This window comes from Halorubrum sp. C191, from assembly GCF_002727095.1.
Lineage (GTDB): Archaea > Halobacteriota > Halobacteria > Halobacteriales > Haloferacaceae > Halorubrum > Halorubrum ezzemoulense.
Window position 1 is genome coordinate 1 of sequence record NZ_NHNZ01000055.1, and the last position, 55,735, is coordinate 55,735.

At 70.6% G+C, this 55,735-nt stretch carries 50 protein-coding genes, 1 tRNA gene and 2 pseudogenes (1 of these 53 cut by a window edge); 28 read left to right on the forward strand and 25 right to left on the reverse strand.

Translation table 11 applies throughout. From position 1 onward, the window contains the following. On the reverse strand, positions 1-990 hold the full coding sequence (locus tag Z052_RS04985; RefSeq protein WP_086215570.1) for a biotin--[acetyl-CoA-carboxylase] ligase: 990 nt from the start codon (positions 988-990) through the stop codon (positions 1-3). 77 nt (positions 991-1,067) lie between these two features. On the opposite strand from Z052_RS04985, the gene Z052_RS04990 reads away from it, so the two are divergent. Continuing rightward, on the forward strand, positions 1,068-1,451 hold the full coding sequence (locus tag Z052_RS04990) for a 2Fe-2S iron-sulfur cluster-binding protein (protein WP_094495295.1): 384 nt from the start codon (positions 1,068-1,070) through the stop codon (positions 1,449-1,451). A 138-nt stretch (positions 1,452-1,589) separates the two neighbouring features. Then, on the forward strand, positions 1,590-2,153 hold the full coding sequence (locus tag Z052_RS04995; RefSeq protein WP_086215568.1) for a hypothetical protein: 564 nt from the start codon (positions 1,590-1,592) through the stop codon (positions 2,151-2,153). 60 nt (positions 2,154-2,213) lie between these two features. On the opposite strand, the gene Z052_RS05000 is transcribed toward Z052_RS04995, so the two are convergent. Beyond that, complete coding sequence (locus Z052_RS05000; protein WP_049929356.1) at positions 2,214-3,149, reverse strand: DMT family transporter; 936 nt, start codon at positions 3,147-3,149, stop codon at positions 2,214-2,216. A gap of 183 nt (positions 3,150-3,332) precedes the next feature. Between Z052_RS05000 and Z052_RS05005 the strand changes: the two genes are divergently transcribed. Beyond that, entirely contained in the window at positions 3,333-3,815 is a 483-nt protein-coding gene (locus Z052_RS05005; protein WP_049929354.1) for an Lrp/AsnC family transcriptional regulator, read from the forward strand. A 7-nt stretch (positions 3,816-3,822) separates the two neighbouring features. Here Z052_RS05005 and Z052_RS05010 read toward each other — a convergent pair whose 3' ends face one another. The 3 genes from Z052_RS05010 to Z052_RS05020 all read right to left on the reverse strand — a co-directional run bounded on the left by Z052_RS05010 (position 3,823) and on the right by Z052_RS05020 (position 6,954). Continuing rightward, positions 3,823-4,347 carry a phosphate-starvation-inducible PsiE family protein gene (locus Z052_RS05010; protein WP_049929353.1) on the reverse strand — a complete coding sequence of 175 codons (525 nt, stop codon included), beginning with the start codon at positions 4,345-4,347 and terminating at the stop codon, positions 3,823-3,825. A 78-nt stretch (positions 4,348-4,425) separates the two neighbouring features. Continuing rightward, the gene (gene gatE, locus Z052_RS05015; protein WP_094521345.1) at positions 4,426-6,309 is read right to left on the reverse strand and encodes a Glu-tRNA(Gln) amidotransferase subunit GatE; all 1,884 of its coding nucleotides are present in this window, start codon (positions 6,307-6,309) and stop codon (positions 4,426-4,428) included. 560 nt (positions 6,310-6,869) lie between these two features. After that, a tRNA-Leu gene (locus Z052_RS05020) sits at positions 6,870-6,954 on the reverse strand. A 184-nt stretch (positions 6,955-7,138) separates the two neighbouring features. On the opposite strand from Z052_RS05020, the gene Z052_RS05025 reads away from it, so the two are divergent. Next, positions 7,139-7,699 carry a DUF420 domain-containing protein gene (locus tag Z052_RS05025; RefSeq protein WP_086215564.1) on the forward strand — a complete coding sequence of 187 codons (561 nt, stop codon included), beginning with the start codon at positions 7,139-7,141 and terminating at the stop codon, positions 7,697-7,699. A gap of 20 nt (positions 7,700-7,719) precedes the next feature. Here Z052_RS05025 and Z052_RS05030 read toward each other — a convergent pair whose 3' ends face one another. From Z052_RS05030 to Z052_RS05055, 6 genes and pseudogenes are all read right to left on the reverse strand, one after another. Beyond that, complete coding sequence (locus tag Z052_RS05030; protein WP_094521346.1) at positions 7,720-8,415, reverse strand: halocyanin domain-containing protein; 696 nt, start codon at positions 8,413-8,415, stop codon at positions 7,720-7,722. 99 nt (positions 8,416-8,514) lie between these two features. Further along, positions 8,515-10,014, reverse strand: coding sequence for an amidophosphoribosyltransferase (gene purF, locus Z052_RS05035; protein ID WP_049929348.1), 1,500 nt, complete (start codon positions 10,012-10,014; stop codon positions 8,515-8,517). Positions 10,015-10,129: 115 nt separating this feature from the next. Continuing rightward, positions 10,130-10,522 carry a DUF5820 family protein gene (locus Z052_RS05040; protein WP_086219139.1) on the reverse strand — a complete coding sequence of 131 codons (393 nt, stop codon included), beginning with the start codon at positions 10,520-10,522 and terminating at the stop codon, positions 10,130-10,132. Between the two features lie 75 nt (positions 10,523-10,597). Next, positions 10,598-12,784 carry a ribosome rescue protein RqcH gene (gene rqcH, locus Z052_RS05045; RefSeq protein WP_049929346.1) on the reverse strand — a complete coding sequence of 729 codons (2,187 nt, stop codon included), beginning with the start codon at positions 12,782-12,784 and terminating at the stop codon, positions 10,598-10,600. Positions 12,785-12,858: 74 nt separating this feature from the next. Continuing rightward, positions 12,859-13,050: pseudogene (locus Z052_RS05050) on the reverse strand (peptidase S8 and S53 subtilisin kexin sedolisin); the annotation flags it as partial. Positions 13,051-13,279: 229 nt separating this feature from the next. After that, positions 13,280-15,010, reverse strand: coding sequence for a tRNA uridine(34) 5-carboxymethylaminomethyl modification radical SAM/GNAT enzyme Elp3 (locus Z052_RS05055; RefSeq protein ID WP_089307548.1), 1,731 nt, complete (start codon positions 15,008-15,010; stop codon positions 13,280-13,282). Positions 15,011-15,136: 126 nt separating this feature from the next. Here Z052_RS05055 and thiC point away from each other — a divergent pair, with 126 nt between their 5' ends. From thiC to Z052_RS05075, 4 genes are all read left to right on the forward strand, one after another. Further along, entirely contained in the window at positions 15,137-16,573 is a 1,437-nt protein-coding gene (gene thiC, locus Z052_RS05060; RefSeq protein WP_094521348.1) for a phosphomethylpyrimidine synthase ThiC, read from the forward strand. Between the two features lie 105 nt (positions 16,574-16,678). Next, positions 16,679-18,193, forward strand: coding sequence for a DUF790 family protein (locus Z052_RS05065; RefSeq protein ID WP_094521349.1), 1,515 nt, complete (start codon positions 16,679-16,681; stop codon positions 18,191-18,193). Positions 18,194-18,277: 84 nt separating this feature from the next. After that, positions 18,278-18,811 carry a DoxX family protein gene (locus Z052_RS05070; protein WP_049929340.1) on the forward strand — a complete coding sequence of 178 codons (534 nt, stop codon included), beginning with the start codon at positions 18,278-18,280 and terminating at the stop codon, positions 18,809-18,811. A gap of 14 nt (positions 18,812-18,825) precedes the next feature. Then, entirely contained in the window at positions 18,826-19,083 is a 258-nt protein-coding gene (locus Z052_RS05075) for a hypothetical protein (protein ID WP_241897902.1), read from the forward strand. Positions 19,084-19,160: 77 nt separating this feature from the next. On the opposite strand, the gene Z052_RS05080 is transcribed toward Z052_RS05075, so the two are convergent. Together Z052_RS05080 and Z052_RS05085 are read right to left on the reverse strand one after the other, a co-directional pair. After that, positions 19,161-19,712 (reverse strand): hypothetical protein, encoded by a 552-nt coding sequence (locus Z052_RS05080; RefSeq protein ID WP_049929338.1) that lies wholly within the window; start codon positions 19,710-19,712, stop codon positions 19,161-19,163. Further along, a complete protein-coding gene (locus Z052_RS05085; protein ID WP_049929337.1) occupies positions 19,709-20,671 on the reverse strand; it encodes an RsmB/NOP family class I SAM-dependent RNA methyltransferase in 963 nt (320 codons plus the stop codon). The genes Z052_RS05080 and Z052_RS05085 overlap by 4 nt, the downstream gene beginning before the upstream one ends. Positions 20,672-20,768: 97 nt before the next feature. Between Z052_RS05085 and Z052_RS05090 the strand changes: the two genes are divergently transcribed. Next, positions 20,769-21,509: a proteasome assembly chaperone family protein gene (locus Z052_RS05090; RefSeq protein WP_094521350.1), complete on the forward strand. Its 741-nt coding sequence runs from the start codon at positions 20,769-20,771 to the stop codon at positions 21,507-21,509. Positions 21,510-21,515: 6 nt separating this feature from the next. Here Z052_RS05090 and Z052_RS05095 read toward each other — a convergent pair whose 3' ends face one another. Continuing rightward, positions 21,516-22,886 (reverse strand): isochorismate synthase MenF, encoded by a 1,371-nt coding sequence (locus Z052_RS05095; RefSeq protein ID WP_099288881.1) that lies wholly within the window; start codon positions 22,884-22,886, stop codon positions 21,516-21,518. 106 nt (positions 22,887-22,992) lie between these two features. Further along, a complete protein-coding gene (locus tag Z052_RS05100) occupies positions 22,993-23,607 on the reverse strand; it encodes a sulfite oxidase-like oxidoreductase (RefSeq protein WP_094521352.1) in 615 nt (204 codons plus the stop codon). Positions 23,608-23,861: 254 nt separating this feature from the next. Between Z052_RS05100 and Z052_RS05105 the strand changes: the two genes are divergently transcribed. The 3 genes from Z052_RS05105 (at position 23,862) to Z052_RS05115 (ending at position 26,474) form a co-directional block, all read left to right on the forward strand. Next, complete coding sequence (locus Z052_RS05105) at positions 23,862-24,077, forward strand: cell surface protein (RefSeq protein ID WP_049929331.1); 216 nt, start codon at positions 23,862-23,864, stop codon at positions 24,075-24,077. Positions 24,078-24,171: 94 nt separating this feature from the next. Then, complete coding sequence (locus Z052_RS05110) at positions 24,172-24,450, forward strand: UPF0058 family protein (protein WP_008442749.1); 279 nt, start codon at positions 24,172-24,174, stop codon at positions 24,448-24,450. Between the two features lie 104 nt (positions 24,451-24,554). Further along, entirely contained in the window at positions 24,555-26,474 is a 1,920-nt protein-coding gene (locus tag Z052_RS05115) for a rhomboid family intramembrane serine protease (protein WP_094521353.1), read from the forward strand. Between the two features lie 37 nt (positions 26,475-26,511). Here Z052_RS05115 and Z052_RS05120 read toward each other — a convergent pair whose 3' ends face one another. Together Z052_RS05120 and Z052_RS05125 are read right to left on the reverse strand one after the other, a co-directional pair. Beyond that, entirely contained in the window at positions 26,512-27,135 is a 624-nt protein-coding gene (locus tag Z052_RS05120; RefSeq protein WP_094521354.1) for an METTL5 family protein, read from the reverse strand. Between the two features lie 3 nt (positions 27,136-27,138). Continuing rightward, positions 27,139-27,537 (reverse strand): hypothetical protein, encoded by a 399-nt coding sequence (locus tag Z052_RS05125; protein WP_086219128.1) that lies wholly within the window; start codon positions 27,535-27,537, stop codon positions 27,139-27,141. A 335-nt stretch (positions 27,538-27,872) separates the two neighbouring features. Here Z052_RS05125 and Z052_RS05130 point away from each other — a divergent pair, with 335 nt between their 5' ends. From Z052_RS05130 to Z052_RS05145, 4 genes are all read left to right on the forward strand, one after another. Next, positions 27,873-28,826 (forward strand): transcription initiation factor IIB family protein, encoded by a 954-nt coding sequence (locus tag Z052_RS05130; RefSeq protein WP_006113981.1) that lies wholly within the window; start codon positions 27,873-27,875, stop codon positions 28,824-28,826. A 96-nt stretch (positions 28,827-28,922) separates the two neighbouring features. Continuing rightward, a complete protein-coding gene (locus Z052_RS05135) occupies positions 28,923-29,357 on the forward strand; it encodes a universal stress protein (RefSeq protein ID WP_049930070.1) in 435 nt (144 codons plus the stop codon). Between the two features lie 33 nt (positions 29,358-29,390). Beyond that, positions 29,391-31,541: an AMP-binding protein gene (locus tag Z052_RS05140; protein WP_094521361.1), complete on the forward strand. Its 2,151-nt coding sequence runs from the start codon at positions 29,391-29,393 to the stop codon at positions 31,539-31,541. A 61-nt stretch (positions 31,542-31,602) separates the two neighbouring features. Then, the gene (locus Z052_RS05145; protein WP_049929326.1) at positions 31,603-32,751 is read left to right on the forward strand and encodes an acyl-CoA dehydrogenase family protein; all 1,149 of its coding nucleotides are present in this window, start codon (positions 31,603-31,605) and stop codon (positions 32,749-32,751) included. A gap of 7 nt (positions 32,752-32,758) precedes the next feature. On the opposite strand, the pseudogene Z052_RS05150 reads toward Z052_RS05145, so the two are convergent. Further along, positions 32,759-33,432, reverse strand: a pseudogene (locus Z052_RS05150) (MBL fold metallo-hydrolase). Between the two features lie 147 nt (positions 33,433-33,579). On the opposite strand from Z052_RS05150, the gene Z052_RS05155 reads away from it, so the two are divergent. Together Z052_RS05155 and Z052_RS05160 are read left to right on the forward strand one after the other, a co-directional pair. After that, a complete protein-coding gene (locus Z052_RS05155) occupies positions 33,580-35,436 on the forward strand; it encodes a DNA mismatch repair protein (protein ID WP_094579547.1) in 1,857 nt (618 codons plus the stop codon). Continuing rightward, positions 35,429-35,884, forward strand: a complete 456-nt coding sequence (locus tag Z052_RS05160) for a hypothetical protein (protein WP_049929323.1) — start codon at positions 35,429-35,431, stop codon at positions 35,882-35,884. Before Z052_RS05155 ends, Z052_RS05160 begins: the two co-directional genes overlap by 8 nt. 28 nt (positions 35,885-35,912) lie before the next feature. Here Z052_RS05160 and Z052_RS05165 read toward each other — a convergent pair whose 3' ends face one another. After that, positions 35,913-40,625, reverse strand: coding sequence for a glycoside hydrolase family 15 protein (locus Z052_RS05165; protein WP_176450631.1), 4,713 nt, complete (start codon positions 40,623-40,625; stop codon positions 35,913-35,915). A gap of 127 nt (positions 40,626-40,752) precedes the next feature. On the opposite strand from Z052_RS05165, the gene malA reads away from it, so the two are divergent. From malA to Z052_RS05180, 3 genes are all read left to right on the forward strand, one after another. Further along, the gene (gene malA, locus Z052_RS05170; protein ID WP_099288882.1) at positions 40,753-42,882 is read left to right on the forward strand and encodes an alpha-amylase MalA; all 2,130 of its coding nucleotides are present in this window, start codon (positions 40,753-40,755) and stop codon (positions 42,880-42,882) included. A gap of 124 nt (positions 42,883-43,006) precedes the next feature. Continuing rightward, positions 43,007-44,497: a 4-alpha-glucanotransferase gene (gene malQ / locus Z052_RS05175; protein ID WP_094521356.1), complete on the forward strand. Its 1,491-nt coding sequence runs from the start codon at positions 43,007-43,009 to the stop codon at positions 44,495-44,497. 4 nt (positions 44,498-44,501) lie between these two features. Continuing rightward, positions 44,502-45,530, forward strand: coding sequence for a sodium:calcium antiporter (locus tag Z052_RS05180; protein ID WP_094521357.1), 1,029 nt, complete (start codon positions 44,502-44,504; stop codon positions 45,528-45,530). Positions 45,531-45,590: 60 nt separating this feature from the next. Here the strand turns inward: Z052_RS05180 and Z052_RS05185 are convergent, their stop codons facing one another. Then, on the reverse strand, positions 45,591-45,803 hold the full coding sequence (locus tag Z052_RS05185) for a PLDc N-terminal domain-containing protein (protein ID WP_049929318.1): 213 nt from the start codon (positions 45,801-45,803) through the stop codon (positions 45,591-45,593). A 95-nt stretch (positions 45,804-45,898) separates the two neighbouring features. Here Z052_RS05185 and Z052_RS05190 point away from each other — a divergent pair, with 95 nt between their 5' ends. From Z052_RS05190 to Z052_RS05210, 5 genes are all read left to right on the forward strand, one after another. Beyond that, positions 45,899-46,231 (forward strand): hypothetical protein, encoded by a 333-nt coding sequence (locus tag Z052_RS05190; protein WP_049929317.1) that lies wholly within the window; start codon positions 45,899-45,901, stop codon positions 46,229-46,231. 90 nt (positions 46,232-46,321) lie between these two features. Continuing rightward, complete coding sequence (locus Z052_RS05195) at positions 46,322-47,635, forward strand: Zn-dependent hydrolase (protein WP_086216560.1); 1,314 nt, start codon at positions 46,322-46,324, stop codon at positions 47,633-47,635. A gap of 357 nt (positions 47,636-47,992) precedes the next feature. Next, positions 47,993-49,039, forward strand: a complete 1,047-nt coding sequence (locus Z052_RS05200) for a transcription initiation factor IIB family protein (protein WP_094521358.1) — start codon at positions 47,993-47,995, stop codon at positions 49,037-49,039. Between the two features lie 101 nt (positions 49,040-49,140). Continuing rightward, entirely contained in the window at positions 49,141-49,320 is a 180-nt protein-coding gene (locus tag Z052_RS05205; RefSeq protein ID WP_049929314.1) for a hypothetical protein, read from the forward strand. A gap of 243 nt (positions 49,321-49,563) precedes the next feature. Further along, positions 49,564-49,797 (forward strand): UPF0058 family protein, encoded by a 234-nt coding sequence (locus Z052_RS05210; protein WP_004598519.1) that lies wholly within the window; start codon positions 49,564-49,566, stop codon positions 49,795-49,797. Between the two features lie 96 nt (positions 49,798-49,893). On the opposite strand, the gene Z052_RS05215 is transcribed toward Z052_RS05210, so the two are convergent. Further along, positions 49,894-50,352: a DUF555 domain-containing protein gene (locus Z052_RS05215; RefSeq protein WP_086216559.1), complete on the reverse strand. Its 459-nt coding sequence runs from the start codon at positions 50,350-50,352 to the stop codon at positions 49,894-49,896. A gap of 68 nt (positions 50,353-50,420) precedes the next feature. Further along, positions 50,421-51,347, reverse strand: coding sequence for a DNA-3-methyladenine glycosylase (locus Z052_RS05220; protein WP_049929312.1), 927 nt, complete (start codon positions 51,345-51,347; stop codon positions 50,421-50,423). A gap of 89 nt (positions 51,348-51,436) precedes the next feature. Between Z052_RS05220 and Z052_RS05225 the strand changes: the two genes are divergently transcribed. After that, positions 51,437-51,937, forward strand: a complete 501-nt coding sequence (locus Z052_RS05225; protein ID WP_049929311.1) for an SRPBCC family protein — start codon at positions 51,437-51,439, stop codon at positions 51,935-51,937. A gap of 38 nt (positions 51,938-51,975) precedes the next feature. Here Z052_RS05225 and Z052_RS05230 read toward each other — a convergent pair whose 3' ends face one another. Next, positions 51,976-53,553 carry a HAMP domain-containing sensor histidine kinase gene (locus tag Z052_RS05230; RefSeq protein ID WP_094521359.1) on the reverse strand — a complete coding sequence of 526 codons (1,578 nt, stop codon included), beginning with the start codon at positions 53,551-53,553 and terminating at the stop codon, positions 51,976-51,978. A gap of 63 nt (positions 53,554-53,616) precedes the next feature. Next, a complete protein-coding gene (locus tag Z052_RS05235; protein WP_086219116.1) occupies positions 53,617-54,501 on the reverse strand; it encodes a DMT family transporter in 885 nt (294 codons plus the stop codon). A 139-nt stretch (positions 54,502-54,640) separates the two neighbouring features. Here Z052_RS05235 and Z052_RS05240 point away from each other — a divergent pair, with 139 nt between their 5' ends. Further along, a complete protein-coding gene (locus tag Z052_RS05240; RefSeq protein ID WP_049929308.1) occupies positions 54,641-54,943 on the forward strand; it encodes a hypothetical protein in 303 nt (100 codons plus the stop codon). A 27-nt stretch (positions 54,944-54,970) separates the two neighbouring features. On the opposite strand, the gene Z052_RS05245 is transcribed toward Z052_RS05240, so the two are convergent. Further along, positions 54,971-55,735: the 3' portion of a hypothetical protein gene (locus tag Z052_RS05245; RefSeq protein WP_241897903.1), read on the reverse strand. 81 nt of this gene lie beyond the right edge of the window; only the last 765 of its 846 coding nucleotides appear in the window; its start codon lies beyond the right edge, outside the window; the stop codon is at positions 54,971-54,973.

Genomic DNA, 55,735 nt, shown 5'->3' on the forward strand with positions numbered 1-55,735 from the left:
TCAGGCCGCGTCGCGGAGGTGTTCACAGTCGCCCGCGTGGACGCGCCGCCGGCCCTCGTCGGTGTCGACCACGAGCGCACCCGGCTCCGTCACGTCGACCGCGGTGCCCTCCACGACCCCCTCGGCGGTGTCGACCCGGACGCGCCGCCCGAGCGTGCTCGCCCGCTCGCGCCACGCGGGGAGGACCTCGTCGAGCGCGCCGGGCGAGGCGGTCAGTTCCGCGTAACGTTCGAGCAACGTCGCGGCGAACCGCCGCCGGTCGATCGGGCCGCCGCGCTCCGCCGAAAGCGACGTCGCGCCCGCGGGCAGCGTCTCGGGGTCGAGGTTGGCGTTGACGCCGACGCCGACGACGAGCCAGCCGACCCGGTCGGCCTCCCCCTCCATCTCCGTCAAGATCCCCGCCAGCTTCGGGCCGCCGCGGCCGGGGGCGGCGGGATCTGGCACTTCGGAGCCGCTTCCGTCGCCCCCGACGAGCACGTCGTTCGGCCACTTGATCCGCGCGTCCACGCCGGCCTCGCGGGCGGCGTCGGTCGTCGCCACCGCGGCCGCGAGGGTGAAGAGCGGCGCCCGCGCGGTCGGCACGTCCGGCCGGGTGAGGACCGACAGCCAGACCCCGCCGCTCGGCGCGACCCACTCGCGGTCGAGTCGGCCGCGGCTCCCGGTCTGTTCGTCGGCGACTACGGCGACGTCGGTCTCCCCTTCCGCCGCGAGCTCCCGGGCCCGCTCGTTCGTCGACGCGATCCGGTCGTGATACTCCACGGAGTAGGGTGCGTCGAGGCCGAACGCGATCCCTGGTCCGGAGTACCCCGGCTCGTCGGGGGCGACGTACCCCGCCGCGGTCGACTTGACCGCGAACCCGTCCTCGCGGAGCCCCTCGACCGCCTTCCAGACGGCCGCCCGAGAGACGCCGAGCGACTCGGCGAGGGCGGGCCCGGAGACGGGGCCGTCGTCGGCAGCGAGGGCGTCGAGCAGCGCGCGCCGCGTGTCCATGTCGCCCGTTCCGACGCCCGGGCCGAAAGCCGTTCCGGGTCCGGGACGCTTTGTGTGCGGCGCGCGAAGGAACGCCGATGACCGAGGACGAACCCGACGAGGACGCCGGCGGACGGTCAGGGGGCGGGTCCGAGACGGTCCCGCTCGTCGTCGTCGACGGCGACGACCGCGTCGAACTCGCCGTGGAGCGCGGTCGCAACCTCCGGCGGGTCATGCTCGACGCCGGCCTGTCGCCGTACGCGTCCGCGATGCGCCGGCTCAACTGCGGGGGGCGGGGGATCTGCGCCACCTGCGGCGTCCGCGTCCGAGAGGGGCCGCCGGCCGACCAGTGGCACGACCGCCTCGCCGACCGGTTCGGCTACCCGCGGCTCTCCTGTCAGATCGCGGTCGACCGCCCGATGACGGTCGCGCTCGTCGACAAGCGCGTGTGGGGCGGGCGGCGGTCGAGCGGCGACGGGTAGCGGCCGCGACCGCGCCGGGCCACACCGCGTTTCCGGTGAAACGGCGAACGGTAGCGCGTGGCACGCGACCGCGCGGGGAAAGCGTGACGACACCGCTCGCGGCACAAAAGCCAAGTCCGCGGGCCCGAACGGTCCGGTATGCAACCCTCCAAGGAGCGCGAGTCGTCCGACGACCCGATGGACGACCTCGACGACCTCCTCGACGACGACCTCGCGGGCGGCGAGGGAGAGTCAGAGGCCGACGCCGGCGGGGCCGCGAGCGCCGAGCCGACGGCGGGGAGCGAGGCCGGCTCCGGGGACGCCGGCCGGGTCGGCGTCTCGGGGCGGTGGTTCTCGGCGAAGGCGTTCGGTCTCGCGCTCGTCGCGGTCGCGGTCGGCGTGTTCGTCGGCGGCCTGATCCCGCTCATCGGCGGGACGATCGGGACCGCGGGCGGCGTGTTCGTCGCCGCGTTCCTGCTCGGCCTTGTGCTGTCGGCGCGCCGCTACGTCGAGACCGGGACCGCCGGCGCCGCCGCGGGCGCGGCGAGCGCGGTGACGAGCGTCCTCGGCGTCGGCTTCCTCCCGATCGGGATCGACTACCTCTCGCAGTGGGGGCTCCCGCTCGTCGCGGTCGGCGGGGGCGTCGGGCTGGTGCTCGCGCTGCTCGGCCACTACTTCGGCCGCGACCTCCGCGCGGGACTGAGCCGAGACGTGGAGGGGTGAGCCGCCGAAATCCGCGAGGGGTGAACGACCGGAACCCGCGAGAGGCGTCTCCGTGAGCCGCTACTCTCGCAACCGGTCGACGCCGACGTAGTCGGCGATCTCGCGGCGCTCTAAGACGAGGAAGCCGGCGAGGATCGCGACGAACCCGATCAGCGCCTCGGCGTCGACGAGGTGACCGAGCAGGGCCCAGCTACCGACCGCGGCGACGACGGGCTCGGCGTAGCCGACGAGGTGGAGCTGCGACGGGCCGACCGCGTCGAGCAGCGCGAAGTACAGGAGGAACGCGACCACGCCGGAGAGCAGCGTCAGATACGCGAGCGAGGCGATCGCCGTCTGGTTCCAGGCGATCGCGGCGGGCGACTCGCCGATCGCGGCGGCCGCGACGAGCAGCTGCCCGGCTCCGATCACCATCGCCCAGCCCTGAAGCGCGGCGATCGGGAGGTCGGTGCGGAGCGGGCGCAGCAGGACGGCGCCCAGAGAGAAGGCGGCCGCGCCGGCGAACGCGAGCGCGACGCCGACGACCGCCGCGCTGCCCAGCCCGGCCGCGGCCGGGTCGGCGATCACGGCCACGCCGATGACGCCGAGCGCGAACCCGCCGATTTCGACGGGGCCGAGGCGTTCGTTCGGGAGGAGCGCGGCCGCGAAGACGGCAGTCAACACCGGCGAGAGGCTCACGACGACCGCGGCGACCGCGCCGGAGATCCGGATCTCGCCGAGGTAGAGGAACCCGTGATACGCCGCGATCACGAACGTGCCCGCGACGGCGACGCCGAGCCACTCGTCGCGGCCCCGCGGGATCCACCGGTCCGCGGCGACCGCGGCGTAGCCCAGCACGACCGCGCCGGCGACGACGTACCTGACGCCGGCGAACAACAGCGGCGGGAAGTAGTGGAGGCCGGCCTCGATCGCGACGAAGGACGTGCCCCAGAGCGTTGCGAGCAGCAGGAACGCGGCGACGACCGCTTCCGGAGTAGAGAGGAGGTTTCTGAGATTCACTGGTTATGAATTCGAAAGACGTAGACGTAGTTAAACTATTCTCTCGGATAGTGCGTTATTCGAAACGAAGAATCAGACATACGAATTAGATCCGATTCGAGCCCCGAACGGCGCCGACATCTTGGAGTATCCTCCAACCCTGTCGGTCGACATATACAACCGGTCGGGGGTCGATCCGGGGGTATGGACGAGCGCGACGTGCGGCTGTTGAAGGCGATATCCGATCTCGGTACCGGGAGCCCGGAGCGGCTCCACGAGGAGACCGGGATTCCGGTGTCGACGATCCACTACCGACTGAACAACCTCCGGGAGGACGGCGTCATCGAGAACGACCTGTACGACCTCGACCACGAGGCGCTCGGGCTCGGCGTCACCGTCATCGTCGAGGTGCTCGCGAGCTACGAGGGTCCGTACGAGGAGTTCGCGGACGAGCTGCTGGCGGTGGAGGGCGTCACGGAGGCGTTCTTCACGATGGGCGAGACGGACTTCGTCGTCCTCGCGCGACTCTCCTCGTCGGACACCGTCGAGCGGCTCATCAGCGACTTCGAGGCGATCCCCGAGGTCGAGCGCACGAACTCGACGTTCACCATCGCGGCGCTGCGCGACGAGCCGCGCGCGCCGGCGACGTACGACCTCGACACGTTGATCGAGGAGCTGACCGAGTGACGGCGGCTCACTCGGGCGTCAGCGAGGCGCCGACAGAGCGCTCGACGTACAACAGCAGCACGAGCCCGAGCATTACGGTCCCGTAGGAGACGGCGGCGAACAGCGCGTCCTGCGTCGAGGGGTACTCGGTGGTGCGGAAGATGATCACCTTCCGGACCATCGCGATGACGCCGGTGTAGATCACCAGCCTGACGATCCGCCTGGTGTCGCTCTGTTCGATGTACGCGACGACCGTCTGGTACACCTCGACGATGATGAGCAGCAGGAGGCCCGTCTCGATGAAGCCGATGACCACTTCCGGGTTCGTGATCTCTCCCGTCGGGACGGACTCAACGATCTGGATCGCGAGGTCGACGACGCCGATACCGAACAGGAGCGCGAACAGCGCCGCGGCGGCGAGTTCGACGGCGTGAACGAAGCGGTTCGTCACCTCCGAGACGCGGCCGCTGACCGTCTGCGTCTCGGCCGGGTCGGGCGCGCGGTCCGACGCGGACGAATCGTCCGACTGGTCGACCACAGGCGAGTCTGCCATCAGATGACCCTCAATTCCGATAACGGACTCGCGCCACGTAAAGAGGGGGCCTAACCGGTGTGGGACGCGCGGAACGCGTTACGAGCGCTTGCCGATCTCCTCGCGAAGCACGTCGGAGACGACCTCCCCGTCGGCCTTCCCGCGGAGCGCGCCCATCGCCTCGCCCATCAGCCCGGAGAACGCCCCCATCCCCTCGGCCTCGATCTGGTCCGTATTGCGCTCGACGACCTCGACGACCGCCTCGCGGACCTCCGCCTCGCTCACGCCCGAGAGGCCCGCCGCCTCGACGGCCTCGCTCGCCGTCAGATCGGGGTCCTCGGCGAGCGTCGTCAGCACCTCGGGGACGCCCTCCTTCGCGAGGTCGCCCGACTCGACGAGGTCGAACAGCGCGAGGAAGTGGTCGTCGGTGAGGTGCTCGACGGGCGCGCCGTCGCGCCGGATCTCCGTCGTCGTCGACTCCAGCGTCGTCGCAGCGAAGGTGGGGTCGACGCCGCGGTCGACCGCCGCCTCGAACAGCGGGAACCGCTGGCCGAACGCGACCTGCTCGGCGAGCCCGGCGTCGAGGCCGAACTCGTCGGCGTACCGTTCGGCCTTCTCGTCGAGGAGTTCCGGCGCCTCCACGTCCGAGGGGTCCGGTTCCACCGGCGGCACGTCCGTCTCGGGGTACATCCGCGCGGCGCCCGGGAGCGGGCGGAGGTAGCGGGTCGTGCCGTCGTCGTTCGCGCCGCGGGTCTCCTCGGGGACGCCCTCCATCGCGGCCTCGGCGCGCTCCGCGGCCGCCTCGATCGCGAGGTCGGCGGTCTCCGGGTCGGCCGCGACGATGGCGACCGCGTCCGCCTCGCCCGCGCCGACCGCATCGCGTAGCGCGTCGACCTCCGCCTCGGTGACGCCGTACGCCGGCAGTTCGTCGGTGTGGAAGATGCCGCCCGCGCCGTGGCGCTTCGCGTGGTCCGACAGCTCCGTGCCGAGCCGGCGGTCGGGCTGGAGTTCGCGGCCAACGAGGCCGTCGAACCCGAACAGCGGGACCGCGGTGACCTTCCCGCCAGAGTCGAGCGCGCCGCGGATGACGCCCGACTCGGTGTCGGCGAAGACATCGGTCGCGTCCGTCACGTCGCCGACGCTCGCGTCGCGTTCGCGGAGTTCGTCGCGGATTTCGAGCAGCTCCGCCTGTCGGCTCACCTCGCCGCGGACGATGTCCTCGATCCCTTGGAGGTCCTGAACGCCCTTCACCTCGACGCGCGCGCCGTCGGCGATGGAGACGTTCACGTCCTGCCGGATGGTGCCGAGCCCGCGCTTGACCGCACCCGTCGAGCGAAGCAGCATCCCGATGCGCTCGGCGGCCTGCCGCGCGCCCTCCGGGCTGCGGATGTCCGGGCCCGTCCCGATCTCGACGAGGGGGACGCCGAGCCGGTCGAGCGAGTAGACGACGCCGTCGTCCGTCTCTTCGACGCGCTTCGCGGACTCCTCTTCGAGCATGAGGTCGACGACCGACACCGACCCGGACTCCGTCTCGATCTCGCCGTCCTGCCCGAGGAGGATCGAGCGCTGGAAGCCGGAGGTGTTCGAGCCGTCGATGACGAGCTTCCGCATGACGTGCGCCTGGTCGACGACCGAGAGGTCGAGTAGGTCGGCGATCTGGAGCGCCACGGAGAGCGCCTCGCCGTCGACGCGGCGGGGCGGTTCGTCGTCCTCCTCGACGAGGCAGGTCGTGTCGTACGCGAGATAGGTGAACTCGCGGTCGACGCGGCTCTCTTCCATCGCGGCGTCGTCCAGCTCGCCCAGTTCGCTCTTCGTCGGGTGGAGCTGTCGGGTGATCGACCGGTCGGACTCGTCGGGGTCGCGCTCGACGGTCGGGGAGTCGCAGAACAGCTTGGTCTCGGTGTCGAGCTGCTGGTGGATCTCCAGCCCGGCGACGAGCCCCAGTTCCTCGTAGTCGTACTCGGGGGTCGCGTCCGTACTCATTACGCCACACTCCGACGGCGCGCGACTAAAAGGGTGGCAGTTCGCGCGGGCGAGGCGACAATCAGCAACAAACAGCCGATGCGGTGGCGCGTGCCTGCGATCGACCGCCCCCGGCGGCCGCGAAGCCAGCACGCGCGAGGGAGTCGGTGGTCCTCCGCTTCGCTCCGGACCACCGACAGGGCGAGAGCCCCGCTCTCGCTTACAACCGGACGTCGTCCGGTGACGAGGCTGGGGGGGCGTGAGGCGCGGTGCTGTGCTGGGCGGGACTCAAAGGGGCAGTCGCGAGGGCGGCGCAGGCGACGTAAACACCGTAGTGAGTGAGCAAAGCGAGCGAACGAGGAGCGCAGCGAGCGTGCGCCGCCCTCGCGACTGGGGCTTTGGAGGTGGTCGCCGCCGGTCCACGAGTAACGATTTATAACCGAGCGGCCGGGGCTGTGGGGCAGTTCACCACCGTAGCATTCCGATCGTAGTCGTCACTTCTTACGTAGCATCGAAAGGAATTATGCGTGGGTGCTGTCGTAGAGACAACACCGGCATCGGTGGGGGTGTGCCCCGAGCGATGCGTGGGACCGGATTTGAACCGGCGGACCTCTACAGGACAGCGCCCTCAACGCTGCGCCGTTGGCCTGGCTTGGCTACCCACGCTCGCGGTGTTCTGTCGCGTCTCCACGTACCCTGTCCCCAATTAAAAGCCCTTCCATTCGAGGGAGCCGTGCCGGGGTTTCGCAGACCGGCGGGCGGCGCGCCGCCGTCCCGATCCGGCGACCGCGACCGGAACGCGTCGACCGCAACCGGCACGCGTTTGGGGGTCGCGTCCCTCCGTCCTGGCATGTCCGACTGGGCCCGCGAGAACGTCTCCGTGTTGACCGCCGTCGCCTCCGGCGTCGCGCTCGCGCTCGTCTTCGGCGCGGTGGGCGGCGTGATCCCGAGTTCGCTGCTCCCGCGCGCGAGCGACGCCGTCCTCGCCGCGATCCCGCACTTCAACGCCGCCGTCTCCGCGACGGCGATCGCAACGATCCTGCTCGGCTGGCGGGCGATCTCCCGCGGGAACGTGACGCGTCATCGGAACTTCATGGTGACCTCGTTCGCGCTGTTCGCCGCGTTCCTCGGGGCGTACCTCTACCGACTGATCCACGTCGGCACCACCGAGTTCCCCGGGCCGGAACTCGTCTACTCGTACGTGTACCTCCCCTTCCTCGCGATCCACATCCTGCTCGCGATCGTCTGCGTCCCCTTCGTCTTCCACGCGCTATTCCTCGCGGCGACGCGCCCGTACGCGGACCTCTATCAGACGCGGCACTCGCAGGTCGGGTTCGTCGGCGCCGTCCTCTGGCTGATCTCCTTCACGATGGGGATCGGCGTGTATCTGCTGCTGTACCACATCTACTGAGGAAAGACGCGAGAAGAGGACTACGCGTTCCGCTCTGCCTTCTTGTGTGCCGCGTAGAACAGCGGGACGAGCAGCGCGCCGGCGAAGCCGAACCCGAGCGCCAGCGTTCCGATGTCGCTCGCGGAGAGACCGCCGTCGGACCCGCCCGAGTCGCCGCTCCCGGAGCCACCGTCGCCGCCAGAGCCACCGCCGCTGCCGGAGCCGCCCTCGGCCTGCGGGTCGACGAGGTCGTCGTCGACGGACCCGACAGCCACGACGCCCTTCATTCCGACCGCCCGGTGGGGTTCACAGAGGTAATTGAACGTGTCACCGTCGCTCGCGTCCTCGAAGGTGTACTCGAAGGTCGTGCCCTCCTCCGAGACGGGCGAGCCGCTGTCGAACGTGCCATCGTCCGCGACGACGTTGTGACCGCCGCCCTGTCCGGTCCACTCCCAGACGACGGTCGCGCCCGGGTCGATGAGGATGGCGGCGGGGCCGAAGCGGAGCCCGTTCTCGCCCGCGCCGACCGAGACGGTGACCTCGTCCTGCCCGCGGTAGTCGTGAGTACCGTCGTAGTTGCTGACGCCCTCGAGCCACCCGTCGTACTGGGCGGCGGCGGTCCCGCTTCCGGCCGCGACCCCCGCCGCGACCGCCGCTCCGGCGGCCCCGGCGCGGAAGAATCCGCGGCGGCTCATCGACGCGGCGTCGCCCTCGGCGGCGTCGGTGTTCCCTGTCATGCTCGCACCTCTGACCGTGATCGTATTTAAGCCCCCGATACGTTCCGAGCGGGCGGCCCGGCGGCGAACGTGTGCGGGGCCGGCGCCGAGTCGGAAGGGTCAGTCGTCCGCCGGCGTCGGGTCCGATACCGGCGCGTCGACATCACGGTCGGTCGCCTCGCCCTCGACATCGAAGGGGTACTCGCCGGTGACACAGCCGAGACAGAGGTCCGCGCGGCTCTCGCCGAGCGCCTCCGCGACCGCGTCGATGGAGAGGTACGAGAGCGAGTCGGCGCCCACCTCCTCGCGGATCTCCTCGGTCGAGGCGTCGGCGGCGATGAGTTCGTCGCGCGTGGCCATGTCGATGCCGAAGTAGCAGGGGGCGAGGATCGGCGGCGCGCCGATCCGGAGGTGGACCTCCTCGGCGCCGGCCTCGCGGACCAGCTCGACGAGCTGCGTCGATGTCGTCCCGCGGACGATGGAGTCGTCGATGATGGTGACCGACTTCCCCTCCACGGTCGACCGAATCGGGTTCAGCTTCAGCCGGACGGCGCGCTCGCGCTCGTCCTGCGTCGGCATGATGAACGTCCGGCCCACGTACCGGTTCTTCATCAGCCCTTCGGCGAACTCCACGCCGCCGTCGTCCGCCGGCCGCGGTTCGCCGGCGGCCGTGGTCTCGCCCGCCGCGTCCGCGTAGCCGGAGGCGAAGGCGCGCCCGGAGTCGGGGACGGGCATCACCACGTCGGACTCGACACCGGACTCCTCCCAGAGCTTCCGGCCGAGCTTCCGGCGCACCTCGTACACGAGGCTCTCGTCGATGACGGAGTCGGGGCGCGCGAAGTAGACGTGTTCGAAGAAACAGTGGGCGGTCGCGTCGCGCTCGACCAACTGATACGTGTCGTAGCCGGTGCCGTCGGGGTCGAGGACGACGAGCTCGCCGGGTCGGACGTCGCGGATCAGCTCCCCGTCGAGCGTGTCGATGGCGGCCGACTCGCTGGCGAGGACGTAGCCGCCGTCGATCTTCCCGAGACACAGCGGGCGGTTGCCAAGCGGGTCGCGGACGCCCAGCACGGTGTCGTCGTGGGTGATCGCCAGCGAGTAGGAGCCGTGGATGCGGTTCATCGTGTGTTTGACCGCCCGCACGAGGTCCTCTTCGAGGAGGTTCCGCGCGAGGTCGTGGGCGATCACCTCGGTGTCGCCGTCGGAGGTGAACGCGTGGCCCGCGGCCGCGAGCTCCTCGCGCACTTCGTCGGCGTTGACGAGGTTCCCGTTGTGGGAGAGCCCGAGCGAGCCGGACTTGAACGACACCGAGAAGGGCTGCGCGCAGCTCTTGTCAAGGCTCCCGGCGGTCGGGTAGCGGACGTGGCCGATGCCCGTGCCGCCCGACAGCGACGCGAGGTCCCCCTCCTCGAAGGCGTCGCCGACGAGGCCGCGCTCGACGTGGCTGTGCTGCTGGAACCCGTCGTGCGTGACGATGCCGGCCGACTCCTGGCCGCGGTGTTGGAGCGCGTACAGCGCGTAGTACAGCGGTCGCGCGGCCTCCCGGTCCTCGAGCGAGACGCCGACGACGCCGCACTTCTCTCGCGGTTCGTCGCCGCCGTAGTCCCCACCGGCGTTCATGTACGCGAGGGTGAGGCGGGCGGCGATAAAAATCCTCGTGTTCGTGGCGTATCGCTCCGCTAATCGTGCGATGATATACGCGATCGTGGATAAAGCTCGGCTCGCCGGCGCGTCGTTACGCCCCCTCTTCAGCACCGACGAACTCGTCGAGGCGCGCGAAGTACGCCTCGCGGGGCACCTGATACGCGTCCCGGTAATCGATCTCGCCCCCGACGAACCGTTCCGCGACATCGACCGCGCCGGCCGCGCCCGCCTCGCGGCTCTCGTGCGTCTCCGCGACCGCCTCGATTTCGGGCTCCAAGAAGAGGACGACGTGCCACTCGTCAGTCGCGTACTGGCCCGAGCCGGGCCGCGCGTTGCGGGAGCCGTTCGTCAGGTAGATCGTCGGGAGACACTCGTCCGGGAGGTCGCCGCTCCCGAAGACGTCGGGGCGGTAGACGAGGATCGCCCGGCCGCTGGGCTCCTCGTTCCACACCCGCCACCCCTCCGGCAGCGATTCGAAGGTCATAGCCTCGCCTCGGTCGCGGAGGCTTGAAAACGTCGCGCTCGGGGAGAAGAATCGTTCCGCGGTCGACGGGGGGCCTCAGTCGACGATGTCCGATCCGCCCGGCGGGAGGAACTCCTGTAGCTGGTCCGCGCTCGCGACCTTCCGCACGAACGACTGGTCCGCGAACCGCTCTTTCAGATTCCGGTACGCCATCATCGCGGCGTCGTTCTGCGCGTACATCCCCGGTTCGAAGGTGAGGTGCGCGGCCGCGCGGTCGACGACGGCCGACGGCGGGCCGCCGATGGCGCGGGTGACCGGCTCGCACTGGACGCCGACGGCGATCCGGCAGGGGACGTCCTCGAAGTACGTCCGGTCGCCGCGGATCACGAAGCTCCCCTTCTCGATGTACTCGCCGCTCTCGGGGGTCTTCGACACCTGGTCGGGGTCGACCATGTACGCGTCGCCCGCGCCGCGGCCGTCCTTCCAGTCAGACGAGTAGGAGACGGCGAACTGCGCGGCCTCCCGCAGGGTCTCCTCCGAGAAGTCGACCGGATCGGCCGACTCCGACGGGCCCGAGGCCTTGAGGATCGTCACCGGCCCCCCGTGCGCCTGCGTGTGGAAGAACCGATCGTGTTTACCCATGTACTTCTTCACCAACTCCTCGTTCTGGTCGGCGTTGCGCCCGCCGATGACGAGGTAGCCGGTCGAGGTGCGGAACCAGCGGAACCGCTCGAACCAGTCGTCCGGGCTGCGGATCGGGATCGAAGAGCGGGAGAGCCAGTCGGTCTCGTACGCCTCGTCGTCGTCCTCGTCGTCGCCCTCTTCCTCGCCGCCGTCGTCGGCCGCCTGCTGTTCCTCCCACTCCGCCTTCCGTTCCTTGACCGCCTCCAGCTCCTCGCGGGTGGACTCGATCGCCGCCATCGCCCCCTCCTTCTTCTCCTCGACGCGTTTCGCCTCCCGGTAGAGGCGGTCGGCGTTGACCTCGACGCCCTCGCTCGCGTCGACCTCGACGCGGACGGGGTCGCCGTCATCGTCCTCGAGTTCCACCGTTACCGTCCCCTCGCCGCCGTCGACGTCGACGACGGCCTCCGCGGCCGGAATTCCCCGCTCCGCGCCGGCGTCGAGCGTCTCCGCGATCTCGTCCCACGGCACCTCGTTCTCGCGGGCCTCCCGCACCGTCGAGATCACCTCGTCGACGAGGTCGTAGTTCGCGTACAGCAGCTCCGCGCGCTCGCGCTCCGCCTGCGCCTGTTCCTCGAACCCCTCGATCGCGCCGCGCTGCTGTTCGATGATCCGCTCCTGTTTGGCGATCTCCTCCTCGAAGTCCGGGCGGGAGGCGCTCGCGTCGGCGGGGGCTTCGCCGTCGCCGGTCTCCTCGCTCCCCAGCCGGTGGAAGTACTCGTCGACGGCGGCGTTGAAGGAGTCGAACCCCACGCTCGGCAGGTCCTCGTGCTCCGCGAGCGGGAAGGGGGTCACGTCGACCACGCGGGGGTCGGCGTCATCGGCGCCGCCGTCGCTCCCGTCGCCGTCGATCGATTCCTCGTACACTCGGGGGTCGATGTCGCCCGAGCGAAGCCGTTCGTCGATCCGGGAGAGGGCGTCGTGGAGCGCCCCGAGTTGGTCGTCCGTCGCCTCCTCGATGGGCGTCTCCTTCGGCACGCCGGCGCGGGTACACACCTCCTCGGCGTAGAGGCCGCCGAGGTTCAACTGGGTGGCGAGGGTGCGCACCACGTCGCTGTCCGACTCGCGCATGTGCCGGTCGAACCCGCCGCGGCTCACGTCAAGGGGGTTGAGCCGCGAGGCAGGGTACTCGTACTGCGAGCCGGGCGCCACCGTCCGGGACTTCAGCCGGACCGTCGACAGCGCCCCGATCACCTCGCCCGTCTCGTCGAGCGCGGCGACGTTGCCCTGCCCGAACAGCTCGGCGACGAGCGTCGTGTTCTGGTCCTCGCGCTCAAACTCGAAGGTGAGGATGCGGTCGAACTCGTACTGCTCGACGCCCGCGAAGTCCGCGCCGGACAGCCGGTTCCGGAGCATCTTCGCGAAGTTCGGCGGGCGGCCCGGCGCGTCCGCGACGTGGTCTGGGTCGGCGGCGTGCGCGCGTTTGATCTCTCCGACCTCGATCATGAGCTCGACGCGACCGCGGTCGAAGTCGCGCAGCTTCAGCCGGAGCAGGTCGTCGTCGTAGAGGTACGCCTTGTCGACCTTCGCGCCCTCGTACCGGTTCAGCTCGGTGACGAGGGCCGCGAGGTCGATGCTCGACAGCTCCCGCTTCTGGTCCATACGTGATAGAGACCGCCGGGGCGGAAAAAGGCGTGTCGTTGTGGGATTCAGCGCGACGGTCGGCTCCCCGCGCGTCAGTTACCGTTGCCTTTCCCCTTGCCGCTGCCGAGGCGCTCGACGGTGTTGAGCGCGTTGATGATCCCGGCACCGAACTCCGAGTCGCTCTTGCCGTTCGCCCCCTCGGCGCCCTTCTGGATCGCCTGCTCGATCCGGCTCGCATTCGCGTTCGGTTCGAGTTCGCGGACGAGTGCAGCGAGGCCGGCGACCCCCTTCACGAAAGTTCGTCGTTCGAAGTTCATGTGAGTAGTCCTCGTGTGACGAGGTACCGATATTGTATCCTGATAGAGTATAAATTTTCATCAATGAATGACTCTGTACTAATCTAAATCCAAGTAAACAGAAAGGCGGTGGTCGCCAGAAACGTCAGTCGACGACGGTACGCGACGGGGGAGCGACTCCCGACGGAAGCGGGCGTGGGTTCGGTCGGCCGAGGGCCTACAGCCGCTTCGACACGTACGGCCCGTCCTGCCGGTAACCGAGCTTGTTGCGGTAGTACTCGCGGGCGCCGATGCCGGAGATGACCGCGACCTTGTCGTAGCCCGCGTCGCGAGAGAGCTCCTCGGCGCGTTCGAGCAGCTTCGTCCCGTACCCCTTATGCTGCCAGTCGCCGTCGCCGCCGATGCCGACCTCGGTGCCGTACACGTGGAGCTCGCGGATCAGCGCGGCGTCTTCGAGCTCCGGCCGGATCGGGTCGCTCTCGGTTCCCGGCGCGCCCGGCTGGTCGGGGGCGAACGAGGGGAACCGTAGTCGACAGAAGCCGACCAGGAGATCGCGGACGGGGTCCTCGAAGGCGATGAAGTGTTCCGTGCCGCCGCCGGCCTCGTAGGTGGTGACCGAGAGTTCCACGTCGTCCGGGTCCGGGTCGGCGTCGTTGTGGCCGACTTCGCGGGCGCGGATGTCGCGCTGGACGATCCCCTTCTCCTCGGCGCGCTGGGCGGCGAGCTGTCGGAGGTTCGACTTCTGGACGCCCGCGTCGATGAAGTCGGCCGGGATGTCGCGCTGGACGCGCTGGAGCCGCGTGTACTTCGGGATCAGGTCCATCACGTCGGCGACGAGGTCGGCCGCCTCCTCGCTCGTGAGCGGGTCGAAGTCGTCGCGCCGCCACCGGTCGTACACCCGCGTCCCCTCGACGACGAGCGTGGGGTAGATCTTCAGGTAGTCGGGGCGCCAGTCGGGGTTCTCGAACAGCTGCCGGAAGTCCTCCAGACACATCTCGCGGGTCATCCCGGGCTGGCCCGGCATCATGTGGAAGCCGACTTTGAACGCGGCGTCGCGCAGGCGGCGGTTGGCGTTCCGGCTCGCCTCGTTGCCGTGGCCGCGGTGCATCTCGCGGTTGATCCGCTCGTAGGTGGTCTGGACGCCGACCTCGACCTTCGTGCCGCCGAGGTCGAGCATCCGGTCGATCTGCTCCGGGTCGCACCAGTCGGGCTTCGTCTCGAAGGTGGTGCCGATGTTGCGGATCGGATTCGTCTCGTTCTCGGCGATCACGTCTTCGAGGTACTCGAACTCGGTCTCCTCGGGCGCGGGCGCGAACGACTCGCCCTCCGCGGGCTCCGGCTCCTTGTCGAGGTCGTAGTCGTTCATCGCCTGGAGCGCGCGCTTGACGAACCACTCCTGGTAGTCGTGCGAGCGCGCGGTCATCGTCCCGCCCATGAGGATGAGCTCCACCTTGTCGACGGGGTGGCCGATCTTGCGGAGCTGTTCGAGCCGGAGCGTGACCTGCCCGTACGGGTCGTAGTCGTTCTGCTCGCCGCGGGCCGCCGCGGGCTCGTGGCCCGTGTACGACTGCGCGGAGGAGAACTCTGAGGCCGGGCCGCCCGGGCAGTAGAGGCACTTCCCGTGCGGGCACAGTTCGGGGGAAGTCATGATCGCCACGGGGGAGACCCCGGACGCGGTCCGGACGGGCTTGCGCTGGACCACCTCGATCACGTCGTCGCGGTGCTCCGTCGGTGCGTGGTCGAGGATCTCGGTGTTCTTCGGCACCTTGGGGGAGCCGAACTCCGAGCAGGCGTCGAGCTTGGCGCGTTCGAGGTCGTCGCGCTCGATCTCGCCGTCGAGGATCCTGTCGACGAGGTGTTCGCAGGTGCGGACGAACGCCTCGGAGTCGGTGGGGTCCCCGGAAGCGGCGTCGTCGGACTCGGCGTCGCCCGCCGCGTCGGTACTCATTACTCTCCGATCCGCGAGTTTCGGGGTTAAGCGTGTCGCACCCGGGCGCCGACTCGGTGCGCCGAGCCGTTTACCACAGAATATATTAGTTAGTGGTATTACCGAGTGATTATGCCAGCGACACAGATGGAGCGGGCGCGACGCGGCGAGGTCACCTCCGCGATCGAACGCGCGGCGGCACGCGAGAACCGCGACCCGGAGTTCGTCCGCGAGGCGGTCGCCGAGGGGCGCGCGGTGATTCCGAACAACCACGCGCACGACGCGCTCGACCCGATGGTCATCGGCCGGGCGTTCGCCACGAAGGTCAACGCGAACATCGGAAACAGCGAGACGACGAGCGGCCGGGAGGAGGAGCTCGAAAAGCTCCACGCGGCGGTCCACTACGGCGCCGACACGGTGATGGACCTCTCGACGGGCGACGAGCTGGACGCGACCCGCGAGGCCAACGTCGCGCACTCGCCGGTGCCGGTCGGGACGGTCCCGATCTACGAGGCGGTCAAGCGGGCCGAGTCCGCCGAGGCGATCACCCGCGAGCTCCTGCTCGACGTCATCGAGAAACAGGCGCGGCAGGGCGTCGACTACATGACGGTCCACGCGGGGATACTGATGGAACACCTCCCGCTGACCGACGGCCGGAAGACGGGGATCGTCTCGCGAGGGGGGTCGATCCTCGCGCAGTGGATGGAGGAGAACGGGTCGCAGAACCCGCTGTACGCGAATTTCGAGGCAATATGTGAGATATTCGCCGAACACGACGTGACGGTCTCGCTCGGGGACGGCCTCCGGCCGGGCTGTGTGGCCGACGCGAGCGACGAGGCGCAGTTCGCCGAGCTCGACACCCTCGGAGACCTCACGCGGACCGCGTGGGACCACGGCGTCCAGGTAATGGTGGAGGGCCCCGGCCACGTCCCGCTGGACGATATCGCGGAGAACGTCGAGCGGCAGCAGGCGGTGTGCGACGGAGCGCCGTTCTACGTCCTCGGCCCGCTGGTGACGGACGTGGCGCCGGGGTACGACCACATCACGAGCGCGATCGGCGCGACCGAGGCCGCGCGGGCCGGCGCGGCCATGCTGTGCTATGTGACGCCGAAGGAGCACCTCGGACTGCCGGAGCCCGAGGACGTGCGGGACGGTCTCGCCGCGTATCGTATCGCGGCGCACGCGGCCGACGTGGCGAACGACCTCCCCGGCGCGCGCGACTGGGACGACGCGCTCTCTGAGGCGCGGTACGAGTTCGACTGGCGGCGCCAGTTCGACCTCGCGCTCGACCCCGAGCGCGCGCGGTCGTACCACGACCAGACGCTTCCGGGAGACAACTACAAGGAGGCCCGCTTCTGCTCGATGTGCGGCGCGGAGTTCTGCTCGATGCGGATCGATCAGGACGCCCGAGACGCGGACGGCGAGATGGCGTCGATAGCGGGATCAGAGGGGACGGACCTCGACGCGTCGCCGGCCGCGAGCGTGAACCTCCCGCCGGTCGGGACCCACGACACGAGCCGCGTGCCGGAGCGGATCGAGGTCGAGGGAGTGACGTTCACCCCGGAGACCACGGACGACGACTGATGCGGGCGGAGGGGCCGATGCGGGCGAGCCGCGGCCACAAGCGCGCGTCGGCGCGGGAGCGTCGAACCCGGCCGGTTTTAGGCCGCCACGCCCGTAGCCGCCGCCGTGCTACGGAAGGACCTCCTGCGCGTCTCCCGGGCGGGCGGCGGCTACCGCCCGCAGTTCACCGGGCGGGAACATCGGCCGCTCGCGGCGCGCGTGCTCGGGGCGTTCGAGTCGCACGTCGGCGAGCGCCGCGGCGACCTCGACGACGCGCTGGCGGACTTGGAGGCCGACGCGGCCGCGCGGAACGGCGACTTCAAGCTCGTCCGCGGGCTGGCGGCGCTCGTCGAGCGCGAGTGCGAGTTCGAGACGCGCGCGGCCGTCCCGCCGCGTCGCGTCCGGCGGGCCGCGTTCGAGGCCGCGGAGGCGGTCGGCGTCGCGAGCGAGGCGGAGCGAGAGACCGCGGTCGACCGCGCGGCCGACGCGCTTGGGATCGACTCGAGGGACGTGTCGGCGTCGCTGTACGCCGACCGCGACGTGAATCGGGTACTCGTCGACGCCGACGTGCGCTGGGACCCCGACACGCTGCTGGAGCAGTACAACCTCTCTCTGGCCCAGACTACGCTGTTCGACGCCACCGAGGTCAGAGTGCGGTCGAACGACCCGAAGCGGCTCGTCTCGGCGGTGAAGCGCCTGCGGCTGATGTACGAACTGGAGCAGACTCCCGAGGGCCGGGAGCTCGTCGTCACCGGGCCTGACGCGCTGTTCTCGCGCACCCGACGGTACGGGACCGCCTTCGCGAGACTGCTCCGGACCGCCGCGGAGTCCGCCGAGTGGTCGCTGGAGGCGACGATCGACGACCGCGGCCGCGAGCGAACGATGCGGCTCTCGGACGGCGACGTGACCGTGCCCGACGTGGAGCCGGTGGCGGAGCCCGACTTCGACAGCGGGGTCGAAGCGGACTTCGCCGGTCGGTTCCGCGGGCTCGACCTCGACTGGACCCTCGTCCGCGAGCCGGAACCCCTCGAAACCGGCGCGAGCGTCATGATCCCGGACTTCGCGTTCTACTACGACCACGCCGACTTCCGGCTGTTCTTCGAGGTCATGGGCTTCTGGACCCCCGAGTACGTCGAGAAGAAGCTCGGCCAACTCGCTGACGTGGAGGACGTGGACCTGCTCGTCGCGGTCGACGAGAGCCTTGGCGTCGGCGAGGAGGTAGCCGCACGCGACCACCGCGTCGTCACCTACTCGGGCGCGGTCCGCGTGAAGGACGTGGTCGACGTGCTCCGCGAGTACGAGGCCGAGTTCGTCGCGGACGCCGCCGCCGCCCTCCCGGACGCCTTCGAACCGGCGGACGACGTGCTCCCCCTGCGGGACCTCGCCGACCGACACGGCGTGAGCGAGGCGGCGGTGGAGGGCGGGCCGTTCCCCGCCCACGAGCTCGTCGGCCGCACGCTGGTCAGACCGGCGGTGTTGGAGCGAATCGACGACGATATCGACGACGGGGCGGCGCTGTCCACGGTGGAGGCGACGCTGGACGAGTACGGCGTCGACGACGCGAGCGCAACCCTCTCGACGCTCGGCTACCGAGTTGAGTGGGAGGGGCTCGGCGGCGGAACGGTGAGACGGAAGGAGTAGTCCGCGGTTCGCGAATTACTCGTCGGTGACATTGGAGATAGGTTTATATATCCTAACCGAACATTTTCGCAACCGAGGTTACGCATGGTCACGAACATCCAAACGCAGCTGCTGGGCAGAGACGTATCGTTCCCGGTCGAGGAGTCGCGCTTCGCCTACTGGCTCGTCGTCTTGCGTCTGATCGTCGGGTGGTGGTTCCTCCACGCGGGACTCGACAAGTTCCTCGCGTGGCCGTTCGACGCGAGCTGGTTCGTTGGCGGCGCGGCGGCGCAGACGAGCCTCGGCCCGGTGGTCACGCTGTTCTCCGACGGGATCCTGTTGTCGTTCACGAACATCATGGTCCCCTTGGGACAGACGCTGATCGGGTTGGGGCTGATCGTCGGCGCGCTGACGCGGCTGGCGGCGTTCTTCGGCGCGTTCCTGATGACGTTCTTCTACTTCATCAACGGCGAGACCGGCGGCTGGGCTCACGGCGTGATCACCGGCGACCTGCTCGGGCTGCTGATCTTCGCGATGATCGCCACGCTCGGGGCCGGGCGCGTGCTCGGCGTCGACGCCTACCTCGCGAAGACGTCGTTCGTCAGGGACCACCCGCGGCTGCGGTACTTAATCGGCTAACGAGGTGACGACGCATGAGCCAACTCACTACCATGGAACGAGTCGGACTGTACGGCGGCGGCGCGCTCATCCTGATCGGCACGGTCGGGATGGGGCTGCTCGAGATAGTCGCGGGAGCGCCGCACCCGGTGTCGGGAGAGGGACAGGTCGTCCACGAGACGCTGATAAGCCTCAGCGTCCGGTCGTACACCATCCTGCTGGGGCTGCTGCTACTGGCGGCGTACGGAATCACCAACCTCGCCACCAAACCGCCGGAGGACACGTCGATCTGACCCGCACGACCCGCTGGAGCGCCGTCGAACCGCGGCGCTCCGACGACTGACTTTTTACCGAACGCCGGGAGGACCGCTCACTCCACGACCGGCAGGTCCGCCCGGCTCCCCTTCGGGACCACGGAGCGCAGCTCGTCGTAGAGGTACAGCCCAACCCCGATCGGGACCGACTCGCCCGCGACCTCGTGGGTCGCGATCAGGTAGCCCCAGTCGCCGTCCCACTCGGGGAGGTCTTGGTCGTCACCCGCCGCGAACCGGGACGCCTGCGCCGGGTCCAGTTCGATCGCGTTCTTGGTCGCGAGGCGACCGAACCGCGAGACCGCCCGGCCGGTCGGCTTCCAGTGGTCCTGTCGCGTGCGCAGGAAGGTCATCCCGATCGCCTCGACCTCGCTGGGGTCGGTCGCCTCGCCGTTGAAGATCCAGATCTTCCCCGCGCCCTTCTCCCAGAAGGAGTACTCCGCGAACACCTCGGGGTCGATCCCGAACCGCTCCTCCCACCAGTCGAGGACCTCCGCGCGGCTCGCACGGCCCTCGACCTCGCGGTCCGCAGGGGTCGCGGGGAGCCGGTCGAACCGCTGGCCGTCGTTGGTGGGGGCGTCGCCCGCCTCTCCGCCGGTCTCGTCGCTCACGCGTCCACCACCCCGTCGGCGGCGGCCGCGCTATCGGTCTCATCGCCCGCCGCGCCGCCGACTCGAAGCTTCGCGCAGAAGAAGCCGCCCGTGTCGTTGCGGTGGGGGTAGATCCGCTGCGCGCGCGTCACCGACTCGTCGTACGTCTCCCCCTCCCACTCGGTCACGCCGGGGTCGGCGTCGAGCGGCAGGTCGAACTCGACCAGTTCGCAGTCCTCGTTCGCGAGGACGTGGTCGAGGACGGCCTCGTTCTCCTCGGGCGCGAACGTACACGTGGAGTAGACGACGACGCCGCCGGGGCGGGTCGCCTGGACGGCCCTCGCCAGGACGCCCTTCTGGATGCCGGCGACCGCGTGGACGTGGTCGAGCGTCCACTGGTCGAGGACGTCCGGGTTCTTCCGGCACGTGCCCTCACAGGAGCAGGGCGCGTCGACCAACGCGCGGTCGAACTCGTCGAACGCCAGCGGCTTCGTCGAGAAGTTGCGGGCGTCCTGGTTCGTGACGATCGCGTTCGTGATCCCGAGGCGCTCGGCGTTGTGCCGGAGCGCGGAGAGGCGCCCGAGGTTGTTGTCGTTGGCGACGACGGTCCCCTCGTCGTCCATCGCGTCGGCGATCTGGGTGGTCTTGCTGCCGGGCGCCGCGCAGGCGTCCCAGACGCGCTCGCCGGGTCGCGGGTCGAGGGCGAGCGTCGGCAGCACGGACACCTCCTCCTGCCCGTGAGTCCAGCCGTGGACGTACGGCCAGTTGCCGCCGGGGTTGCCGTCGGGGAGCCGGAAGAGGCCGTCGTGCCAGTCGACGGGCTCGTAAGCGACGCCCGACTCGTCGAACGCCTCGCGGACGCGGGCCGGCGTCGCCGCGATCCCGTTCGTGCGCACGACCGAGGGGAGGGGCCGGTCGCACGCCGCCCGGAACGCGTCGACGTCGTCGACGAGCGACTCGTATCGGTCGAGCGGATTCATGGCCCCCCTTTCGCGTCGGGCCGTTAGACCGTTTCGGGACGCGCGAGGTGCCTCCCGCCGCCGCACCTTTAGGTCGACCCCGGGCGTACGGCCGCACATGGCACGCATCTCCGTCCTCGACGACGGCGTCTCGCTGGACGAGCCGACGCTGATAGAGGGGTTCCCCGGCGTCGGGCTCGTCGGGAAAATCGCGACGGACCACCTGATCGACGCCCACGGGATGACCCACTACGCGAACGTCCACTGCGACGGGCTCCCGCCGGTGACCGTCTACCGCGAGTCCGAGACGGCCGCGACGACCCCGGTCCGGCTGTACGCCGACTCCGAGCTGGATCTCGTCGCGCTGCGCAGCGACGTCCCCGTGAACCCGGGGGCGGCGACGGAGGTCGCGGCCTGCCTCGGCTCGTGGTTCGACGAGATCGACCTGTTCCCGGAGTTCCTCTCCGGCCTCGGCCGCGAGAAGGACGAGGAGCCCCCGGAGCTGTACGGGATCGCGACCGGGAACGGCGCCGAGGCGCTGGACCGCGCCGAGGTGTCGGAGCCGTCGGAGTCCGGGCTCGTCTCCGGGCCAACGGGCGCGATGCTGGCGGCCGCGCTGGAGGACGACCGCGACGCGGTCGGGCTCGTCGTCGAGTCCGACCCGCAGTTCCCCGACCCCGAGGCGGCGCGGGCGCTCATCGTCGACGGCATCGACCCGATCGCGGGGATCGAGACGCCGACCGACGGGCTCGTGGAGCAGGCGACGGAGATCCGGAACGCGAAGCGCCAGCTCGCAGAGCAGATGCGACAGGCGACCGAGGAAAGCACGCAGGCCGAGCCGCTGAAGATGTTCCAGTAGGCGGGGTCAATCCGCTGCGTCGCCCTCCAGCTCGTCGAGGATCGGCCGGTACTTCAGCTGGACCTCGTCCCACTCGCGGTCGGGGTCGGAGTCGGAGACGACGCCGACGCCGGCGAACAGCGTGGCTCGACGGCGGGTTCCGACCGCGGACCGGATCGCGACCGCGAACGCGCCGTTGCCGGCGGCGTCGATCCAGCCCACCGGCGCGGCGTACCAGCCGCGGTCGAACGGCTCCGTCTCGCGGATCGTCGTCAGCGCGCGGTCCGGCGGGAGCCCGCCGACCGCCGGGGTGGGGTGGAGCGCCTCAACGAGTTCGAGGACGTGTCGGTCCGCGTCGAGCTCGGCGGTGATCGGCGTGTGGAGGTGTTGGACGGTCGCGAGTCGTCGAACCCGACGCTCGCCCGCGGAGACCGACGCGGCGAACGGCTCAAGCTGGTCGCGGACCGTCTCCGCGACCAGCTCGTGCTCGTGAACGTTCTTCTCGTCGTCAAGGAGCTCGCGCGCGAGCCACTCGTCTTCGCTCGGCGTCTCGCCGCGGCCGGTCGTCCCGGCGAGCGCGTCGGTCTCGACGGTCCGCCCCCGCAGCGAGACGAGTCGCTCCGGCGTGGCGCCGAAGAAGGCGCTCTCCCCCGCGGCGGGCTCGAACCAGTAGCGGTGGCAGTCGGGGTACTTCTCGGCGAGGCGTTCGAGGGTGGCCGCCCGCGGGAAGTCGGCCGCGAGGTCGGCCTCCAGCGCCTGCGCCAACACCACCTTCTGAAGGTCGCCGTCGGCGATCCTGTCGACCGCGGCGCCGACGCTCTCGCGCCACGCGTCGCGGCTCGTCGTCCGGCGGCTCTCGCGGATCCCCGGGCGAGGGGGCCGGGAGCCGGCGGCCGCGGTCGGCGACCCGGCGTCGACGGCGTCGAGGGCGGCGAACCGGTCGACCTCGCGGGCGAGCCGGTCCTCGACGCCGTCGACGCCGGCGTCCGGCCCGACCGCGTTGACCGTGAGCCACGCACCGTTGTCGGCGTAGGTCAGCTGGACCCGCGGCAGGACGAACCGGGCCTCCGGAAACGGCGCCCACGGCTCGCCGTCGCAGGCGCCCTCGTGGAAGGCGAACCCGCCGAACACGCGGGGGCGGGCCGCCTCGGTGCCGGCGTGGACGTCGCCGGACTCGAACAGCTCCGTCGCCGACTCGCGGATCGCCGCGAACCGGTCGCCCCCGGACGCGGTCAGCGTCGCGGCCTCGCCGCCGCCGATCACCAGCGCGTCGTCCGGCGCGCTCCACGTCGTGCGCGGGGTGGGAAGCGCCTCGAACGCCGCCGCGAACGCCGGCTCGACGACCTCGGTGGTCCGGCTGACCAGCGGCGACGACGACCGCGAACGCGCCTGTTCCATGCGTATCGAGTCGGGGACGTGGACCCTTTATCCTGACTATCGGGGCGGAGGACCGGGGGAACTCGGGCGACGACGCGGACGGGCCGAGCGCGACCCCGGGGGGCGCTCAGCTGTAGCGCTCCTCGTTCCAAGGGTTCGCCGTGTCGCTGTACCCCCGCTTCTCCCAGTAGCCGAGTTCGGGCTCGGTGAGGAACTCGACGCCCGAGACCCACTTCGCGCCCTTGTACGCGTACTTGTGCGGCGTGACGACGCGGATGGGGCCGCCGTGGTCGGCCGGGAGGTCGTCGCCGTCGTAGCCGTAGGTGAGCTGGACGCCCGGCTTCGTACACTCGTCGAGCGGGAGGTCGGTCGTGTAGCCGTCGAGCGCGTGGAACATGACGTGTTCGGCGTCGTCGCGGACGCCGGCGCGCTCGGCGAGGTCGGCGAAGGAGACGCCCGTGAACTCGCAGTCGAACTTACTCCAGCCGGTCACGCAGTGGAAGTCCTGTCGCTGGGTGACCGACGGGAGGTCGCGGAACTCGTCGAGCGAGAGGGAGAGCGGCTCCTCGACCGCGCCCCACACCTCGAACTCGAACGTCACCGGGTCCCACGAGGGCGTCCCGCTCTTCGAGAGGACCGGGAAGCCGTCCGTCTCGCGCTGGCCCGGAGGGAGTCTGTCGTCGCCGTACTCGCGGTAGAGGTCGGTGAGGTCCTCGGCCGCGTCGACGCCGGAATCGGTCATGAACCGCCGTTCGGCCCGGACCGACGTATGAATGTCGCTCTCAGAGGACGCGCTGGGGACCCGCGAGTGTCGCCCTCGAACGGCACGGACGCCCGGCGGCGAGACGCCGGTACCGCTCGGCGGGGGATTCGTACAAACCTAACCGACCTTCAGAAGAACAAAAATGAACTTTCGAGTCTCTGCTTTGAGTTTTCATATCTCCGGATCTGCGACGCCAATTTTATATACGCCATGCCACAAGACCCGGACAGCAAATGCCACAAGTGAAGATAACCGTGCCGGAGCATCTGGAGATGCAGATCGCCCAGATGGTCGAGGAAGGAGAGTTCCTCAACCGCGAGGAGGCGGTCGAGGAGCTGTTGTCGACCGGCATCAAGGCGTACAAGACGAGCGGCCCGCGAGACGACGACGACTCCAACGGGTTCGAGGACGAGGGGATGATGGGCCACGAAGACGAGTACGTCTTCTGACCGCGCGGCTCCCTCGGTCGAGGTCTCCGCGGCGCAGAACCGTGCGTACCGCCCTCAACAACGCTTAAAGGGCCTACGACCCGTATCCGTGGGTATGCACAAGGACGAGCTGCTTGAGCTTCACGAACAGATGGTGACGATCATGGAGCACTTCCGCGCGCAGGAGACGGTCGACGGGTCGCTGTTCGACCCCTACGACGAGCTCGAAGTCGACCCCTCCCACGTCCACAAATCGAAGAGCGAACACAAACACGCCGTGTTCGTCCTCGGTAACGCCTTGGCGAACGCGATGAGCGAAGACGAGTTCTCGCCCGCCGGCCGCGTCGGCAAGCGGATGGAGGAGCTGGCCGACGACGCCGAGAACAAGATCTGACTCGTCGGACGCTTTCGCCCGCCTGCTCGACCTCGCATTACGCCCGACCCCGTACCGCGTTCGACCCCCGTTATTGATGTGTGCGCGGCCCCGTCGAACCTGACATGGTCGCGGACGCGCTGGCGTCGGACACCGTCCACCTCGCCGCCGGCGGCGTCGCCGTCGCCGTCGCGCTCGCCGCGGTGTTCCTCGCGGATCGACGAGGGGCCGACTGGACGCGGACGCTCCGCTCGCGGCTCCTGCTCGGTGTCCCGTGGGGGACGCTCCTCGTTGTCGCCGGCGTGATCGGAGTGTACCTGTTCGTCCAGTCCGGAATCGACGACCCGAACCGACCGGTCGTGATCCCGTTCCGGTCGTGGTCATACTTCTACCCGGAGGGGCTCGTCTGGTCCAGCTTCGCGCACGCGGGCCGCGGACACATCACCGGGAACCTCCTCTCCGCGCTCGTCGCGGGGAGCCTCGCGGAGTACGCGTACGGCCACTTCCCCGAGGGACGCGAGGTCGGCGACCGGGAGCGGGCCGCCGTCCGGTCCCGCCGACTCCCGGATCGCCTGCGAGGTCTCCCGGGTCGAGTCCGTGAGATGCCGAGTCGAGCCCGACGGCTGCCGAGCCGGATCCGCGCCGTCGAATCCCCCGGCGAGAACCCCTACGTCCGTGCGTTCCTGATCGTCCCCGGCGCGGCGGTCGCGTTCGGCCTCGTCTCCGCGCTGTTCGCGTTGGGGCCCGTGATCGGCTTCTCCGTCGTCGTGTTCGCGTACTGGGGGTTCGCGCTCGTCACGCGTCCCGTCGCCGCGGTCGTCGCCACGACGGGAACGGCGCTCGTCGGCGTCGTCTACGACGCCCTCCGGACGCCGGTGGCGTTCGCCGAGGCGTCCCCATCCTACGGCGCCCCGGGGTGGGCGAACGTCGCGATCCAAGGGCATGCGCTCGGGCTCATCGGCGGCGCCCTCGTCGCCGTCGTACTCCTGCGGCGGCGGCGGACTCGAGGGCGGGACGACGGAAAACGCAGCGAGGACCGCGACGCGGGCGCGACCCCCGGTCGGTGGCGGTTCCATCCGAATGCCGCGCCGGACCACGACGGGTCGCGCGCGGACGCGTCGGAGCGCACCGCGCTCGTCGTCTTCGGGGCGCTCCTGCTGTTCGGCGCCTCGCGTCGGCTGTGGGCGGTGTACTGGTACCTCGGCAACGAGCGGTACCAGCTGTACCGCGCGGTCGGCGTTGGGCTGCTCGCCCTGCTGGCCGCGATCGTCGCCGTCGCGGCCGCCTCGCGCGACGACCCGCTCTGGCCGTCCCGAGCGGTGCCGAAGCCCGAGACGCTCAGAGACGGGATCCGGTCGTCGACGCCGGCGGCGGTCGGACTGGTCCTGCTCACGGCGGCGCTGGCGGCCGTCGCGGGGCCGGCCGTCGTGCCGAACCTCGTCACGGTCGAGGACGGCGACCTCCCGGGCGACCCGATCGAGGTCGAGGGGTATCAGGTGACCTACGCGGAGAACGTCGAGGACCGACTCGTGGGCGTCGTCGACGTGGAAGCGTTCGGGCGCTCGACGTCGGTCAACACGTCGGGGGTGATCGTCAGCGACCCCGACCGCGAGATATGGACGACCGCCGTCTCGAAGGGGAACCTCGCGTTCTGGGGGTACCGCGCGGTCGACGTGGGGGGCACCGGCTGGCGGGAGACCGTCTGGGTTCAGCGGGTCGGCTGGGTCGCCGCGAACGGCGGTCCGGCGTACCGGGTCGACGTGGTCAGGAACGAGACGAGACGGACGCTGTTCACGAGCGACCCCGCCCGGGCTGAGCCCCGGATCGACGGGCGGAACGTCGTCATCGCGGCCACGCCCGACGGGTTCGAACTGACGGTTGCCGGCGGCAGCGGGAACAACGTCACGGCGCCGCTCCCGGCCGCGAACGAGACCGAGACCGTCCGCGGGATCACGTTCGTTCGCGAGGGCAACGCCGTGTTCGCGCAGCGCGGCGAGACGCGAGTGCGGATCGCACAGCGGGAGCGGTACGAGGGACAGCGGTAGCCCGCGCCGGCGGGCCGGGAAGAGAGCGTCCGGCCCCCTACGACCACTCGATCCGGTACACTTCGGTGTCGATGTCGCGCGCCTCGTCGGTGTGGTGATCAAACTGTGCGTCAATCCGGAACTCGGCCGCGAACGCGTGCGTCACCTCGCCGCCCTCGTCGGCGGCGAACGCCTCGACGAACTTCCGGCTACCGGCGTTGTGGACCGAGTAAGAGACTTCGGCGAGGTCGCTCGCGACCGCGAGGAACTCCCGATCTGCGTTGCGGTTTCCGTCCTGTGCGCCGAACGGCGGGTTCATGACGACGGTCGTGGGCTCGGAGACTGCGAGCGGCGGGCGGGTCGCGTCGCCACGAACCCAGTGGACCGGCGCGCTGGCGGCGACGCGGCGCTCGTTCCCTCGGGCGGTCGCGAGCGCGCCCCCGTCGAGTTCGAGGCCGACGACGCGGGCGGGGCCGCGAAGCGCCGCCGCCAGCGCGAGCATCCCCGTGCCGGCGCCGAGGTCGAGCACGGTCCGCCCCTCGACGTCGCCGTGGAGGTCCGCCAGGTGGACGACGTGGGCGGCCAGCTCCGGCGGCGTCGGGTACTGTTCGAGGGCGGCGTCGGGGCGCTCGAAGCCGGCGACGACGCCGAGCTTGGTCGCGAGCGAGCGCTTCGTCGCCATCGGTCAGGCGCCGCCGGCGTCCGCGCCCACCCGGACGAGTTCGACGCCCTCGCGGTCGGCCCGCTCGGCGAGCGCCGCGAGCGCCGTGCGGGCCTCTTCGCGGACTTCGCCGGTGACGCTGACCTCGATCCGGCCGGCGCCGAGGAACGCCGCGGCGCGGAGGAGCCCGCGCAGTCGGTCGACCTCGCGCTGTCGCTCGAGGGTGCTCTCGGCGTCGAACTCGGCTTCGGCGGCGACCGCGGCGGGCTGGTAGCCGCGGGCCGCGAGCCCCCGCTTGAGGTCGCGGAGGTGCTCGGGCGCGGTGCTGTCGAGGTCCGCCGCGTCGATGACGACGGGATCGACGTCGGCCGGGCGACAGCCGCGAAGCGTGCGTTCGACGCCGGGCGGGGAAGTCGTACTCATACACGCCTATTGGTATAGGTTATACAAAAATCTTCTTGAATGTTTAGGAGTAATAAACTTGGGCACCGGGGGTAAGACCGACGGAACTGGCGAGAGGTGGGCGTCAAACGACGCCCGAGGCTCGACCGGGGCTCCGTCCACGGTCACGTTTCGTGCGTCTCGGTGCGGGTGGTCGGGCGACGGTAGGGCAGCCAACGATGTGTATTCTGTTCGCTAATCTGCTATTGATCCCTCTCTAACGTCCGAAAACGCGATTTTACGTTGGTTCGAGAACCGTCAGGATCGATGATAGGGGTGGACAAGGCTTAAATGCGCGACTGACCAGAAACCTTTTAATGGAACGTCCGAGTCGCCAGCGGCAACAGGAGCGGGACACGGAGCAGGAAACGGACGAATCGACGGTCTCCTGTCCGGAGTGTGACTCGGAGAACATCGTCACCGACGCCGATCAAGAGCTCGTCTGCGAGGACTGCGGGCTCGTCTTGGACGAGCGGAACATCGACCGCGGGCCGGAGTGGCGCGCGTTCAACCACAACGAGCGGCAGTCGAAGTCCCGGGTCGGCGCGCCGATCACGGAGACGATGCACGATAAGGGGCTGACGACGACGATCGACTGGAAGGACAAGGACGCGTACGGGCGGTCGCTCTCCTCCGAGAAGCGCTCGCAGATGCACCGACTGCGGAAGTGGCAGGAGCGGATCCGGACCAAGGACGCGGGCGAGCGCAACCTCCAGTTCGCGCTCTCTGAGATCGACCGCATGGCGAGCGCGCTCGGCGTTCCCCGGTCGGTACGGGAGGTCGCCTCGGTCATCTATCGACGCGCGCTCAACGAGGACCTCATCCGCGGCCGCTCCATCGAGGGCGTCTCCACCGCCGCCCTCTACGCCGCCTGCCGGCAGGAGGGGATTCCCCGGAGCCTCGACGAGGTCGCAGACGTGTCGCGGGTTCCGCAGAAGGAGATCGGCCGGACGTACCGCTACATCTCCCAGGAGCTCGGCCTAGAGCTGAAGCCGGTCGATCCCAAACAGTTCGTCCCCCGGTTCGCGTCCGCGCTCCAGCTCTCCGAGGAGGTCCAGTCGAAGGCGACCGAGATCATCGATGTCTCAGCCGAGCAGGGGCTGCTCTCCGGGAAGTCCCCCACCGGTTTCGCGGCCGCCGCCATCTACGCCGCGTCGCTGCTCTGTAACGAGAAGAAGACCCAACGCGAGGTCGCCGACGTGGCGCAGGTCACCGAGGTCACCATCCGAAATCGGTACCAAGAGCAGATCGAAGCGATGGGCTTCCGTTAGGCGGTCGGCCGGTCGAGACCCCGGAGTTCGTCCCGTCTCGGGATCTGAACAGTTGGATCGGGTTTTTAATCGCTACCCGCTGTAGCGGGGAGTGTGATGTACTCGGATGTCCTCGTTCCGACCGACGGCAGCCCGGCGTCGGACGCCGCGATCGAACACGCGATCGACCTCGCAGACCGGTACGACGCTCGCCTCCACGCGCTGTACGTCGTCGACGGCGCGGCGTACTCCAGCCTGGAAGCGGGCGCGGAGATCGTCGTCGAGGCGCTCGAATCGGAGGGCGAGGAGGCGACGGGACGCGTGGCGGACGCCGCCGCGGACGCGGGCGTGGAGTGCGTCACCACCGTCGCGTCCGGCACCGCCTACCAGTCGATCCACGACTACGTCGACGAGAACGACATCGACGTGGTGGTGATGGGGACCCACGGCCGGAAGGGGCTCGACCGTTACCTGCTCGGGAGCGTCACCGAGCGGGTCGTCCGCACCTCGGACGTTCCGGTGTTGACCGTGCGACAGCCGGCGGATGAGTAGCCGCACGGCCTCGGGCGAACGGGGGTGACACCGATGCGCGACTGGCTCTCTCACCGCGTGGTCTCGTCGCCGGACGGGACCGCCCTCGTCCGCGCCGAGGACGGCGAGGCGTGGAGCTACACAGACCTCGACCGGCTCGTCGCCGAGACGGCGGGGCGACTCGTCGCGCACGGACTGGGCGAGGGCGACCGGGTCGGCGTGCTCACGCCCCCGTACGTGGGCACCGTCGGCCTCGTCCACGCGACGATGCGGATCGGCGCCACGTTCGTCCCGCTCGGCGAGGAGCTGACCGCCCGCGAGATCGCCGCGCGGATCGACCGGACCGACCTCGACGCCGTCGTCTGCGCCGAGCCGACCGAATCGACCGCGACCGCCGCGGTGTCCGAGATCGAGGGCGTCCCCGTTTACTCCGTGGACGACCCGGCGGACGCGGACGTAACTGGGATCCACGACGTCGATCCGGCGTCGCTCGATCCCCCGGAGTGGTCGTTCGAGGACCCGCTCTGCGTGCTGTTCACCTCGGGGACCACCGGCGAACCCAAGCCTGTCCCGCTGACCGCGGGCAACGTGTACAGCTCCGCGGTCGCCTCCGCGTTCCGCCTCGGGGTCGAGGCCGACGACCGCTGGCTGGTGTCGCTGTCGCTCCACCACATGGGCGGGCTCGCGCCGGTGTACCGGTCGGTGCTGTACGGGACGACCCTCGTGTTACGCGAGGGGTTCGACGCGGGCGGCACCGCCGACGACATCGACGCCTACGACGTGACCGGCGTCTCGCTCGTCCCGACGATGCTCCGGCGGATGCTCAACCGGCGGGGGACGCTGTCGGACTCGCTTCGGGTGGTCCTGCTCGGGGGCGCGCCAGCGCCGGCGGAGCTGTTGGAACGGTGCCGCGACTACTCGATCCCCGTTTACCCGACGTACGGAATGACGGAGGCCGCGTCGCAGATCACGACCGCGACGCCCAGACAGACCAGAGACCGGATCGGCACGGTGGGAAAACCCCTGTTCGGCACCGACGTGACCGTCGTCGACGGCGGCGACCCGGTCGACCCCGGCGAGACCGGCGAGATCGTCGTCAGCGGGCCGACGATCACTCCGGGGTACCTCGTCGAGGACGGCGGCGACCCGGACGCGGTCGACGGTGCGGGCGCGTCAACCGCCGATGCGGTCGAGGGGGGCGACGCGTCCTCCACCGGGTCGGTCGGCGTGAACGGGATCGAAACAGCGGACCTCGACCGCTCCGATTTCGGCCCGTACGGACTCCGAACCGGCGACGTCGGGCGGTTCGACGAGGACGGCTACCTCCACGTGCTCAACCGCGTCGACGACCGGATCATCAGCGGCGGCGAGAACGTCGAACCCGGGGAGGTCGCGGACGTGCTCCGGGAGTACGACGACGTCGACGACGTGGCGGTGGTCGGGCTCGACGACGAGGTGTGGGGCGAGCGCGTCGCCGCGCTCGTCGCCGTCGGCGACCAGTTCCGGTCGGCGGCCGCCGACCCGGCCGTCGACGACGCGGTCCCAGAGATCGATCCCTCGGTGACCGACGGGGAAGGCGACGGCGCGGACGGGGGCGACGCGGAGAGCGAGGCCGCGATGTCGGCCACCGGGGCCGGATCCGTCGGTCCCGCGCCGATCGACGAGGCGGCGTTCGTCGAGTTCGCCCGCGAGCGGTTGGCGCGGTTCAAGATCCCCAAGACGATCGCGTACACTGCGGAGCTGCCGCGGACGGTCTCGGGGACGGTCGACAGGGAGGCGACGCGCGCGCTCCTCCGCGAACACGGGGCGGACCCGCGCGGGAACCCCGACCTCGAGACCGCGGGGTTCGAGCCAGCCGACCCCGCGGAACCGCCCGCGGAGTCGGACGCGGCGGGGAACGAGTCGGACGCCGCGGAGCCTGACTCGGACGACCGGCCAGCGGGGGGCGGCGAGGCGGACGACGCTGCGGGAGGAGCGAACGACGCGGGCGCGCTCGAAGGCGGCACGGTGGCCGACGGAGAGCCTTCGTCGGATGCGACCGAGGGAGACGAGGTCGCGGCCGGATCGGAGGGAGTCACGCGACGCGACGCGGAGGTGGGCGGCGACGAGGACGGCGACGTGGAGACAAGCGGCGACGAGGACGGCGACGCGAGGGCGGGCGCTGACGGAGAACGTAGCGACACGGACGCGGTCGACGACGCGTGAACTCGCCCGGAGTTCTTCGTTGTTCCACGAAGGTTTTGTCCACGGGGTCCACAGGGTCGGTATGGAGTTGCTCGACGACAGCATCGTGCCGGAGCGCGCGCGAGACGTCAAACAGGAGGCCCGCGAGTTCGCCGACGAGTACATCGCACCGAACGCCGAGTCGTACTACGACACCGGCGAGTACCCGTGGGAGGTGCTCGAAGCCGGGATGGACGCCGGGCTCGTCGCGCAGGACATCGGCGAGGAGTACGGCGGGAAAGGGTTCGACCTCGCGCAGGTGCTCGCCATCGCGGAGGAGTTCTACCGCGCGGACGCGGGCATCGCGCTCACCCTCCAGCTCGCCAGCTTCGGCGCGGAGATGGTCGAGGACTACGGCACGGAGGAGCAGAAGGAGAAGTACCTCCGGCCGGTGGCCGAGAACGAACAGCTCTCGGGGCTCGCGGTGTCGGAGCCGCAGACCGGCTCCGACCTGGCGGGCATGACGACGAAGGCCGAGAAGGTCGAGGGGGGCTACGAGCTCACCGGCGAGAAGTACTGGGTCGGCAACGCGGTCGAGGCCGACTGGCTCACCGTCTACGCCAAGACTGGCGAGAGCGACGACCGTTACTCGAACTACACACTGTTCATCGTCGAGACGGACTCCGACGGCTACGAGGCCGAGCACATCCCCGAGAAGATGGGGATGCGCGCGTCGAAGCAGGGCCACATCGTCTTCGAGGACTGCTTCGTCCCCGAGGAGAACGTCGTCGGCAGCGAGGGCGGCGGGTTCTACGCCCTCGCGGACTTCTTCAACCACGGCCGCGTCATCGTGGGGGGCCACGGACTGGGCCTCGCGGCCGCGGCCATCGAGGAGGCCGAGGCGTTCATCGACGAGCGCGAGGCGTTCGGCCGCACCATCGACGACTTCCAGGCCGTCCAGCACACGGTCTCGGACATGCGGATCGGCTTCGAGTCGGCGCGCGCGCTCAACTGGCGCGCCTGCGAGAAGGTCGCGAACAGCGAGGACGCCGGCTACTGGGCCGCGCTGGCGAAGACCAAGTCCACCGAGGTCGCCACCGACTGCGCCGAGAAGGGGATGAAGCTCCACGGCGGCCGGTCGAACCTCACCGAGCGCCGGATCGCCCGCGTCTACCGCGACGTGCGCATCCCGGTGATCTACGAGGGTGCCAACGACATCCAGCGCAACCTCATCTACCGGCAGTCGCGCTAGGCGGCGTTCAGAGCGTCGCCGCCAGCCGGCGCAGCGCCTCGTCACCCCCCGAGGCGAGCGGGTCGCCGTGCCCGACGCAGGCGACGTCGAACGCGGGGGCGCGCTCCGCGAGCGACCGGACGCTCGCCGCGACCGCGCCCGTGTCGTAGCTTATCACCCAACCGGACTCCGTCAACTCGCCGTCGGACTCCGAAACGAGGTCGCCGAGCAGCGCGACGCCCAGTTCCTCGCTGACGTAGGCGACGTGGCCGGGCGTGTGGCCCGGCGTGTGGTACGCCGTGAACGAGCCGATCGCGTCGCCGTCGCGGACGCCGACGATTTCGAGTTCCGGGAGATCGGTGACGAGTCCGCCGAGCCGCTGTATCAGCCCTTTATGATTCCCGAGGGGGGGGTCCGATAGCCCCGCAGCAGTTGCGCGTCGAAGCCGTAGGCGTGGACCGGCGCGTCGAGTTCCGGCGTCAGCGCCGCCAGCGTCCCGACGTGATCGAGGTCGTAGTGGGTGAGGAGGACGCGCCCGATCGCCGAGAGATCGACGCCGGCGTCGCTGAGGCCCTCTCGGATCGCGCCCTCGTCCCACGGCGTCCCGGCGTCGACGAGCGTCGGCACGTCGTCGAAGACGAGGTACGCGTTGACTCCGCCGCAGTCGAGTCGCCAGACGCCGTCCGCGATCTCCGTGGCCATGGCCGCGAGTAGGAGTCAGCGCGGTATGAACGCTGCCATGGCGGAACCGACGGCGAGGGGACGGAACTCGCGCCGACGCTCTCGCGGGGTCGCCGTCGGCGACGCGAGCGACGAAAGCGCCAAGATGCCGGGGCCACACCACGGGGTATGCGACTCCAGGACTACTGGGGGATCGGGCCGAAGACGAGCGAGCGGCTCGCCGAGGCCCTCGGGACCGAGCGGGCGGTCGAGGCAATCGAGTCGGCCGACGTCCGCGCGCTCGTCGACGCCGGGCTCCACCGCGGCCGCGCGACCCGCATCCTCCGCCGGGCGAACGGGGAGGCCGGGATGGACGTGCTCGCGACTGGCGACGCGCGCTCGGTGTACGACGACCTCCTCGGGCTCGCGGCCGACGCGGCGCTGACCGCGCACGCGGCGGACCGCATTCGGGTGTTGACCCCGCTCCTCGACCGCGACGCCGTCGAGGCACGATTAGACCGGGTCGTCGCCGCCCGCGACGCGTGGACCGACCTCGACGAGGCGGACCGGGAGGCGGTCGCGGACGCGTTCGACGCGTACGACGAGGCCGCCGGCTCCGACCTGGCCGCGGTCGAGACCGCCGTCACGCTCCGCGAGGCGGGGTTGACGGCGGGACCGTTCGCCGACATCGGCGCGCTGGACGGGGACCGCCTGCGCGACGCGGCCGACGCGCTCGCCGACGTTCGGGGGTCGATCGACCCCGCCGGCGGGCTCGACGGTGACGATATCGAGATCGCGGCGGGCGCGGACGCGGAGCTGGACCGACTCCGCGAGCAGCTGTCCGCGGCGCGCGACCTCGCCGACTCCGCGTTCGACGTGCTGGAATCGGTCCGCGACGGGAGCCTCCGCGACTTCGAGGCGCTGGAGGCGGCGACAATCGACCACGTCGCGAGCGAGACGGGCGTCGAGCCCGCGACGGTCCGGGCCGCGTCGCCCGACGAGGCGCTCGACGCCGCCGACTTCGTCTCCGGGACGCTGCGGGACCTCGTCGTCGAACTCGAAGCGGCCGTCGAGGAGCGTGAGGCCACCGTCGCAGCCGACATCCGCGAGCGGCTGGGCGACGAGTCCGCGGGGAGAGACGACGCGACCGCCGGCGGCAGCGACGGAGCGGACGACGGCGGCGACACCGCCGTCGCCCGCGCCGCGTCCGCCGTGTCGGACGCCGCCTTCCTGCTGTCGCTCGGGCGGTTCGCGGCGGAGAACGGGCACGTCCGCCCGACGCTCGTCGACGACGGCATCGCCGTGCGCGGCGCGCGGAACCCGTTCCTCGGGGGCGACGTCCAGCCGGTCTCGTACGGCGTCGGCTCGCACTCGCTCGCTGACGCGTCGGGCGTCGCAAGCGCCGACGCGCCGCCGACCGGCGACCGCGTGAGCGTCCTCACTGGGGCGAACTCCGGCGGGAAGACGACCCTCCTCGAAACGCTGTGCGCGGTGGCGCTGCTCGCATCGATGGGGCTGCCCGTGCCCGCCGACGCGGCCGAGGTCGGGACGTTCGACCGGATCGTCTTCCACCGCCGACACGCGTCGTTCAACGCCGGCGTGCTGGAGTCGACGTTGAAGTCGGTCGTGCCGCCGCTGGTCGCGGACGGCCGGACGCTCATGCTCGTCGACGAGTTCGAGGCGATCACGGAGCCGGGCCGGGCCGCCGACCTGCTGAACGGGCTGGTGACGCTCACCGTCGACCGCGGCGCGCTCGGCGTCTACGTCACGCACCTCGCCGAGGACCTGAGTCCGCTGCCCGAGGCCGCACGGATCGACGGCATCTTCGCGGAGGGGCTGACGAACGACCTGGAGCTCCGTGTCGACTACCAGCCGCGGTTCGAGACGGTCGGGAAGTCCACGCCGGAGTTCATCGTCTCGCGGCTGGTCGCGAACGCGGGCGACCGCGGCGTCCGCGCCGGCTTCGAGCACCTCGCGGGCGCGGTCGGCGAAGAGGCCGTCCAGCGAACGCTCTCGGACGCCGAGTGGGCGGCGAACGATGACTGAAGAGTCGGCGGACGACGCGGCCGGTCCCGACCGGATCCGGTCGATCGCGGTCCACCGCGAGGACGTGGCGAACGCGCTCGAGGCCACGCTCCGGAGCGACCGCGAGGTCGTCCTCCGCGCGACGCCGCCGTTCTCCGGGCGGATGCGCGCACGGCTCCACGCGCTCGACGCCGGCGGGAATGGAGGCCATAACGGGAACGGTGGTTCCGACGACGCACCCGCGCCGCTCCACATCGACCCCAGGGACCTCGTCGCGGACGTGCCCCCGTACCCCGAAGTCGACGACACGGCCGCCGAACTCCCTGACGCCGACCTCGAAACGCGTCGCGAGCGACACGCCGAGAGCGTCGAGGCGTGGCGCGAGACCGTGCGCGAGCGCGTCGGTTCGACGGTCGAGATCGAGGTCGACGGCGGGGTCCGCAGCGTCGACGTGAACGCGCTCGGGTGAGCCGAGCCGGAGACCGGAACCGCCCGACCTAGAGCCGAAGCCGTTCCACCGACGTGCCGGCCGCCTCGAACGCCTCGTCCGTCGCGGCCGCGACCACGACGGTGTCCGCGTCGGTCGCGGCGTCGAGGTCGACCTCGAAGGCACCGTCGTCGTCGGGCGTCACGAGCCGCGAGGTCTTTCGGGTGTGGACGGCGACGGACTCGGCGTCCGTCTCGCCCGCGACGACGACCGCGTCCTCGACGAACTCGGCCGTGGCGGTCAGGTCGGGGCCTGCGGGGCGGTCGCGCTCGACGTACCGATCCCGGACGACCGCCGGCGTCTCGACCGGTTCGTCCGCGTCGACGCCGTGCGCCAACCGGACGAAGCCGGCCATCGACCACGCGAGGGGGGTCGCCCCCCCGGTGCCCTCGCCGAACTCCCAGCCGTACTTCGTCGGGTGTTCGCGGTCCCACACCTGCTCGGGGAGCATCAGCCCGGAGTTGCCGAACCCGGCCATCGTCTCGAGCAGGGCCTCGGGTTCGAGCGCATCCTCGTCGGTCCCGCCGAAGGCGTCGGGGCCGTCGGCGCGGGCGCGCAGCTCGTACTCGCCGCGCTCGCCGGTGAAGATCGGCCAGAGACGCCCGCGGCCGTCGCCGGTCCCGGCCCACGGCGCGCCGGGGTCACCGACCGCGATCTCGCCGTACGCGTCGCCGACGTAGCGGTACCAGGCGGCGCCGTGCGGCGTGTCCACCCGGATCGAGTCGTCGACGACCGAGACGGAGTTGCGGACGACCGGGTCGTCGGCGGGCTTGATCCCCAGCCGGACGAGTTCGAGGAAGCCGCCGTCGATTATCTCCCGCTCGTCGTACGTCGGCCCGTCGTTGGCGATGGTGCGCGGTCGGCCGGAGTCGGGGTTCCCGTCGGCCGTGATCCGGATGTAGTACGGGGTCCGATCGTGGCGGTCGGTCCCCGTCGAGGTCGCGCACCACTCCTCGACGCGCGCGGTCCAGTCGTCGGCGAGCGCGAGCCACGCCAGCGCGTCCGCACGGAGGGAGTCGGGCGATTCGGCGCCGTCGCCGTCCGCCTCCTCGCGCCGGTCGGCCTCGGCGAGCGCGAGCGCCGCGCCGCAGACGAGGCCCGCTATCTCGGCCGCGATGCTCGACGGCGAGTAGCCGGCCTCCTCTTCCCAGCGCTCCTGTGCCGTCTCGGGGCCGTTCTCGGCGATGTAATCGAGCGAGCGGGCGACCTGGTCGTACGTGTAGCCGGCGTCGTCAAGCGTCACGCCGCGCTCGTACAGCTGCCACGCCATCACCGAGGGGAACCCGATGTTGTCCATCTGCTCGCCGCCCCACCGGGTCCGGCCGTCGATGTAGGTGTTCTGCGGGAGGAACCCGTCGTCGTCCTGCTGGGTGTTGTAGAGGTAGGCCAAGGCGTCCGCGCCGCGTTCGAGCTCGTCCATCTCGATCAAGGCCGTGAACACCTGATAGAGGTCGCGCGACCAGACGAAGTTGTAGCCGTAGCCGCGGTTCTCGGCGGCGTACTCGGTCTCGCCCCACGGCACCGACGGGCTGGCGATCCCCGCGCCGTCGTGGGCCTTGTCCTCGACGGCCGCCAGCGTCATCAGCGCGAACCGATACTGCGCCGCGAGGCCGGGGTCACCGGCGACCGAGTCGGGAAGCTCACGGTCGGCGAGCCACGCGCGCCACGTCTGCGCGTACGCCGCCGCGGCGTCGTCGAACCCGCGAGCGAGCGCGCCCTCCGCCTCGCCGAGCGCGCCCGCCGTGTCCGAGTCCTCGGCGAACCCGAGCGCGACCGTGTCTCGCAGCGACTCGCCGCTGCCGACGAGGCCGGCGAGCACGACGTTGCCGACCGCCTCGGGCGATTCCTCGACGCGCTCGCCGTCGCCGAACAGCGCGTCGGTGGCGTCGCCGTCGGCCGCGAGCGCGCTCGCCCAGTCGAACCCGTCGCCGCTCGCCAGCGCGAGCGCGGGGGCGAACGGCTCGCCCTCGTCGTCGACGAGCTTTCCGGGGTCGCGGTCCGGGTCGTCCTTGCGCGCGAGGAGGTGCGCCCCCGCGTCGCCCGCGACCCGCTCGGCGCGGTCGTCGGTGCCGACGTTCGCGATGGTGGCGTCGACGAGAGCGTACACGTCGTACTCGCGGGACCCCTCGAACCGGACGTCGGCGAGGATCGCGGTGCCGTCGGTGTCGACCGCGTACTCGACGGTGAGCGTCCAGCCGTGGCCGTGGCCGTCGCCGGTCTCGCGGATCGTCTGGACGTACGCCAGCGCGTCGTCGGCCGCCGGCTCGGTCGTCCGCTCGATCGTCTCCGTCGCCGAGACGTGGCCCGTCTCGGCGAAGGTCCGTATCGCGTACTCGGAGTCGGGGTCGGCCACGAGGAAGTCGAACGTCCGGACGTTCATCACGTCGATCCGGGGGAACCGCGCCTCGGTGAGGGCCCCCTCGGTGAGCGTGAACCACACCGGGACCGGATCGTCGGCGTCGTAGTCGGCGGGCGTACCGACGCCGAACTTGCGGCCCGTGGTCCAGTGCGGCGCCGCCTCCGGGCCGGTCTCGCGGTCGTGCGGGACCGGGAGTTCGCCGCGGCTCGCCAGCGTCACCGTGGCGTCGATGCGGAGCGCGTGGGACCACGCGATCGGCGTCGCGCTGTCGAGGTCCCCGTCGTCGAACACCTGCTCCGCGAACAGCCCGGCCTCGTTGACGAAGGGACCGTCCGGCTCGCAGAGGGCGTAGAGGTCGCGCGCGTCGGCGAACAGCGGCTCCGCGGTCCCGCCGCGGTCCTCGACGACGCCCGCGAGCGTCGCCGCCGCGGTCGCGCCCCACAGCGTCGCGATCGACCACACCTTCGCGGCGCCCTGCTCGGCGGTGCGCCAGTCGTCGCCGGTGAACCGCACGAGCCCCTCCACGGCGGACGTCTCGCGCCGGAGCGCGTCGATCGACTGCCGGACGTGGGTGTTGACGCGGTCGAGGAAGCGGTCGAACTCGCTCGCCGCGACGGTGTCGACCGAGCCGGAGCCGTCGGTGGCCGCGGCGTCGTCGGGCGCGTCGTCGTCGGCCGCCGGCGTCTCGTCGAGCAGGGCGGCGTACTCGGCGGCCGCGGTCGCGAGCGCGAAGGTGCTGGCGTCGGCGCGGCTGTCTTGGTCCTCCTCGCTCGCGCGCTGGAGGAACCGCTCCGTGTCGGGGTTCCAGCGCGCGTCGAGCCCGGAGAGCGCGGTGTCAGCGGCGTCGGCCGCGTCGGCCCGGAGTGCCTCGTCGACCGGCGCGCGCGCCACCGCGGCGAACGCCCGGAGGTACTCGGCGCCGGTGTGGGTGAACCGGCCGAGCGCGTTCTCCCAGCAGTTCTGACAGCGGCGGGGGAGCCCGTCGTCCTCGGTCGTCTCGAAGAGGAAGTCGACGGCGTCGGCGATCGTCTCGTCGATCCGGTCGCGCCACTCTTCGGGGAGGTCGGCCTCGCGGCGGAGGGTCGCGAGGAACGCGACGACCGTGGCGGGCTGGTCGAGCTGATCGTTCGGGCCGGGGGTCGCGTTCGCGCCCTCGATCCGGGCGTTCGCCCAGCCGGGGGCCACCTTCCCGGAGTCGGCCCACACGCGGTGGGGCCACGAGCCGTCGGCGTCCTGCGTCCGACAGAAGAAGCTCGCGGCCGCGAGCAGCTCCTCGTCGGCGTCGAGGCCGAGCTCCTCGCTCGCGTCGAGCAGCGCGGTCGAGACGGTCGCCTCGTCGCGGAACCACGTGTAGCCGTAGCCGCCGGAGGTGGAGTAAAACGGGTCGAACTCGGGGGCGGCGATCCGGCCCCCGGACTCCGCGGTGAGCAGGTCGAGCGCGCGGAGGTCGCTCGCGATCACCGACCGTCGCGGGGCGTCGGCGGGCACGTCCGGTCCGCGCCCGTCCGCGGCCTCGCGGAGGTCGTCCGCGTCGGGGTACGCGGTGGCGATGTTCGAGACCGTTTCGATGCGGCGCTGGCGGTCGACCCCGTCGGTGAGCGCGTCCTTCGCGTCGTCGCCGGTGTCGCGGGCGGCCCGGCGGTCGACGACCGCTCGCCCGGCGAGCGTGACGCGCTCCGTGCGGCCGTCGCGCTCGAAGGGGGCGCGGACGACCACGTCGGGAGTGAGCCGCGAGTCCTCTCGTCGGTCGATCTCGCCGCGGTGCGGGAAGCCGTCGTCGGCCTCGCCGAGCAGCTCCGGAATCGTCCGCAGGCGCTGGCCGTGGGCGTTCGAGAGCCCGGTCGAGGCGGTGAGGAAGTCGTGCTCGGTGCGGTGGTACACCTCGACGACGCCGCCGTCCTCGGGGCCGGCCCCGTCGTGGACCATGTTACCGACGCGACCCTCGACCATGTCCGGCGAGAACGCGTAGGCGGCGACGACCTCGGCGTCGGCGGGCGGTGATCCCCGGAGTTCGACGTGCGTGAGGTGCGTGTCGCTCACGACGAGGTCGAACTGGTGGATGGTGTAGCGGCCGGCGTCGTACTCCGTCTCGACGAGCGGCGTGTCGCCGTCGTAGTGCTGGCGGGTCGTCTCGAGGTCGTCGAACCAGCGGACCCCGCGCCCGGCGGTGATCCCCATCCGCAGGCGGTCGGCCCCGCCGACCTCGGAGAGGGAGTACGAACAGTCGTGGACGGTCCCGTCCGGTCCGACGTGGACCAGTCGGCCGTCGTCGCCGGTGAACGCGCCGGCGGTCATCGAGTGTTCCGCCGGGTAGCGCTCCCCGCGCCGACGTTCGTGCTCCGTAAGGGCGGTACGCAGTCGCATACCCGCTCTGCGACTGCCGGAGTAAAAGCCTTGACGACCGCGGCCGGTATCCGAACGGACGCTGCGCGACGCAGATCTCACCGAAACAAGAGCAACACCGAAGGCCCCGGGCGTTAATTGGCGTCACATGCACCACCCCGGACCCCCGCGCTTCCTCGCGACCGGCGAGCAGACCGAACTGGCTCCGCGAGACCCGAACCCCGACGCGACGTACGCCTGGCGCGTCGCCGACGCCCCGCCCGGCAGCGAGGCGACTGTCGGCGACGACGCCGTAACGGCGTTCACGCCCGACGTTCCGGGCCGTTACCTGCTCGGGCTCGACGCGCCGGACGGCGACCACCTGCTCACGGTCCGCGCGTTCCCCGCGAGCTACGAGGGCGTCGACGTCGCCGGCGGCAGCGGGACCGCGATACGGGACCGCGACGCGGACGACGCGCCGGTGGACTACGCCGCGCGGGAGCGGCACGAGGGCGTGGGTCGGCCGCGGGTCAGGGTGGACGCGAGCGTCGCGTTCGGCGACGACGCCGAGTCGACCGGCGGCGAGACCGGAGGGGAGGAGGCGCGCGCGGGCGCCGGAGAGGCGGTGTTCACCGCGACGCCGACGCCGAACCCGGAGTCCGCGTTCGACGCCGACGACCTCTCGGTGACCTTCGTCGTCGACGACCGGGACGTCGAGACCGCGGTGGCCGACGGCCGCACGAGCCCGCGAGACGCGCTCCGGGTGAGCGACGGCGGCCGCGAACTCCGCGTCCCCCTCGACGCGGTTCCTGACCGCCTCCGCGTTCACGCCGTCGCGGTCGCGCGGGACTCGGGAGAGGATCCGCGCGTGAGCGTCGCCGACGCGGCCGCGGTCGAGCGCGCCGGGGACGGTCCGCCGGGAGCGACCGACGCCGGCGGCGAGGCCGTGCTGACCCCTGACGCGCCCGACTTCGAGACGCTCCGACTCAACGACCCGCCGGTGTGGACTCGCAGCGCCTCCGTCTACGAGGTGTTCGTCCGCACCTTCGCGGACGCCGATGAGGGCGCGGCGTTCGACGCCATCGCGGAGCGGATCCCCCGGATCGCGGAGCTCGGCGCCGACACGCTCTGGCTCACGCCGGTCCTCGGGCACGACGGGAAGCCACACGGCTACAACATCGTCGACTTCTTCGACACCGCCGACGACCTCGGCGAGCGCGAGGACTTCGAAGCGCTCGTCGAGACGGCCCACGACCACGGGATGCGCGTGCTGTTCGACTTCGTCGCCAACCACACGGCCCGCGACCACGAGTGGTTCCGCGACGCCTACCAGAATCCGGAGTCGCCGTACCGCGACCGCTACGAGTGGCAGGAGTCCGGCGAGCCGGGGACCTACTTCGACTGGGAGCTTATCGCGAACCTGAACCACGCGAACCTCGACGTGCGGCGGTTCCTCCTCGACGTGATCGACGAGTGGGCCCCGCTGGTCGACGGGTTCCGCTGCGACATGGCGTGGGCGGTCCCGGACTCGTTCTGGCGCGAACTCCGCGACCGCGTGAAGGACATCGACCGCGAGTTCCTCCTGATGGACGAGACGATCCCGTACATCCCCGGCTTCCACGAGGGGATGTTCGACGTCCACTTCGACGCGACGCTGTACTTCCAGCTCCGCCAGGTCGGTCGCGGCGCGGAACCCGCTTCGAGCGTCCTCGACGCGGTCGACCAGCGCGCGGAGATCGGGTTCCCCGACCACGCCGAGTTCCTCCAGTACATCGAGAACCACGACGAGACGCGCTACCGCGTCGAGTGCGGCGACGCCGCCGCGGCGGCCGCGGGCGCGGCGATCATGACGCTGCCCGGCGTCCCGATGGTGTACGCCGGCCAGGAGATCGGTCAGCGCGGCCGGCGCGACGCGATCGCGTGGGACCACGCGCGCGAGGAGGTCCGCGACCGCTACGAGCGACTGCTCGCGACCCGACGGGACCACCCGGCGCTCGGGCCGGAGGGCGACGTGTCGCGCGTCGGCTACCACGTCGCGAGCGGCGACCTCTCCGAGCGGCCGATTGTCGCGAGCGGCGACGTCCACCCGGACGACGTGGTCGCGTTCCGCCGGCACGACGGCGACGAGGACCTGATCGCCGTTCTCAACTTCGCGCCCGCGGACGCGAGCGTCGCGATCGATGTCGCTCACGGCGAGCGCGACCTGGTCACGGGCGAGCGGTGCGTGGTCGAAGACGGCGAGGGCACCGAGCGGGTCCGCGTCGACGACGTGGCGGTGGTGCCGGTCGCAGAGGAGTGAACGGCGGGCCGGAGAGTGGCCGTCCGGTCGCGGACGAGTGAGCGGCCAGTCGTGACGATCTCCGCCGCCGCGACGCGATCCCCGGACGCAACGTTTGAAGTCAGTGGGGGGCGCAGGGTGGCCTATGCGATTCGACCGCTCCGACGGCGTCTTCTGTCACGTCACCTCGCTACCGGGGGCGTACGGGATCGGCGACCTCGGCGAGGGCGCGCGCGACTTCCTCTCGTTCCTCGGCGACGCCGACGTCGACCACTGGCAGATCTGTCCGATCGGGCCGACGCTCTCCGTGGCCGGGGAGTCGCCGTACCAGTCGCCGTCCGCGTTCGCCGGCAACCCGCTGTTCGTCGACCCCGAGGGGCTCGTCGACGACGGCTGGCTCGACGAGGGGGACCTGCGGCCGGTGCCCGACTTCCCGACCGACCGCGTCGACTACGACGCGGTCCGCGAGTACAAGCTCCCGCTGTTGCGGACCGCGTTCGAGCAGTTCGAGGAGCGGGCGACCGAGGAGGACCGCGCCGCGCTGGGCGCGTTCCGCGAGCGCGAGCCGTGGCTGGCCGACTACGCGCTGTTCAGGGCGCTCTCCGACGCCCGCCCTGAGGACGTGTGGACGGAGTGGCCCGCGCCGCTGCGCACGCGAGACCCGGACGCGCTGGCCGAGGCGCGCGAGGAACACGCCGCGGAGGTCCGGTTCCGCGCGTTCGTCCAGTGGACGTTCGACCGCCAGTGGCACGAACTGCGCGCGGTCGCCGCCGATGAGGGCGTATCGATCGTCGGCGACGTGCCCATCTACGTCGCGCTCGACTCCGCCGACGTGTGGGCGAGCCCGGAGGCGTTCCGGCTCGACGAGGGGAACCGTCCGACTGCGGTCGCGGGCGTGCCGCCGAACGCCGGCGATTCCGGCCAACGGTGGGGGAACCCGCTGTACGACTGGGAGCGGCTCGCCGAGTCGGGGTACGACTGGTGGCTCGACCGGTTCCGTCGGCTGTTCGACCTCGCGGACGTGGCGCGGCTCGACCACTTCCTCGGCTTCGTGAAGTACTGGGCGATCCCCGCCGACAGCGACGACCCCGCGGACGGCGAGTGGCGCGACGGGCCGGGCCGCGACCTGTTCGAGGCCGTCGAGCGCGAGCTCGGCGCGGCCCCGTTCATCGCCGAGGACCTCGGCTTCGAGGACCCGGCGATGGACGAGCTGATGGCCGAGTTCGGCTTCCCGGGGATGCGCGTCCCGCAGTACGCCGACTGGTGCGCGGAGGGGAACGAGTACCAGCCGATGCACTACGGCGAGGGGGTCGTCGGCTACACCTCGACGCACGACACCGACACGTGGGCCGGCTACTTCGAGGACCTCCCCGCCGAGCAGCGCGACTGCTTCCGGTACAACGTCGGGAGCGACCCCGACGAGCCGCCCGAGTGGGCGATCATCGACGAGGTGTGGAGTTCGGACGCGATCCTCGCCGTGGCGACGATTCAGGACCTGCTCGGGCTCGGCAGCGAGTCCCGGTTCAACGAGCCCGGGACGCTGGACGGCAACTGGGAGTGGCGCGTCGCCCGCGACGACCTCGACGACGCGATCGCGGACCGGCTGTGGGAGCTGGCCGGGAAGCACGTGCGCTAGCGCCGTGACGGGCGCCCTCCCCGACTCGCCACTCGTCCACGTCCTCGTGATCGCCGCGGCGACCGCGTTCATCTGGCTCGGGAGCGGCTGGTTGGAGGAGGCCGCCGAGACGCTGTCCGGGTACTACGGGCTCCCGGAGGTGGTTCAAGGGTCGATCGTCGTCGCGGTCGGATCGAGCTTCCCGGAGCTCGTGAGCGTGCTGGTCACCGCTCTCACCGGCGTCTTCGACATGGGCGTGGGCGCGCTCGTCGGGTCGGCCATCTTCAACGTTCTCGTGATTCCCGCGGCCGCCGGACTCGGAGGCGAGGACGAGCTGGAAGCCAACCGGGCGATCGTGTACAAGGAGGCGCAGTTCTACATGCTGGCGGTCTCCGCGCTGGTCGTGACGTTCGCGCTCGCGGTCATCTACTTCCCGGTGTCGACGGACCCGATCGTCGGGACGTTGCCGCGCTCGCTCGCGGTCATCCCGCTCGCGCTGTACTGTCTCTACCTCTTCATCCAGTATCAGGACGTCGACGACGCGGCGATGGACCGCGTGCGCGAGGGGATCGACATTCGGCGCGAGTGGGCGAAGCTCGGCGGCGGGCTCGCGGTCATCGTCGTCACCGTCGAGCGGCTCGTGGCGTCGGTGGAGTCGCTCGGCGTCACTTTCGGAGTCCCGGAGTTCCTCGCCGGCGTCACGGTCGTCGCGGCAGCGACGAGCCTCCCGGACACGCTGGTCAGCGTCCGGACGGCGCGCGAGAACCGGGGGACGACGAGCCTCGGAAACGTCCTCGGATCGAACACGTTCGACCTGCTCGTCGCTATCCCGCTCGGCGTGCTGATCGTCGGCGAGGTCGCCGTCAACTTCTCGACGGCGGTGCCGATGCTCGGCGTGTTGACGGTCGCGACCGTCCTGCTGTTCGTGACGCTCCGGACGAGCCTCGCGCTCAACGAGCGCGAGTCGTACGCGCTGCTCGCGGCCTACGGGCTGTTCGTCGCGTGGGTCGTCGCCGAGAGCGTCGGCGTGACGAGCGTGCTCAAGGGCGTGTGAGTCCTCCGGTGGGATCGGCGCCGGGAACCACTCGTCGGCCCCGGTGCGTGAGACGGCGGCTCAGTAGGAGTCCCGCCCGATGATGAGGTACAGCAGGATCCCGAGAAGCGGCGCGAAGAACACGACGAGCGCCCACAGGATCGGCGGGTGCTCGCTGCGGCTCTGCGCGTCAGAGTACGTCCACACGATCATCGCGAGGTGGACGACGAGGAACCCGAGACTGACTAAGAGGGCGATACCGGCCGCCGCGCCTTGGAGGAGCAACGGGGACATGCCGGCTGACACCACGACGCCGCGCGCAAAGTGTCTTCGGGATCGGAAGGCGCTCCCGGCGAAACGGCTATGAGTGACGGATGTGAACGGTACGCATGGTCGGTGTCGTGCGCGCAGCGGGTGCCACGACCGAGCTCTGCTGCGGCCTCGCGCTGCTCGCGCTGTCGCGGACCGACACCGAGGGGGTTCCGGCGGCACCGTTCGCGACCGGCTTCGCGGTCGGCTACCTCTACCGTCACGCGCGGGCGACCGCGGGCTGTCGGCGGTTCCGCGGCGGCCCGGCACGAAGCCTCGGGATCGCGCTGGCGTGGGCGGCGCTCGGCGTCGCCGCCGAGCGGTCGATCGACGGGAAGGCGGCGAGCCGCGCGTTCGCGGCCGGACTCGGGCTGGGCTCGGCCGGCTACTGGCTCGCGCGGCGCGGGGAGTGAAGGCCACTCGGGAGGTGACCGCCCGGACACCCGCCTCGACGCGACCGCCGGAGCCCGAACCGTTTTGATCGCGGAGCGCCCGGCTCAGGTATGACGCTCCCAGTCGACGCGGACCGGCTCCGCGCGGACATCGAGGCGAATGCGGCGTTCGGCCGCGTCGAAACGGGCGATCCGGACGCGCACGCGCGAACGAATCGCACTGGATCCGAGGCGAACCGTCGCGCCAGGGACCGGCTGGTCGAACGGCTTCGAGCCGCCGGTCTCGACGTCGCGGTCGACGCGGTCGGAAACGTCCTCGGGACGTGGGTCCCGGCGAGCGCCGATCCCGAGGCGGCTCCGGTCGTTTCGGGGAGCCACCTCGACAGCGTGCCGGAGGGCGGGATCTTCGACGGCCCGCTCGGGGTGTACGCCGCGTTGGAGGCGGTCCGCGCGATGCGTGACGCAGGGGCCGAGCCGGACCGACCGGTCGCCGTCGTCAGCTTCACCGAGGAGGAGGGAGGCAGCTTCGGCAACGGGCTCCTCGGTTCGTCAGTCGCGACCAGCGAGACGGCGCTCGACGACGCGCTCGCGCTGTCGAACGCTGGCGGAGAGACGCTCGGCGAGGCGCTCGACCGGATCGGCTACCGCGGGGGCGACGCCGTCGACGCCGCCACGCCGACCGACGACGACGGCGACCCGACGACGCTCGATCCCGCGTCGTGGGCGGCGTTCTACGAGCTCCACATCGAGCAGGACACGACGCTGGAGGAAGCGGGCGCGGCGGTCGGTGTCGTGACGACGATCACCGGGATCACCCATTGCGAGGCAGCGATCGAAGGCGAGGCGAACCACGCGGGCGCGACCCCGATGGACGAGCGGACCGACGCGCTCGCGGCCGCGAGCGAGTTCGTGTTGGACGTCGAAGCCGCCGCGAACGAGGTCGTGGCGTCCTCGTCGCCCTCGGCGGTGGGCACCGTCGGGTCGCTGTCGGTCGCGCCGAACGCGACGAACGTGGTTCCCGGCCGCGTCGAGGCCGGCGTGGATATCCGCGACGTCGAGGCCGGATCCATGGAGGCGATCGTCGAGGCCGCGCGCGACTCGCTCGCGCGGCTGGAGCGCGAGCGGGGCGTCGAGACCGCGTTCGAGCGACCGTTCGACGTTGCGCCCACGCCGATGAGCGACCGGCTCCGCGGGGCCGCACACGGCGCCGCCGACGCCGCCGGGCGGGAGGCGATCGACCTCCACTCGGGCGCGGCGCACGACGCGATGCGGGTCGCGCGCGTCACGGACGCGTCGCTGCTGTTCGCTCCGTCCCGCGACGGGATTTCGCACAACCCCCGAGAGTGGACCGACTGGGACGACTGCGCCGCGGCGACCGAGGTGCTGGCGGGCGCGCTCGCGCGCGCCGCGGTCGACGAGCGGTGACGGTCGACGGTGCGAGCGAGGTCGGCGCTGTACCCGGTGGCCTCTCAGGCACACGGACCTCGGGTGGGGCGCCGACCGGCCCCTTGAGTCGAGGACCGGCCTCGCTGCGTGGGGGCGGTCACTGAGAGTGAAGTATAAATACGGTCGCACGACTCCGCTCCGGGACATCACCGATCGCGGATAGGACGAGGTCGAGGTCACATATCCGCGTACACCGACGTATGAAGCCGCTTCCGGTCGCAACGCCGCGCTCAATTATAGATATATTTATATACTTTTGCGACTAACTATACGTTAACGAGCTGGCGATTCGCGGACCTCGCTGTATTTTCGTCGGGGGATCGTCGGAGCACACCCATGACAGAGACACATACCTACAGCGACGGCGGCACGGAACGGGAAGGACGGGCGGACTCCGCGGACGCGTCCGCGGGCGGCGAGCGCACGCGAACGAGGGCGTCGGAGTCGGCGGCCGTCGCGGAGCCGACGGAGAGCGAGCGCGAGCCCACCACGACCTGCCCCGAGTGCGGCGGTCGGCTCGCGACCGACACGGAGCACGGCGAGACGGTGTGTGACGACTGCGGGCTCGTCGTCGAGGCGGACTCGGTCGACCGCGGGCCGGAGTGGCGCGCGTTCAACTCGAACGAGCGAGACAGCAAGTCGCGGGTCGGCGCTCCGACGACGAACATGATGCACGACAAGGGGCTCTCGACGAACATCGGCTGGCAGGATAAGGACGCCTACGGCAAGTCGCTCTCGGGCCGGCAGCGACGCCGCATGCAGCGGCTGCGGACGTGGAACGAGCGGTTCCGCACCCGCGACTCCAAGGAGCGCAACCTCAAGCAGGCGCTCGGCGAGATCGACCGCATGGCCAGCGCCCTCGGCCTCCCCGACAACGTCCGCGAGACCGCGAGCGTCATCTACCGCCGCGCGCTCGACGAGGACCTGCTTCCCGGCCGCTCCATCGAGGGCGTCGCGACGGCCTCGCTGTACGCCGCAGCCCGGCAGGTGGGGAACCCGCGGAGCCTCGACGAGTTCACGACGGTCTCCCGTGTCGAGAAGATGGAGCTCACGCGGACGTACCGGTACGTCATCCGCGAGCTCGGACTGCGCGTCCAGCCGGCGGACCCGACGAGCTACGTCCCGCGGTTCGTCTCGCGGCTCGGCCTCTCGGAGGAGACGGAGCGGCGCGCACGCGAACTGCTCGACGACGCCGCGAACGCCGGGATCACGAGCGGTAAGTCGCCGGTCGGACTGGCCGCCGCCGCCGTCTACGCCGCCGCGCTCCTGTCGAACGAGAAGGTGACGCAGAGTCAGGTCTCGGAGGTCGCCGACATCAGCGAGGTCACCATCCGGAATCGATACAAGGAGCTCCTCGACGCGAGCGGCGCCGCGAGCGCCTGAGGCGCCGTCAGGAACTCGGTTCGATGTCGGTCTCGTCGGGCTCGACACTCGACCCCCGATCGCCACCCACGTTTTTAACGCGGCCGACTGTACAGGGTGACATGGTTGATGCGTTCGTCAGACTCGTCTGTCCGGAGTGCGGCAAGGAGTGGCAGGACAACCCGGCCGAGCTTCAGGACCTGCGGTCTAACTTCAGTTGTCCGGCGTGTCACGCGACGCGGCGCCTGACCGAGTTCATGCGAACCGAGCGCGACCTCGAAGCCGTCAGACAGTTCCAGTAGCGCCGTGCCGGGTCGCGGGCTCGACCACCCCTGAGACCGGAGCCCCGACCGCACACGGTCGGCGTCTCGCGAACGACTTTTTGATCGTCGTCGACCTCGGGTAGCGACGGATCGCGGGAAACGATCCTGAACGATCTATCGAGAACCCACTTCTCCGCGTTGCTACTCGCGAAATACGCGGATAGTGTGGTAACGTTACTCAAGATAATAATATAAACCTCCGGTAGCAAAGGACTGGTACTCATGAAGAAGCAGGAGCTCATCCATCTTCACGGTCTCCTCGCGGAGGTACGAAAACAGTGCGAGTTCTGGGACGACGACGTTGACCTCGAAGCCTACGAGGAACTGGGCGTGAAACCGACGTCGATCCACAAATCGAAGACCGACCACAAGGCGGCCGTTTTCAAGCTGACAGAGGGAATCACTGAGCCGATGGAGTCGTCCGAATCGGAGCCGCTGGCCCCGACGGCCGACTGAGACGTTTACCGCGTACCGCTCCTCGCCGACCGCACCAAACGCCGACCAGCGTCGCGGCCGCTCCCGTCGAGAGCCGGCAGCACGGAGGCGACCGGCTCAGAACTCCTCATGCTCCTCGCCGCCGCTGAGTGCCGATCCGTCGCTGCGGCTCGACTCCTCGTCGCCCGACGCTGACTTCCCTGTCGCGGTCGACGCGTCGTCGGCGCGGTCGCTCTCTTCGGGACCGATCTCGGTGACGGTAAGGACCTTCAGCGGGATGTTGCGGAGTCGCTTCCCGATCTCCTTTCGCGCGACGCGGCTGGCGTGTTCGCCGCGGTCGACGTTGAACACGTCCATCCGGAGCTCCAAGGCGACGAGCGCCTCGTCGGCCGCGACGAACGCCGGATCGAGCGGTTCGCCGCTCGGCGACGTCCGGGTCCCGGTGTCGATCTCGACGTAGTTGAGGTCCGGGTTGAGCATCTCACCGGTCTTCGAGATGGCGATCCGGACCGCCTCGTCGGCGGTCTCCACGTCGTACACCGGGACCGCGGCCTCGACGACGACTCGACAGTCCATCACGATTGTGCGTACCACGCGAACGAGTATCAAACTTCGGCCGCGCCGGACTCCGGGCGCCGCGCCGGTCACTCGCCGCCGGCGCGGAGGTAGTAGAACACGTACGTCTGGGCGTAGCCGGCGAACTCGCCCCCGAAGCGCTCGCGGATCGCGCGGGAGGTCGCAGCGTAGCTCCCGCGGTCGCAGTCGGGGTAATACTCCTCGATGGTGGTGCGGATCCACGTGTCCAACGGCACCGCCTCCAGGAATCCCAGCGAGAACAGCAGTACGCAGTCGGCGACCTTGTCACCGACGCCGACGAACCGCGTGAGCGACTCGCGGGCCTCTTCGTAGGGGAGATCGGCCGCTTCCGAGAGGTCGGCCTCGCCCGTCGCGACCATCTCCGCGGTCCGCTGGACGTACGGCGCGCGGTAGCCCAAGGAGAGATCACGGAGTTCGTCCTCCGTCCGCGCCGCCAGCTGCTCGGGCGTCGGGAACGCCCGATACGTCTCGTCGTCGAGTCGAACTGCGTCCCCGTACGTCTCTCGGAGCCGGCGCTGCATCCCGTGGATCCGGGCAACCCGCATCTGGGCCGAACAGATGAACGAGATCAGACACGGGAAGACCGGGTCGCGGGTCAGTCGCATTCCCTCGTAGGCGTCGTACGCGCGCTCCAGCAGGGGCAGATCTGGCGTGGCGTCGAGGATCGCGTTGAGGTCGTCGTCGAGCCGGAGCAGGTGCGTCAACAGCGGCTCAACGTCCGTCGACGCCTCCCAGCGGAGGGTGCCGTCGTGGACGCCTCCCTCCTGTCGGACCCGCACCGCGACGCGCTCGTCGGTCACCCCGGGGATCGGATCGACGACGGTCTCGTACCACGCGTCGCCGCCGTGCGCGTGAAGTTCGTCATACGTGTCGCCGTCGGACCGGTTCCAGAGGTAACTCTGGCCGCTTTCGAGGGTCGCCTGAAGGTCGAACGGTCCAGCCAGATCGCCGACGTCGATCGCCCCGCGTTCCATCGTATTCGATCAGCGCGCGCGCAGGCATGCGAGTTTCGGTCGCGGCCCGCCGTGGACGGCTTTTTGTCCGACCGCACCGTACCGGACGTATGCCGACGTACAGGCGGACGATTCGGGTGCCCGCTCCGGTCGAAGACGTGTGGGCATTCCACTCCACGGTCGACGGACTGCGCGAACTCACCCCCGACTGGATGCGCCTCCACATCGACGGCGTGGAGGGACCGGACGGCGAGTCCGATCCGGGGGTTCTCGTCGCCGGATCGGCGATCGAGATGTCGGTCCGACCGTTCGGAGCGGGCCCGCGTCAGCGGTGGACTTCGCGCATCGTCGAGCGCGACCCCGACGGGGAGACCCCACCCGAGCGCTCCGCGCGGTTCGTCGACGAGATGGAGGACGGACCGTTCCGACGGTGGCAGCACACCCACGCGTTCTACGCCGACGGGGACGAGACCCTGCTCGTCGATACGGTCGCGTATCGACTGCCGCTCGGCCCGCTCGGCGACTTCGTCGGACCCGCGGCGAAAATCGGGTTCGAGGGCATGTTCCGAGACCGTCACCGGCGCACCGTCGACCGGTTCTCCGACGCATAACGGCGTCACGGAGCCGCCGCCGACACCGAGCGAATCCGCTACGCCGACGCGACCTGCGTCGCGCTCGCGCCGAACGTGAGCTCGAAGACCGCGCCGTCGTCGTTTCGGGCCTCGATGTCCCACTCGTGGGCCTCCACGATCCGGTCGACGATCGCCAGCCCGATCCCTGAGCTGTCGGCGGACGAGACGCCGGAGTCGAAGACCGTGTCGGCGAGTTCGACCGGTATCCCCGGACCGTCGTCCGCGACGTACATCCCGCGGCGGCCGTCCTCCGTGGTGAGCGGGCCGATCTCTATCGCCACATCCCGGCCCGCGTGATCGATCGCGTTCCGGAAGAGGTTCTCCAGCGCCTGCCGGAGTCGTCCCGGGTCGGCCTCGACCTGACCGACCTCATCCGCGATAGTGAGCGTCGCCTCGGGCGACCGGACGGACGCCCACGCGTCTTTCGCGACGGCCTCGATCGGAACCGACTCCGTCTCGCCGATCGCCTCCCCGCGCCGCGCGAGCATGAGCAGATCGTCGATCAGCGTTTCCATGCGGTCGACCGCGCCGCTCATGGCATCGTATCGCGACGGCGTCAGCTCGTCCTCGGAGAGCGACAGGTACCCCGAGAGCACGTTTAGCGGATTCCGGAGATCGTGTGAGACGACCGCACTGAACTGCTCGAGCTGTTCCGCCTGTCGGCGGAGCGCCGCCCGACGGTCGTTGCGCGCGATCGTGTGCGCGACCAGATCCCCGAGAGTACGGTACAGGTCGACCTCGTCGTCGGTCCACGTCCGGTAGTCGTCGGACTCGAAAGCGACGATTCCGCTCAGCTCCCAGTCGACGACGAGCGGTACGTGAACCGTCGCCGGCGGACCCGCCTCGTCAGTGTCAGCGGTCGAGACGTCTTCACCGCGCGGAGGAGCCGCCCCCCGAGCGACGTTGCCGAACGTCGACAGCTGGTCGGGGTCTGGGAAGTCATCGAACCGCCTCGGGGCGGGGTCGAAGCCGTCGGGACACCAGCTGTACGCCGGCACGAACTGCCCGTCCTCCTCTCGGTAACAGATTATCCGGTTGAGCTCGGCGTGCTCGCCGACGTTCTCCATCGTCCACTCGATCTTCGTTCCGACCTCGTCGGTGCGGGTGCTCATCAGCGTCGTCCCGGCGTCGAGCAAGACCTCAGAGAGGCGAGCGACATCGTCGGTTCCGAGCTGGACGCGGTCGGGCTCTAACAGTCCCGCGAGGCGTTCGGCGAGCGACCGGACGGCGTCGCTCTCGTCGGGGGACAGCGCCCAGTCGTCGACGGTGACCACGTCGTCGACGCCGGCCGCCAGCAGGGCGCGGATCGTCTCCGTCGTCGCGTCCTCGACGAGCGCGATCACCGGCACGTTTGACGGGAGCGCCGCGAGCCGCTCCGTTACCGCGTCGTCGGCCGCCGCCGCGGCGGTGACGACGACACCGCAGGTGTCGTTCAGCGGGCCCTCGTCGTCGCGTTCCTCACCCAGATCGGCCGGGGCGAACGTCCGAACCGTCGGTCCGTCGGGCCCCTTCCAAGCGGCGTCGACCGCGCGCGTTACGCGGTCGCTCGCGCGGGCATTTTCTCCTACAAACGCGACGACCGTTCGCCGGTCCATATCTTAATCAACCGGCCAGACGGTTTCAACGTTTACCCCAAAATATCGACGCTGAAAACGCTGTCACCGGTCAGCGGCCGCCGTGACGTATATCCCCAAGAGAACGACGCACCCGCCGACGACCGTCGCCGGCGTCGGAGTCTCCGACAGGAACGCGACGGCGAGCAGCGTCGCCCCGACCGGTTCGCCGAGCAGCGAGACGGAGACGACGCTCGACTCGAGGTGTGCGAGCGCCCAGTTGAGAACGGTGTGGCCGAGTAGTCCCGGACCGGCCGCGAGGCCGACGAACAGGAGCCATTCCCGAGGCGGGTATCCCGTAAGCGGATGTCCCGCCGCGAGGACGAACGAGAGCAAGACGAGCACGCAGACGCCGTACACGACCGTGACGTAGGGGACGAGCGAGATGCGTTGCCGCAGCGACCGCCCGGCCAACACGTAGCCCGCGGCGGCGACCGCCCCGGTCAACGCCAGCGCGTTTCCGTACAGCGGACGGGGGCCGACCGCCACGCCGCTGAGGAAGTCACCGAACGACATCGACACCATCCCGCCCACCGCGACGGCGATACCCGCCGCCATGCGGCGGGTAACGCGCTCGCGCAACAGCAGCCAGGCGCCGAGCGCGACGAACACCGGTTGCGCCTGAACGAGGGTCACGCTCGCGGCGACGCTCGTCCACCGGAGGCTCTCGAACCACGCCGCGAAGTGAACCGCGAGCGCGACCCCGGACAGGGCCGCGAACGCGAGATCGCGGGGCCGGATCCGCGCGAGATCCGCTCGATACCGCCACGCAGCGACCGCCCCCAGCGGCACCGTCGTGAACAACACCCGATAGAAGGCGGCGACCGAACTCGGCGCCTCGCTCAGACGGACGAGGATGGCGCCCGCGCTCACGGCTGCGACCGCCGTCGCCAGCGCCGCCTTGGGTGACACCGCCGGGTTCGAGGTCATCGGGTTCCACGACGCTTCGAACGGCGACTGCTTACGGCTTTCGAGAGCCGATCGACCGACGCGACGCAGATACTCCCGTGATCCTCGGTCAGCGACCGACGCCGACGGTGATTTCACTCCGCGACGCGAACCGGCACACATGTGTGCGGACACGTTCGGCGTCGGCATCCGCGTCACCGAAACGGAACTGCGCGTCGTCGTCGGTGTTCCATCAGATATCGACGCCGGATGGACCGACCCAGAGGCGTTCCAGTCGCTCATCGCGGAGGCCGTGTGGGAGCGGCTCGACCGACAAGCGACGCTGGAGGCCGTCGCCGCGCGGTACGACACGGGCGAGACCGCATCGCTCGGGAGCGTGACGCTGGAGCCGAACGGGACTGTGGTGAATGCCGACCTCGAACGCGTCGCGGAGGCGGACGCTCGGGACGGATCAAAAGAGTAGCGCGTCTACTGCGGTACGACCCCGCCTTCAGTCGTCTGAGACGCCCGTCGCGATCGCCGCACCGAGCGCCCACGTCCGTTTCGGCCGGTACGCGGTGAGATCGTACCGGGTCGGGCCGACGGTGTCTCCCCACGTTTCGAGCGCGCCGAGCGTGACCATCCCCGACAGCGTCGCCCCCAGCGTTCGCGGCGTCGTCTCCGGGTCCGCCAGCGCGGCGTGTACCTGCTTCGACTGCGGGTAGTTTCGGTCGCACGTCTCGATGCCGCGTTTGGCCTCCACCCAGTGGCGACGGACGTACCCGAACGTCGTGGGATCCTCGCGGGAGAGCCGTTCGACCGCCGTCACCGCCTCCGCGTCGGGCCCGACGACGACATCGGCGCGGGCGCCGACTCGTGACAGCAACTCCACGGGGATCTCGAACGAGCACCCCATCGAAATCCGACCCACTCTCCCCACAAACCGCTCGAGGAGACGGTCCACGAACGCGACTGCCGAGTCGACGCCTTCCCGGGCGGCGACGGGCGCGAGGTCGTCGACCACCACATCGATCGCGCCATCGGGGACGCCGTCGAAGTGGTCGGCGACGGCGTCGAAAACCCGTTCGCTTTCCACGGTCCCGCCGAGGACCGTGTAAGCGAGGCCGTTGTTCGGTACGACCTGCGTCGACGCGGCGGTCCCGCTCCGAGCGATGTCGTTCACGTCCACTACCGCCTCTCTGTCGGGCGGTCTCGCTCGCGCTCGATCCCAGCCGCTCCGCCACCTTTCCACGTCGGTCCCAAACAGGACGGACAC

Excerpts from the sequence above, each read along its gene's own strand:
- Z052_RS04985 (WP_086215570.1), bottom strand. The coding sequence starts at position 990 with ATGGACACGCGGCGCGCGCTGCTCGACGCCCTCGCTGCCGACGACGGC.
- Z052_RS04990 (WP_094495295.1), top strand. The coding sequence starts at position 1,068 with ATGACCGAGGACGAACCCGACGAGGACGCCGGCGGACGGTCAGGGGGC.
- Z052_RS04995 (WP_086215568.1), top strand. The coding sequence starts at position 1,590 with ATGCAACCCTCCAAGGAGCGCGAGTCGTCCGACGACCCGATGGACGAC.
- Z052_RS05005 (WP_049929354.1), top strand. The coding sequence starts at position 3,333 with ATGGACGAGCGCGACGTGCGGCTGTTGAAGGCGATATCCGATCTCGGT.
- Z052_RS05010 (WP_049929353.1), bottom strand. The coding sequence starts at position 4,347 with ATGGCAGACTCGCCTGTGGTCGACCAGTCGGACGATTCGTCCGCGTCG.
- gatE (WP_094521345.1), bottom strand. The coding sequence starts at position 6,309 with ATGAGTACGGACGCGACCCCCGAGTACGACTACGAGGAACTGGGGCTC.
- Z052_RS05025 (WP_086215564.1), top strand. The coding sequence starts at position 7,139 with ATGTCCGACTGGGCCCGCGAGAACGTCTCCGTGTTGACCGCCGTCGCC.
- Z052_RS05030 (WP_094521346.1), bottom strand. The coding sequence starts at position 8,415 with ATGACAGGGAACACCGACGCCGCCGAGGGCGACGCCGCGTCGATGAGC.
- purF (WP_049929348.1), bottom strand. The coding sequence starts at position 10,014 with ATGAACGCCGGTGGGGACTACGGCGGCGACGAACCGCGAGAGAAGTGC.
- Z052_RS05040 (WP_086219139.1), bottom strand. The coding sequence starts at position 10,522 with ATGACCTTCGAATCGCTGCCGGAGGGGTGGCGGGTGTGGAACGAGGAG.
- rqcH (WP_049929346.1), bottom strand. The coding sequence starts at position 12,784 with ATGGACCAGAAGCGGGAGCTGTCGAGCATCGACCTCGCGGCCCTCGTC.
- Z052_RS05055 (WP_089307548.1), bottom strand. The coding sequence starts at position 15,010 with ATGAGTACCGACGCGGCGGGCGACGCCGAGTCCGACGACGCCGCTTCC.
- thiC (WP_094521348.1), top strand. The coding sequence starts at position 15,137 with ATGGAGCGGGCGCGACGCGGCGAGGTCACCTCCGCGATCGAACGCGCG.
- Z052_RS05070 (WP_049929340.1), top strand. The coding sequence starts at position 18,278 with ATGGTCACGAACATCCAAACGCAGCTGCTGGGCAGAGACGTATCGTTC.
- Z052_RS05075 (WP_241897902.1), top strand. The coding sequence starts at position 18,826 with ATGAGCCAACTCACTACCATGGAACGAGTCGGACTGTACGGCGGCGGC.
- Z052_RS05085 (WP_049929337.1), bottom strand. The coding sequence starts at position 20,671 with ATGAATCCGCTCGACCGATACGAGTCGCTCGTCGACGACGTCGACGCG.
- Z052_RS05090 (WP_094521350.1), top strand. The coding sequence starts at position 20,769 with ATGGCACGCATCTCCGTCCTCGACGACGGCGTCTCGCTGGACGAGCCG.
- Z052_RS05095 (WP_099288881.1), bottom strand. The coding sequence starts at position 22,886 with ATGGAACAGGCGCGTTCGCGGTCGTCGTCGCCGCTGGTCAGCCGGACC.
- Z052_RS05100 (WP_094521352.1), bottom strand. The coding sequence starts at position 23,607 with ATGACCGATTCCGGCGTCGACGCGGCCGAGGACCTCACCGACCTCTAC.
- Z052_RS05105 (WP_049929331.1), top strand. The coding sequence starts at position 23,862 with ATGCCACAAGTGAAGATAACCGTGCCGGAGCATCTGGAGATGCAGATC.
- Z052_RS05110 (WP_008442749.1), top strand. The coding sequence starts at position 24,172 with ATGCACAAGGACGAGCTGCTTGAGCTTCACGAACAGATGGTGACGATC.
- Z052_RS05115 (WP_094521353.1), top strand. The coding sequence starts at position 24,555 with ATGGTCGCGGACGCGCTGGCGTCGGACACCGTCCACCTCGCCGCCGGC.
- Z052_RS05120 (WP_094521354.1), bottom strand. The coding sequence starts at position 27,135 with ATGGCGACGAAGCGCTCGCTCGCGACCAAGCTCGGCGTCGTCGCCGGC.
- Z052_RS05125 (WP_086219128.1), bottom strand. The coding sequence starts at position 27,537 with ATGAGTACGACTTCCCCGCCCGGCGTCGAACGCACGCTTCGCGGCTGT.
- Z052_RS05130 (WP_006113981.1), top strand. The coding sequence starts at position 27,873 with ATGGAACGTCCGAGTCGCCAGCGGCAACAGGAGCGGGACACGGAGCAG.
- Z052_RS05135 (WP_049930070.1), top strand. The coding sequence starts at position 28,923 with ATGTACTCGGATGTCCTCGTTCCGACCGACGGCAGCCCGGCGTCGGAC.
- Z052_RS05140 (WP_094521361.1), top strand. The coding sequence starts at position 29,391 with ATGCGCGACTGGCTCTCTCACCGCGTGGTCTCGTCGCCGGACGGGACC.
- Z052_RS05145 (WP_049929326.1), top strand. The coding sequence starts at position 31,603 with ATGGAGTTGCTCGACGACAGCATCGTGCCGGAGCGCGCGCGAGACGTC.
- Z052_RS05155 (WP_094579547.1), top strand. The coding sequence starts at position 33,580 with ATGCGACTCCAGGACTACTGGGGGATCGGGCCGAAGACGAGCGAGCGG.
- Z052_RS05160 (WP_049929323.1), top strand. The coding sequence starts at position 35,429 with ATGACTGAAGAGTCGGCGGACGACGCGGCCGGTCCCGACCGGATCCGG.
- Z052_RS05165 (WP_176450631.1), bottom strand. The coding sequence starts at position 40,625 with ATGCGACTGCGTACCGCCCTTACGGAGCACGAACGTCGGCGCGGGGAG.
- malA (WP_099288882.1), top strand. The coding sequence starts at position 40,753 with ATGCACCACCCCGGACCCCCGCGCTTCCTCGCGACCGGCGAGCAGACC.
- malQ (WP_094521356.1), top strand. The coding sequence starts at position 43,007 with ATGCGATTCGACCGCTCCGACGGCGTCTTCTGTCACGTCACCTCGCTA.
- Z052_RS05185 (WP_049929318.1), bottom strand. The coding sequence starts at position 45,803 with ATGTCCCCGTTGCTCCTCCAAGGCGCGGCGGCCGGTATCGCCCTCTTA.
- Z052_RS05190 (WP_049929317.1), top strand. The coding sequence starts at position 45,899 with ATGGTCGGTGTCGTGCGCGCAGCGGGTGCCACGACCGAGCTCTGCTGC.
- Z052_RS05195 (WP_086216560.1), top strand. The coding sequence starts at position 46,322 with ATGACGCTCCCAGTCGACGCGGACCGGCTCCGCGCGGACATCGAGGCG.
- Z052_RS05200 (WP_094521358.1), top strand. The coding sequence starts at position 47,993 with ATGACAGAGACACATACCTACAGCGACGGCGGCACGGAACGGGAAGGA.
- Z052_RS05205 (WP_049929314.1), top strand. The coding sequence starts at position 49,141 with ATGGTTGATGCGTTCGTCAGACTCGTCTGTCCGGAGTGCGGCAAGGAG.
- Z052_RS05210 (WP_004598519.1), top strand. The coding sequence starts at position 49,564 with ATGAAGAAGCAGGAGCTCATCCATCTTCACGGTCTCCTCGCGGAGGTA.
- Z052_RS05215 (WP_086216559.1), bottom strand. The coding sequence starts at position 50,352 with ATGGACTGTCGAGTCGTCGTCGAGGCCGCGGTCCCGGTGTACGACGTG.
- Z052_RS05220 (WP_049929312.1), bottom strand. The coding sequence starts at position 51,347 with ATGGAACGCGGGGCGATCGACGTCGGCGATCTGGCTGGACCGTTCGAC.
- Z052_RS05225 (WP_049929311.1), top strand. The coding sequence starts at position 51,437 with ATGCCGACGTACAGGCGGACGATTCGGGTGCCCGCTCCGGTCGAAGAC.
- Z052_RS05230 (WP_094521359.1), bottom strand. The coding sequence starts at position 53,553 with ATGGACCGGCGAACGGTCGTCGCGTTTGTAGGAGAAAATGCCCGCGCG.
- Z052_RS05235 (WP_086219116.1), bottom strand. The coding sequence starts at position 54,501 with ATGACCTCGAACCCGGCGGTGTCACCCAAGGCGGCGCTGGCGACGGCG.
- Z052_RS05240 (WP_049929308.1), top strand. The coding sequence starts at position 54,641 with ATGTGTGCGGACACGTTCGGCGTCGGCATCCGCGTCACCGAAACGGAA.